The sequence below is a fragment of the Lysobacter tyrosinilyticus genome (genome assembly GCF_054779815.1).
Genome location: NZ_BAAGXN010000001.1, coordinates 511,889 through 569,559 on the forward strand (window position 1 = coordinate 511,889; position 57,671 = coordinate 569,559).

A 57,671-nucleotide genomic window follows, 5' to 3' on the forward strand; every position below is an offset into this window, starting at 1 on the left:
GTTGACCGCGCACACCTCATAGCGGCCGGGCCACTTGCGATTGCACAGGAAATAGAACGTCGCACCATCCGGCGAAAGCTCCACGGTGGAGGCTTCCCACTTGCCGGACGTCAGCGCGCGGGGCTTGGTGCCTTCGCCCAGATACAGATGCGAGTAGCCGTCCTGCTCCGACAGCAGCCAAAGCTGGTTGTCCGGCGTCCAGCCAAACTCGTTGAAGCTCCAGTTGATCCAGGCCGGATCGGTGAGGCGATGACGCGACTGCAGCTTCGCGTTGGCCAGGTCGACCGTGGTGATCCAGCGATCCTTGTTGTCGATCGCGCGGATCATCACCGCGGCGTTGCGGCCATCGTCGCTCCAGCGGATCGACGGCGGCCCGCTGTTGTCGCCGCTCGCCAGGACCTGCACGTCGCGGTTGCCCTTGAAAGCGTCCTTCTTCGCCGCCTTGCGCAGCGCGGCGAGCGGATCGTCCTTGATGCCCGGCAGCGTGTCGAACTTGAGTTCGCTGACCTTGGCGCTGGCGACGTCGACCAGCCAGAGGCGTTGCGGCAGCGGCGCATTGTGGCCGACGCGGGTGCGGACTTCCTCGAACTCTTCGTAGCCCGATTCCGTCACGTACTTGGGCATCTTGCCGGCCTTGCCGGCGTCGGCGTCCTTCGCGGTGGTCACGACCAGAAGCCAGCGCGCATCCGGCGACAGCAGGCTGTCGACGATGGTCAGGTCATCGCCAAGATAGGTCGGCAACGGCGCGCGCGACGCGTCCTCGCGGCGCCATTGTTCGTCCTGCGCACGTGCGCCATCGCGACGCGCCTTGTCGTCGGCGAGTGTGCGCAGCATGCGCAGCTGGCGATCGCGCAGCTCGTCGGCCTTGGGCGCGGCGTCCGGATCCTTTTCGGTCTTTAGCACCGTGGTCTGGGTGACGCCAGCGCCGGCTCGCCACTGGTACCAGTCGTTGCCGGTACGGAAGGTCAGGCTGCCGTCGTGGCCCCACTGCGGCAGGGCTTCCGCCGCGTCGGTGCGGGTGACCTGGATGAGCGCACCGCTGCGCAGGTCGCGCACGAAGACATCACCGCTGCGCACGAAGGCCATGCGCGTGCGCTGCGCATCGAATACCGGATTTGCCGCGTCCAGCTCCGCACGCGCGGCGCCGTCGACCTTCTGCGGCGCGCCGCCCTCGATCGACATGCGGTACGTGTCGCGGACCGTCGCGCCGTCGCGCTTGGCCAGGTACTGGACCTGCTTGCCGTCCCAGCCCCACCAGGCCTGCTCGACCGGTGGACCGATCCAGTCGGGGTCGGCCATGACCTGATCCAGGGTCAGCGGCGTTTGGGCATAAGCGGAAGTGGCGAGCAGCAGGGTGGAAAGCGGCAGCAGTCGGCGCATGGCGAGGACGTATGACGAGGACGGGCGGCAGGTTAGCAGTCGCACCCGCCACCGACCGGGCCAAAGGTCATGCACTGCCACGGTAACCCCGCCAATACGCAGGACCGGCAAGACGCGGGCTTATCGGGCTACGCGCGGGGGCTCGGGCGGGAGCTGGCCGCGCCGGTGCGAAGCAGTGGCCTCGACCGGGCTCAGCCCGCGATCGGCCGGCCCGTTCAGACGCGAGCCGTCGCGGGGATCGAAGCGCGAGCCGTGGCAGGGGCAATCCCAGCTGCACTCGACGTCATTCCAGTGCACCACGCAGCCCAGGTGCGGGCAGATCGCCGAATGCAGGTGCAACACGCCCTCGTCGTCGCGCCAGGCGGCGATCTTGTGTCGGCCGTCGCGCAGCACGGCCGCTTCGCCGGCGCCGATCTGGGCGCTGTCGTCGACATCGCCGCCACGCAGCAGATCGCCGTAGTACGGAACGAAGTTGAGGTTTTCGCGCAGGAATTCATCCGCGGCGCGCAGGGTGCGACGCTCCGGTGCATACAGGTCGCGCCATGGCGAATCGCGGCCTTCGATCAGGTCGGCGATCAGCAGGCCGGCGATCGTGCCGTGGGTGAGGCCGTTGCCGGAGTCGCCCGTGGCGATGAAGACGTTGTCCGCGCGCCCCGGGTTGTGGCCGATGAACGCCAGCGAATCGATCGGTTCGATGATCTGCCCGGACCAGTGGTAACCGAGCGACAGGGCTTCCGGGAAATAGCTGCGCGTCCAGCGCTCCAGTTCGATGAAATGCTCTTCCGGATGGGTGTCCTGGCCGACCTTGCGATCCTCGCCGCCGACGATCAGCCAGTTCGCACCGTCGATGTGTGCGGTGCGAAGGTAGTGATACGGATCCAGCGTGTCCCACAACAATGCATCGGGTACCGCACCGGCGTTCATGCGCAGGGCGATCACATAGCTTCGGTACGCCGCCTGCTTGGTGTGTAGCGCGAGGCGATCGTTGAACGGCACGTGCGTGGCGACGACCACCGCCTCGCAGTCGATGCGCATGCCATCGCTGGCGAGCACGTGCGCATCGCGTCCGCCCTCGACATGCGTCGCGGTCGCGCGATGCAGGCGTCCGCCGGCAGTTTCGACGGCGCGAGCGAGCCCGACCAGGTAGCGCAAACCATGGAAGCGGGCCTGGCGGCGGAAGCGCAAGGCATCACCGAATACGGCCAGGGCGCCCGGTGCGCCGGGGACGCGCTCGCAATCCACGCCAGCGCGGGTGGCCGCATGGTATTCGCGATCGAGGATGCCGCCGCGCCGATCGCTGACGCCCTGGACCAGATATCCGTCCACTCGCGCGAAGTTGCAGTCGATGCGTTCGACCGTGCAGATCGCCTCGATCATGTCGATCGCCGCCGCATGGCTCTGCGCGGCCAGTCGTGCGCCTTCGGGACCATGCAGACGCTCAAGCTCGAAGTAGCGATCGTCGAGCGCGTTGCACAGATGCCCGGTCGTGCGTGCAGTCTGTCCGCCGTAGAGACCGCGCTCATCGAGCACGAGCACGTCTTTGCCACTTGCGGCGAGTCGATAGGCGGTGGTGAGGCCGGCGATGCCAGCGCCGATCACACAGGTCTGGGTGCGTTGCGAGGCCTGCAGCGGCGCCAACTCGGGAACACGGGCGGTATCCATCCACAGCGAAATGCTGCCGCTGTTGGTGTATCCGTCGAGCACGCCGTCCATCGTGGCGCTCCTCAGCCAGCGGGCAAACCCCAGACCAACAGCGTGCGCGCGCGGCGGTGAATCCGGCGTCCATACGCCGTGAGGCCGAAGTGAGCAAGTCGCCTCGGCGAAGCGCCCGGCACTGCTACGGTTCGATCGCCATGCATCTGCTCCTGTTCGTCGCGGCGAAGGCGGCGCAGAATATGCAGCCGCGGCGCACCCCGCGCGCCGCGGAGACGTTGCGTGGATGCATTGCTGCTGTCGCGGATCCAGTTCGGATTCGTCATTTCCTGCCACATCCTGTTCCCGGCCTTCACCATCGGCCTCGCGAGCTGGCTGGCCTTCCTCGAATTCCGCTGGTTGCGTACACGCGAGACGGTGTGGCGCGATCTCTACTTTTTCTGGCTGAAGGTCTTTGCCGTGTCGTTCGGCATGGGCGTGGTCAGCGGCATCGTCATGAGCTTCCAGTTCGGCACCAACTGGGCGGTGCTGAGCGAGAAGGCCGGCAATATCCTCGGCCCGTTGCTGTCGTACGAGGTGCTAACCGCATTCTTCCTCGAAGCGACCTTCCTCGGTGTGATGCTGTTCGGCGCCAAGCGCGTATCCGAGAAGCTGCACTTCTTCGCTACCTGCATGGTTGCGCTGGGCACCCTGATCTCGACGTTCTGGATCATCTCCGCGAACAGCTGGATGCAGACGCCGCAGGGCTACACGCTCACCGCCGACGGTGTGTTCGAACCGGCGAGCTGGTGGGCGATCGTGTTCAATCCGTCGTTCCCGTATCGCTTGGCACACATGGTGCTGGCGGCCTTCATCACTACCTGCTTCGTGATCGGTGGCGTCAGCGCGGGCTATCTGCGCCGCGGCGTACATGTCGAAGCCGGCAAGAAGATGCTGAAGCTAGCGGTGGTGTTCGCGGCCATCGCGGTTCCGGTGCAGATCTTCGTCGGCGATCAGCATGGCCTGAACGTTGGCGAACACCAGCCGACCAAGTTGGCCGCGATGGAAGCGCACTGGGAGCAGGGCGCTAAGGGTGAAGGCGTACCGCTGATCCTGTTCGCAGTGCCCAACCAGAAGGCCGAGCGCAACGACTACGAGATCGCGGTGCCCAAGCTCGGCAGCCTGATCCTCACCCATTCGCTCGATGGTGAGATCCAGCCGCTGAAGGCCGTGCCGGCCGACGAGCGCCCGCCGGTTGCGCCGGTGTTCTTCGCCTTTCGCGTGATGGTGGGTCTGGGCGTGATGATGCTTCTGGTGGTGCTTGCCTCGGTATGGCAATGGCGGCGCAAGAAGTTGTTCGAATCGAAGTGGTTGTTGAACGGTTGGCGCGCGATGACGCTGGCCGGATTCGTTGCGCTCTTGTCGGGATGGTACGTGGTCGAGATCGGGCGTCAGCCGTACGTGGTGTACGGCCTGCTGCGCACGGCGAATGCGGTGACGCCCACGCTTGCCCCGGGCAGTGTGCTGGCCTCGCTGCTGGTGTTCGCTGCGGTTTACTTCACCGTGTTCGGTGCGGGCATCTGGTATCTGCTCAAACTGGTCCGCAAGGGGCCGCAGCCGCATGAGGCGATGCCGGAAACCGCGCACGGCGAGAAGACGCCGGCGCGCCCGCTGTCGGTCGGCGGCGGCGCCGAAGGGGAGGGTGCGTGATGGAAACCGTGCTGCCGGTGATCTGGTTCGGCGTGATTGGTTTTGGCGTACTGATGTACGTGCTGCTCGACGGCTTCGTGCTCGGCCTGGGCATCCTTGCGCCGTTCGCGGAAGACGAACATCAGCTCGATCACATGATGAACACGGCTGCGCCGATCTGGGACGGTAACGAGACCTGGCTGGTGCTTGGCGGCGCGGGCCTGCTCGCAGCGTTCCCGAAGGCGTATGCGGTGGTGCTGTCGGCGCTGTATCTGCCGGTGTTGCTGATGCTGATCGCGCTGGTGTTCCGCGGCGTCGCATTCGAGTTCCGCTTCAAGGCGACGCGGGCGAAGCCGGCGTGGGGTGCGGCGTTCGCGCTGGGCTCGATGTTTGCTGCGTTCGCGCAGGGCGTGATTCTTGGCGCGCTGGTCGAAGGCATGCCGCTACAGGGTGGCAAGTACCTCGGTGGTGCGTTCGGCTGGTTCAGTCCGTTCTCGATGCTGACGGGTGTCGCCGTGGTGTTCGGTTACGCGCTGCTGGGCTCGACCTGGCTGATCCTCAAGACCGACGGCCGCATGCAGCAGATCGCGCGCACGCTGACGCGACCGCTGGTGCTGGTGGTGGTCGCGTTCATGGGGCTGGTCAGCGCGTGGCTGCCGTTCCTCGACTCGCGGATCATGGCGCGCTGGTTTGAAGGCGGGAACTTCTGGTGGTTGGCGCCGGTGCCGCTGCTCGCGCTGCTCAATGCTTTCGCACTGTGGCAGGCCGTGATGAAGCAAGATCGTGACGCCGCGCCGTTCCTGCTCACGCTGTGCTTCTTCGTGCTCGGCTTCGCCGGCCTGGTGCTCGGCATCTGGCCGAACATCGTGCCGCCGAGCATGACGATCTGGGATGCGGCCTCGCCGCCGTCATCGCAGGGTTTCGTCGGCGTCGGTCTGATCGTGTTGCTGCCGGCGATCCTGGGCTACACGTGGTGGTCGTACAGCGTGTTCAAGGGCAAGGTGGCGGCGGACGCCGGGTATCACTGAGCCTCCTTGCCACTGACGCGGGCGTCTACCGCGAGCGCACCGGCAGATACTCGCCGCGTGGCCCCTGGCCACGCGCCTCGCGGTTGACATTGGCGCACAGGCGGCCGCCGTCGCACAGGCGCACGTCGGCGCGGTTGTAGGCCTGCAACAGGTCCGCGGCGAGTTGGTTGTCGCGGATAACGCTGTAGTAGTGCCCGGACAGCCACGCGCCGCCTGCGAACAGCAACAACAGGCAGGCGGCGGTGATGCCCGCAGTCTTCCAGACCAGGTGGCGGTGCAACTGTTGCAGGCGCACCAGCTGGCGCGTCAGTTCCTGCGCGCCCGTGGCGAGTTCCTCACCGGCATGCTGCAGGCGTCGCTCGTAATCCTGCACCGGTTGCTGCAATCGCCCGACCACTTCGCCTGGCAGCGTGCGCAACGACTGGTCGGCCGACTGCCGGACCACGGCGGGCACCTGCTGGGCGAGGTGCTGCAGGTCCTGGCTGAGCGCGGACTGGTGCCGTTCGATCTCATCGCAACGCCGCTCGAACTGCTCCATGAGCACGGCGGTCTTGGCGATAAGGGCGGAGAGGTGATCCTGGTCCATGGCGATCCTTCGCGTGGTGGCGTCAGTGCATCGGCGCGGCGGGGCGGCGTGCCGGTGGTTCGGGCGGTTGCACGTCCTGCTGTTGCGGAGGGACCTGCTGTGCAGCCGCTTGCTGCTGGTCGACGGTCGCAGTCGCGTGTTCGCGTAGCTCACGTGCGGCGGTGTGGTCGGCTGCAGTACGCGTGGCGTCGCGGAAGGCATCCCTGTCGCCGGAGGCGGCCGCAGCGAGGAAGCGGTCGACCAGGGCGGCCGGGTCGTCGGTGCCTTGTACGGTCCGAGTCGGCGCGGTCGCCGCAGTCGCGATCGGTGTTTCGCGGAATTCGAACCGGCCGGCAAGCGCCTCGTCGCGCGGCTCGGCGTTGTAGCCGTCGGCAACTTCCTTGAGGCGATCCTTCGGCACCAGGCGTTCGACATTGCCCTCCGGCAAGCGCCGGTCCACGCGCGGGGCGAGCACGAAGGGAAACGCTTCCTCGGAACGATGCACGACGTTGAGCCGCGGGTCGTCGGGCTCGGCGCGCTTGTTCAAGAACGGGCGGTCGCTCAAGGCGTTGAGGTAGTCGGCCATCAGGTTCTCACTACGGACGCCGAGCCCGTCGCGGTGATAGGAGCCGCCGATGTCCGAATGCGCACCGCCCACCATGACGTTGAGAAAACGTCCGTCCATGGTGAATCCCGGATCCATGATCCGGCTGGACTTGAAGAGGGAGCGACGCTCGTCCTCGGCGGTGATCTGGAAACCGGAAATCACCGACGGAGGGAGACGGCGGTCGTGCTTGTTGACCGGTTCGCCGGTGCCGACCGGATCAAACAGACCCACGGCCTGCGCGGTCTGGCCGGGCGGGACCAGCGGCGGCTTGGTGTATTGGACTTCCAGCTCACCCTGCGCGTTCTTCACACGCACGATGCCGGACGGATCCTGGATGCCGCGTTCATGCACGAGCCGCGCAAAGCCCGCGGCCTGTTCGGCGCCGCGGCTGAAGCCGATGTCGGCGACGCGGATTTCGACGTTGGGGTCTTCCCGGCGCCACTCCCAAGCCTGTTTGATGAACTGCTCGTACATTCGTTCGAGCCGTTCGTCGTAGGTGTGGCCGCGGGCGCCGTCCCAGGTCCTGACAAAAAAGTTCTTCTGTGTTCCAGGCCCTTCAACGTAGTTGCTGAAGAGCTTCGCGTCGCCCAATTCTTTGATCTGATGGTTGAAGCGCGCAACGCTGGTCTGATGTTCCGGGTCGTTAACCGCATCGTTGCCTGTGCCATCGAATGAGGCGACGAAGAGGCGCTCATGCGGATTGTTCGCATGCAGGAGCAGAGGCACGCGATGCTGTGCGAGTGCGCTCTGGGCATCCTTGTAGGTTTGCAGATCATGTGCATCGGCTGGGTAATGCGAGACGCCATCGTTCAAAACGCCGTCCTTGGCGAGCTTGTGCTGTTCAGTCATGTCCTTGACTCCGATTTAGAACGTGCGGCTCCACGCCAGGATTAGGTCGGTCCGTGCTGTGCTGTTTTCATTGCCCGCGATTTGCGGCGTCTTTGTCGGCACGAATGCCTTCATGAAAACATTGATGGTGCGATCGTTGACCTCGACGATGATGTCCGGCGGCATGACATACGCGTTTTCGGGAAGATCGGACGCCGGCACGCGGTGCAGGATCAGCTCGTCCTTGAAAATCGCGCCGATATCCACTCTGGTCTCATGCGCCACGCCATCCAGCGATTTCCAGCGCACTTCCACAGGCGCCGGGAAATTGCTCACCCCGATATACGTCGCGTGGAGGCGATCGCGATAGTCGGCCGATTTCGGCGCGCGCGAGACCAGGGTGTCGGGGTCTGCATCGCCGGCGTAGGGCGAGAAGTCGTGCTTGTTGTAGTGCACGCGGCAGCCCGTCACGTTGTAGCAGTAGGCGTCGAAGTTGTGGGAATCGAATTTCAACGGCACTGAAGTCGTTTCTGCGGGTCGTTCGATCTGTTGGTCGGTCGGTGCAGACATGGCAGTGGCACATCCTGTAGTCGTGAGGCTGATCAGCACGGCCGCCAACGCGTGGGGGCGGTGCGAGGTTATCCATTTCATGGGGCGCTGGGGTCCGGGTATTGGTCGATGGGCAGGGCGCGGGTGGCCGGATCCGCCGCGAAGGGCGAATAGTCGGCGGGAAGCGAGCGGCAGCGCTGGACCGACTTGGTGATCCGGTCGGCGAGCAGGTCCAGCCGGCGCTCGAGTTGCGCCGCGGCTTCGGGCGCATCCGGCTTGGGTGCTATCCCCAACACCGCAACCTCGAAGCGGTTGCCATCCCGAACGAAGATCCGATGCGCCGAGTGCGGGTAGGGCGGAGCGGTGTCGTTGGCCAGCAAGGGCCGCGCGATGGGAAAGCGGCCGGTGCCCCCGTCGTATTCGTCGATTCCGGCGATGCTTACGGCGATCAGCGGTTGCAGCGAACCGATGCGGGAATTGACCTGATAGCGATCACGCCCGGTCGACGCGTTCACACGTGCAGCGTTGTCCTTCTCATTGCGAAGCAAGCGATCGAACTCGTCAGCCGCGGTGCGATCCTTCGGCACCATGGACGAGACGACGAAGGCTTCGATCTGTTCCTCCTCGTACACCGCGCGGAAATAGCTGATCCCGTCATTGGCCAGCAGGCCTTCGGTAGTGGCGGACACGCCACCGGCATCAGGGAAGCGCAGGCAATACACGTCCTGAAACGCATACAAACCATTCCACGGCCGTCCCCGGAGGAACTCCTGGTTGAGTGGGCCTTGCGAGAATTCCTGCCCGTATGCGGCAGGCAGGCAAGCGAGAGTGACCAGCACTACTGCGCAGCGGAAGACGCCACCCAGCGTCTTCCCATGAACCAACAATCGCATTCGGCCTCCTTGCCAACGATCGGGCCTCCATCCTATCCACGGAAATGCCTTGTGGCCAACCCAGGGCGTCTGGCGAAAAAATCGCCCCAATTGACCGCCCGCCCGGCTGAACCCGCGTTCGCACGGGCCTTTCGGGCAGGTATGCTGTGCGCGATATCACACGGTGACGCCGTCCCCCGACCGTGCAAGCCTACGTCTACAAAAGCCTCCGCAAACCCGACACCTATGTGTACCTGGGCGCCCGCGACGATTTCGGGCGCCTGCCCGAACCGCTGCGTACGCAATTGGGCAACCTGCAGTTCGTGCTCGAGGTGACGCTGACTCCCGAACGCAAGCTCGCCCGCGAGAGCGTGGAAGTGGTGCGCGAGAACCTCGCGACCCGCGGCTTCCACCTGCAATTCCCGCCGACGGTCGAAGATCCGATGACGGAGGACTGGGGCACCGATGCCTGAGGCGATTTTGAGCGAGGTTTCTGCGGCGACGACCGAAACCCCGCCGGTTTCGCAACCGGAAACGCGTCGCGCTCCGGGACGCGGGCCGCTATGGGCCCTGCTTGCCGGCGGCGTATTGCTGAACACCGTGGCCGGTCTGGGCGGCGTGGCGGCAGTCGCGGCGGTGCTGGCGCAGCCGCTGTTTTCGCTGGCGATCGCGCAGCTGCGCGGGCGTCCGCTGCTGGCGCGAACTGCGCTGCAGCGCGAGGGCGGATGGTTGGCCCTGGTGTGGGGCGCGGCCTTCGCATTGACCGTGGCAGTGGTGGCGTGGCCGCTGTCGTCCCTGCTCGACGGTGGCTCATTGATGGCCGCACTCGGGGTCAGCCTGATGGCCGCCGTGATGCTGCTAGGCGTGTGGCGGCTATGGCCGCTGTGGCACGGCCTGGCAAGCGAAGGCGGCACGCTGCGACAGCATTGGCAGGAGCTGGGTGAGCTCGACGCCGGCGCATGGCGCGGTCTGCTGGTCGCGGGCAGCGTTACCGCCATCCTGGCGGCCATCGTGTTGCTGGCCTGGCCGGGTCTGCTCGGTGCGACCGCGCACTGGAGCCTGGCAATCGGACTGGCGTTGGGTGCGCCCGGACTGCACTGGCTGTTGCAGCGCGTGGCGCCGGCCGATGCCCTGCCCGAAGCCGAAGTTCCTGACAGTGAAACCGAAAGCGACAGCAACGGTGAGCTGGTTTTCGGCAGCAGTGGACTCCCGCTGGAGGCCGAGCTCTATGCCGCGGCTCGTGCCGGCCGCGTCGAACAAGCCCTGCAACTGATCGACGCCGGTGCAGACCTGCACGCGCCGCCGCCGCGCGACGACCGTGACCAGCGCAGCCTGGCCGTGCTCGCCGCGGTGTTGCCGGACCTGCGCCTGCTCCGTGCGCTGATCGCGCATGGCGTCGATCTCAATGTCACGCATGCAGGCATGACCCCGCTGCTCGCGGCGACGCGTGACAGCTGGCATGGTCGTCCCGATGCGGTGATGACCCTGCTCGCCAACGGCGCCGATCCGCGCGCGGTCGATCACGACGGCAATACCGCGCTGCATCACGCCGCGCGCAGCTCCGATCCGGGCGTCGCCGCGCTGTTGCGCGATGCCGCGGCCGAAGTTGATGTGCTCAACGTTGACGGCCTGTCGCCGCTCGGCATCGCCTGTGCCTCGGGCAATTGGCGATTGGCGAAGTTCTTGCTCGAGCGCGGCGCCAGACCCGAACCGGCGGGCGGCCAGCCCGCACTGCTCGCCGCCGCGGGCACCGAGGAAGACGACGCCGCCGGCGTGCAGTTGCTGTTGAAGCAGAAGGCCAAGGTCGATGCGCGCGATGCGCATGGTCGCAGCGCCCTGCACGAAGCGGCGTTCGCCGGCCATCTGGAAATCATCGAAGCCCTGCTCAATGCCGGCGCCGATCCGGCCGCGACCGACCGCCTCGCCCGCACGCCGGTGCTCGAAGCCGCACGCGGTGGCCGCCTGGTCGTGCTCGATCGCCTGTTGGCGCAGCTGCCCAAGGGCGGCATGACCGAAGCCGCCGCAGTGGACGCGCACGGACGCGGCGCGCTGATGCTCGCGGCGATGTCGGAAAACAGCACGCCGACGCTGATCGAACGCCTGCTCGCGCTGGGCCTGGACGTGGATGCGCGCGACTTCGACGACAAGCGCGCCATCGATCGCGCGGCCGAAGCCGGGCGCTGGGCGCTGGTCGCCGCGCTGGATCGCGCCTACCCGTTGCCGTCCGCGGTAAGCGATGCGGTCGAAGCCGGCGAAGCCGCGCTGCCCGATCGCGCACCGGCCGCGTTGCTGCGCGAAGGCCTGCACGAACGGCGCGGCGCCGAACTCGGCGGCCTTGCGCAGTTGCTCAGCGCAGCCGAACTGGGCGCATTGCTGCACGAGGAAGCACCGGGTCCCACTGCGGAACAGGTCGAGCGCCTGCTGGCCTGGGGTGCCGATCCGGACGTGCGCGATGCGCATGGCGATACGCCGCTGTTCGCGCTGCTCACCCGCGGCCCGTCGGCGTTGCCGGCGCTACAGGCCTTGCTGCGCCGCGGCGTCTCGCCGGCGGGCAGCGGTGGTCTCGCACGCTTCCTCGCGGCGTGTTCAGCGAGCGAGCAGGCCGCGCGCGGCCTCGAATACTTCGCCCTGGATCTGCTCGAACGCGGTGCCGATCCGTTCGTTCCTTCGCCAGCCGGTGATCCGCCGCTCGCACTCGCAGTGCGGTTGGGCTGGTCGCGCCTGGTCGATCGCCTGCTCGCCATTGGTGTGAGTCTGGACGGACGCGACAGCCATGGCATGAGCGCGCTGCACCTGGCCGCCGCGCTGGGCCGCGAAGCCATGCTCAAGAAGCTCGTCGCCAATGGCGCTGCGCCGGACCTGCTGGCTGCCGACGGACAGACGCCGCTCGGCGTCGCGCTGTCGTCGGGACGCCGCGATCTGGCTGACTGGCTCGACTGGCGCGGCTGGCCGCTGCCGCGCCGTCCGCTGCGTGCGACCGACGTGCCGGCGGCTGCGATCGTCGGTGATGCCGATGCAGTGCGTCGCCTGCTCGATCTCGGCCTGCCGGTCGATGCCGCCGACAGCCAGGGCTGCAGCGCGTTGCTGCGCGCGGCCGGTGGCGGGCATCGCGCCGTGGTCGATCTGTTGCTCGCGCGAGGCGCGGATCCGCAGCTGGCCGCGAATTCGGGCGCGACCCCGCTGTCGGCGGCGGTGAGCATGCGCCACGTAGAAGTGGTCGACCGCCTGATCGCCGCCGGCGTGTCGCTGGAACAGCGCCTCCCGGGCGATCTCACCGTGTTGATGGTGGCCTGTGCGCTCGGCTTGCCCGATATGGCGGCGCGCCTGCTGTCGGCGGGTGCCAACGTGCATGCCGCCGATGCACAAGGTCGCAACGCGCTGCATTGCGCGGCGATGTTCGGCTTCACCGCGCGCGAACGCGCGCGCCTGGTCGCGCTGCTCGACACGCTGCTGCTGGCCGGTGCGGAAGCCGACCACCCGGCCGCGGGTGCTACGCCGTTGCTGTTGCTGTTGGGTGCACGCGCCGAGCCGGGTTCGGCGGCGGACGAAGACGTGCTGATGGCCGGCCTCGACCAGCTACTGGATCACGATGCGCGCCTGGATGGGCAGGATCCGCGTGGTTTCAGCCCGCTGCATCTGGCCGCATTGCACGGCTTGATGCGCGTGGCGCAGAAGCTGTTGCGGGCCGGCGCCGACCCGTCGCAACGCGACACGCTCAACCGCACTCCGCGCGAGATCGCGGTGATGCGAGGTTTCGTCGACATCGCCGCGGAGCTCGCTCCGACGCCGGTAGCGCCGGGCCAGGACGTGTCGATGGCGCGCTTTCTGCGCGATCGTTGACCCACGTTCTGATGTTTTGTAGAGCGGAGCTTGCTCCGCTGCATTTTGTCCGAGCTGGTGAGAGTCAAAGCAGCGGAGCAAGCTCCGCTCTACAAAGCTGGTGGAGGATCGAGCCATTGGCACCACCAATGCGGATAGTCCTCGCAGCGTGCCGCCAGCCCGCGCCGCACCGGATTCTCGACGACGTAGCGTGCTTGTGCGAGAAGATCCCTCTCATCGCGAATGTAATGATCGTAGAACCCCGGCTGCCATACCCTCCCCATCGTCCCGCGCGCGGCGTTGATGGCTCTGGCCGTTCGTGACTTGAGAGCCTGAATCGCCTGGCTCAGCGTGCCGCGATCCAGACGCACCACGACATGCAGATGTTCGGGCATGAGCACCCAAGCCAGCGGTTCGATGGCGCCGTCTCGCCTTGTTTCATCTAGCTCGAGCATCGCCAGCTGTGCGAGCGTCGGATCGTCGAACAACGGCCGCCGCAGCTCGGTGATCGTGGTGATGGTGTAGTACGCGCCCACTTGAGAGAAGCGTCTGCGCTGGAGACTGGGACTGGCCATAGGGGCAGGATGACCGGCCAACCACCAGATCGAGCATCGGCAAGCGCCACGTCGTGGGGTAGGACTTTCCCCTTCGTTTTGTAGAGCGGAGCTTGCTCCGCTGCTCTTGATGTTGCCCGCCTCAAAAAAGCAAAAAAGCAAAAAAGCAGCGGAGCAAGCTCCGCTCTACAAAAATTCAAGTCGACAACGGCGCGTCGGGTTCGCTCTTGCCGCTGGCCGCGATGTCGCCTAGCACGCCTTCACCCACGTCCGCGGCGAACAGCTCCTCCAGCTCGCGACGCGCGTCCTGCACCGTCTGCAGCAGCGCGTCTTCGTCGTCGTGCACTTCGAACTGCACGCGCAGCAGGCGCACGTCGTGGTCATGAAACTGCTTGACGTGATCGCGGGCGGTGTCGGGATGGATGCCCAGGTCGACCAGCACCTTCTCGCCCATCTTCAGGCTGGAATAGAAGGTCTCGCGGATGACCTTCGCGCCCAAGGCCATCAGCTCCCAGGCATGACGGCGGTCGCGCGCACGCGCATAGACGGTCGCTTCGGGATACATCCGGCGAATCACTTCTACGGTATGCGTGTTGCGCTCCTGGTTGTCGATCGCGATCACGAACACCTTCACTCCGGCCGCGCCTGCCGAACGCAGCAGGTCTGGCTTGGCCGGGTCGCCGTAATAGATCACGTTGCCGAAACGCCGTGAGAAGTCCACCTGTTCGATGTCCGGTTCGATCGCGATGAATGGCGTGCGATGCGCGGCGAGCAGGCGGGCGACGACCTGGCCGAAGCGGCCGAAGCCGGCGATCAGTACCTGCGGGTGGCCATCGGGCATCGCGTCGTAGGCGCGTTTGGGCTTGGCCACCGGATGCGCCGCGAGGAAGCGCGATACCGCGATCACCAGTAACGGCGTCAGCGCCATCGATACGCCGACCGCGGCGACCAGACGATCGCGCAGCGCGGCGTCGAACACGCCGAACTTCATCGCTTCGCCGAACACTACGAACGCGAATTCGCCGCCCAGCGCCAGCACCGCCGCCAGCTGCAGCGACTCGCGTCGATTCATTCCGCCCGGCTTGAGTCCGATCATGAACAGCAGGAGGAACTTGATCGTCATGAAGCCGGCGACGATCGCGGCGATCAGCAATGGCTCGGCGAGCACGCGCTGCACGTCGATGCTCATGCCCACGGCCATGAAGAACAGGCCCAGCAGCAGGCCCTTGAACGGATCGATCTGCGATTCGAGCTCGTGCCGGTATTCGGAGTCAGCCAGCAGCACGCCGGCGAGGAACGCGCCCAGGCCCGCCGACAAGCCCGCCAACTGCATCACCCAGGCCGCGCCAAGCACGGTGAGCAGCGCGGCACCGGTAAACACCTCCGGCATCTGTGTGCGCGCGACGATGCGGAACAGGTGGCGCAGCAGGATGCGGCCACCGAGCACGACCACCGCGATCGCCACCACCGCCTTCAGCACGGCGACACCGATCGGTTGGCTGTTGGCTGCATGCGCAAGGCCCAGCAGCGGGATCGCTGCCAGCAGCGGGATGGCGGCGAGGTCCTGGAACAGCAGGATCGCGAAGGCGAGGCGGCCGTGTTCGCTGGTGAGTTGCTTGCGTTCGGACAGCAGTTGCAGGCCGACGGCGGTGGAAGACAGCGCCAGGCCAAGTCCCGCGACCAACGCGGCCTTCCAGTCCAGCCCGTCGGACAAGGTGGCATCGCCGAGCAGCGTCGCGCCGCATATGGCCGCAAACGCCAGAGCCAGGCCGCTCAGCACTACTTGAGCACCGCCCGCGCCGAAGATCGGCTTGCGCATCACGCGCAGGCGCGAGGGCGACAGTTCCAGCCCGATCACGAACAGCATCATCACCACGCCGATTTCCGACGCGGTCAGCACGCGGTCCGCATTGCGGATGACCCCGATGCCATGCGGCCCGAGCGCCACGCCCGCGGCGAGATAACCGAGCACCGCTCCCAGGCCGAAGCGCCGGAACACCGGGACCGCGATCACCGCGGCCAGCAGGAAGACAAGAGCGAGTTCGAGACCACCGCCGTGCATAAGCCACCTCCGTTATCCCGCTGATTATGCCGCTGTGCTGCGGTTATGCTTGCGCCCGCAAATCGGGGGGTCGGAAATGAATGTGCGTATCGGATGGAATGCCGCGCTTGGCATCGTGTTGCTGCTGCTGAGTCAGGCCACATTCGCGGGCGGAGCGGGTGCGGTCCGCAAGCAGATCGAATCCAGCATGCTGCTGACCGGCAAGATCCAGGTGGACACCGAGGGTCACGTCACCGGTCATTCGCTGGATGACGCGGAAAAGATTCCCTCGGGCGTCGTGGCCCTGATCGAGAAGGCCGTGCCTTTGTGGGTCTTCAAGCCCATGCTCCTCGACGGCAAACCGGTACACGTCGCCACGGACATGCGCATCCGCGTCGGAGCACACAAGCTTGACGCGGGCCAGTACGAAGTGGGGATCCTCAGCGCGACGTTCGGGAACCGTTCTGGCCACCCGCGGGAGCGCATCCAGGTAGTGGACCTGACGCCGCCGGCCTATCCGATGGGAGCGGCGGAAGCCGGGCTGACCGGCACCGTCTACCTGCTGTTGCGCGTAGGCCGCGATGGCAAGGTAACCGACGCGATTGCCGAACAGACCAATCTGACGATTGTCGACAGTGAAAAGGCCATGGCCCGCTGGCGGCGCGCGCTCGAGGGCGGATCGATAAGCCAGGCGCGCAAGTGGCTCTTCGTACCGCCCACCCACGGCGAGGCGGCGAAGCGCGATTTCTGGCTCGTGCGCGTACCTCTCGTATACCTCGGATATGACCAGAACAGCGCGCCTTACGGCACCTGGCAGAACTATGTTCCTGGTCCGCGTCGGCGCAGTCCTTGGGACGATGGCGACAAGGAAGGCGTCGGCTTCAGCCCGGACACCCTTGCGCCGGGCACCGCCTATCTCGCCGGTTCCGGGCTGCAACTGCTGACCCCGCTGTCCGGAAGCTGACGACGCGGCCGCTCCGGGGGCGCCTTTGCGTCCCCCTCAGCAGGACACCGTGTACGAGGCCCGCGATGCGCCGTCTGCCCGTCATCCTGCTGTACGTCACGTTCGCGTTATTTGCGGCCGATATCCGTGCCGCGGACGCGCAGGGCTACTTCCGCATCGGCACCGCGCGACTCGATGTCAGCCACGCCATCGCGGTGATCGAAGACGCTTCGACCAGCGGTGATGATGGCAACACGATGCTCTTCTTCAGTGCGGCGCCGCTCGATGCCGCCAAGGTCGCTGCCGCTTTCGATCCGGTGGACGCCGTGCGCGAGCAGGAACCTGCCGGCGGCTACATCAAGCTGTGCATCACGCCCGACGGCGACGATTGCGGCCTGTTCTTCTCGCCGGAAGGCTTCAACAGCGGCGGCTACGGCGAACTCAAACTCAATCGCCGCGACGCGCAGCGCATTGCCGGCCGCTTCGTCCTAGCGCAGCCCGAGGACTTCATGGGGCAGGACTATCAGTTCGACCTGCGCTTCGATGCCGCCGTCACCCCGCCATCCGGCACTGCGCTGCCCGCGGGCGGTGGCGAGCCGGGGCGCGCATACAACGCCTATCTCACCGCGCTGGCCAAGGGCGATATCGCCGCGTTGCGGAGCATGGCCGGTGAGGAAGGCGTCTGGCGCTATCCCGAAGACGACCCGACCGCGGCCAAGGAAGCCCTCAAGTCTGCCCGCGACGAGCAGCCGGTGCAGGCCGAGATCCAGCGCGGCCGCCTGCAGGGCGAGGACGCGATCCTGTGGGTGCGCGGCGTGGACCGCGACGACATCCATCGCGCCGGTCGCGTGCTGATGCACAAGTCGGAAGGCCGCTGGCAGTTCGAGGAAGCGGACCTGGATAGCGTGGAGGAGTAGTCGTTTGCTTTGTAGAGCGGAGCTTGCTCCGCTGCCCTCTCCGTTGCAGCGCCGAGCCTGCTCGGCGCGCTGTTCGCCGAAGCAAGAGCGATCCGGGCGGGCCCGGATCTACAGAAGCAACGGCAGCGGAGCAAGCTCCGCTCTACAAAGCGAGGTTTGCAATCGTTTGCAGCATCGCCATCACGACCGCAGTATTAGGCTGTCCGGATGGCCTCGACGAATCTCGCGATGCGCAGCCCCGCCTCCCTGCTGGTGATCTTCGGCGCCACTGGTGATCTGGCGCAGCGGATGCTGTTTCCATCGTTGTACGGTTTACAGGCGGACACGCTGTGCCCGCAGTCGCTACGCATCCTCGGTACCGGACGTCACGACCTCGACAGTGCGGGCTTCCGCGCACGCGTCGCCGATGCGATCCGCCGCCACCTGCCGGCGGGCGAATGCGACGAGGTCACATTACAGTCGCTGCTGGCACGCATCGAATATGTGGCCGCCGACATCAGCGATCCACCGTCGTTGCAGCCACTGGGTGAGCGAATCCGTGCGCTGCGCGGCGAAGGCGACGTCGTCTATCACCTCAGCACCGCGCCGCGCTTCTACGCCGGCATCTGCGATGCGCTCGGTCGCATGGACCTGGCAGGCCCCGGCACCCGCGTGTTGCTGGAGAAGCCGATCGGTCACGACCTGGCCAGCGCGATCGCGATCAACGATGGCGTGAGCCGTGTGTTCGACGAGGAACGCGTATTCCGCGTCGATCACTACCTGGGCAAGGAAGGCGTACAAAACCTGCTGGCGCTGCGCTTCGGCAATGCGTTGTTCGAACCGTTGTGGGATTCGCGCCACATCGAGCACGTGCAGATCACCGTGGCCGAGACCGTGGGCGTGGAAGGGCGCGGCGACTACTACGACCACTCCGGCGCGATGCGCGACATGGTCCAGAACCACATGTTGCAGCTGCTGTGCCTGACCGCGATGGAGCCGCCGGCGCGTTTCGAACCCACGGCGGTGCGCAATGAGAAGCTCAAGGTGCTGCGTTCCCTGCGTGCCATCGGCCGCAGCGACGTGACTGGCGAAACCGTCGCTGGGCAGTACACCACCGGCGCCGTGGACGGGCAGGTCGTGCCCGGTTATCTCGACGAGCTGGGGCGTCCGAGTCGCACCGAAACCTTCGTCGCGCTGCGCGCGCATGTCGACAACTGGCGCTGGTCGGGCGTGCCGTTCTACCTGCGCACCGGCAAGCGCATGCCCCGGCGCAGTACCGAAATCCACCTGCAGTTCCGCGCGGTCCCGCACCTGATCTTTCCCGGCGCGCGGGTCGAACCCAACGCGCTCACCATCCGCCTGCAGCCCGATGAACGCATCGAGCTGAAACTGATGAGCAAGACGCCGGGCCTGGACCGCGGCGGAGTGAAGCTGTCCCAGGTTGCGCTCGATCTGGACATGCACGAGGAATTCGCCGCGATTCGTCGCCGGCCTGCGTACGAGCGCCTGTATCTGGACGCGATCGAAGGCAACGGCACGCTATTCGTGCGCCGCGACGAAACCGAGGCGGCGTGGGAATGGATCGACGCCATCTACGACGGCTGGCAACACGCCGATCTCGTGCCGCGCCCCTATCCCGCCGGCACCTGGGGCCCGGCCGCCGCGGTTGCGATGGCGGAACGGCACGGACACAGCTGGCGCGAATAGCGACTACGGGACGCCGCGGATGGCCTGGATCGAACACTACTATTCCGATGCCGAGGCGCTGGCAGCCGCGTTGGCGGTGCAGCTCGAAATCGCGCTGCGCGAGGCGATCGCATTGCGCGACCACGCCATACTCGCGCTAGCGGGCGGGCGCACTCCGCTGCCGGCATATCGCGCATTGGCCACGCGCGCGCTCGACTGGGATCGGGTCGTGTTGATTCCCACCGACGAGCGCTGCGTACCGCACGATCACCCGGCCTGCAATCTGCGCGCGCTCGGCGACGCCTTCGCGACCGCCGATGGCGCGCGCCTGGTCGCGTTGACCGTCGAAGACGGCGAGCCCGAGCGTTCGCAGGCGCAGGCACGCGCAACGTTGTCGCAACATGCCGGAGCATTCGATGCCGTGGTGCTGGGCATGGGCGAGGACGCGCATACCGCTTCGCTGTTTCCCGGTGCTGCCCAGCTGCCCGCCGCGCTCGATCCGGTCGCGCCATTCGATGCCTGGCGCATCGATCCGCAGCCGCTGCCGCCTGACGCGCCGTATTCGCGCATCACCCTCACCGTCGCGCGACTGTTGCGCGCCCACACTGTGCACCTCGCGCTGACGGGCGAGGCCAAGCACGCCGTGTTGCGCGCGGCACAGCGAACGCGGGATCCATTGCTGCATCCCATCGCTGCGATCCTGCATGCGGCGGATACCACCGTGCACATCCACTGGAGCGAATGATGCCGCTGCACCCGGTCGTTGAACGCGTCACCCTGCGCATCGTCGAGCGCAGTCGCGCCACGCGCTGCGATTACCTCGCGCGCATGACGGCGGCGCATGAGAGCGGACCGACCCGCTATCGCCTGAGCTGCGGCAACCTGGCCCACGGTTTCGCCGCGGCGGGCGAAGACAAGTCGACGTTGCGGCAGAGCCATGCGGCCAACATCGGCATCGTCACCGCCTACAACGACATGCTCTCGGCGCATCAGCCGTACGAGCCGTATCCCGCGTTGATCCGCATGGCCGCGCGCAACGCCGGCGGCACTGCGCAGGTGGCCGGCGGCGTGCCGGCGATGTGCGACGGCGTGACCCAGGGCCGCACCGGCATGGAGCTGTCGCTGTTTTCGCGCGACACGATCGCGTTGTCGACCGCGGTGGCGCTCTCGCATGACATGTTCGACGCAGTGTTGTGCCTGGGCATCTGCGACAAGATCGTGCCGGGTCTGCTGCTCGGCGCACTCAGCTTCGGCCACCTGCCGATGATCATGGTGCCGGGCGGACCCATGCCCTCGGGCCTGCCCAACAAGGACAAGGCCGCGGTGCGGCAGAAATACGCCGAGGGCAAGGCGACGCGCGACGAACTGCTCGAAGCCGAAGCCGCGTCCTATCACGCCCCCGGCACCTGCACGTTCTACGGCACCGCCAATTCCAACCAGATGCTGATGGAAGCGATGGGCCTGCACATGCCGGGCGCGGCGTTCGTGCATCCGCATACCCCGTTGCGCGACGCGCTGACGGTTGCCGCCACCGAGCAGGCGTTGCGCATCACCGCGCTTAGCGAAGACTTCCGCCCGCTCGCGCACACCGTCGACGAGAAGGCCATCGTCAACGCGATGGTCGCGCTGGCGGCGACCGGAGGATCGACCAACCACGCCATCCACTGGGTCGCGATCGCGCGCGCCGCGGGCGTGCTCATCGATTGGGACGACCTGGATGAACTCTCGCGGGTGACGCCACTGTTGGCGCGCATCTATCCCAATGGCAGCGCCGACGTGAATGCATTCCATGTGGCGGGTGGCACCGGCTTCGTGATCCGTGAATTGCTCGACGCCGGGTTGATGCACGCCGACATCCGTTGCGTTCATGGCGGCGATCTGTATCAGCAGACGCGCGAACCGTATCTGGATGGCACCCAGCTGCGCTGGCGCGATGCGCCCGCGCAGTCGGGCGACGTCAGCGTGCTGCGTCCGGTGGCCGAGCCGTTCGATAGCGAGGGCGGGCTGCGCCGGTTGCGAGGCAATCTCGGTCGCGCCGTCGCCAAGATCTCCGCGGTGGCGCCGCAGTACCGCGCGATCACCGCACCGGCCAAGGTGTTCGATACGCAGGACGGATTGCTTGCGGCGTTCAGGGATGGACTGCTGGAGGGCGATTTCGTCGCGGTAATCCGCGGCCAGGGACCGCGCGCCAACGGCATGCCCGAGCTGCACAAACTGACGCCGACGCTCGCGGTGCTGCAGGATCGCGGACAACGTATCGCGCTGCTTACCGACGGGCGCATGTCGGGAGCATCCGGCAAGGTGCTCGCGGCCATCCACGTGTCGCCGGAAGCCGCCGACGCAGGCGCGATCGCGCGGATCCGCGAAGGCGACACGATCCGCATCGATGCCGATGCCGGAATCATGGAGGTGCTGGTCGATCCTTCAGAGTGGGAAGCGCGCACGCCGGAACTGGCCTCGCTGCAGCACAACCGGACTGGCCTGGGGCGCGAACTGTTCGCGCTGATGCGTGCCCAGGTCGGCACGGCCGAGCAGGGCGGTTGCAGCCTGTTCGTGACGGAGACGCCATGAGCACGGTCGCGTCTTCGCAGCTGGCGCTGATCGCCGACATCGGTGGTACCAACGCGCGCTTCGCCCTCACCGATCCGGCCGCGTCGCGCACGCAGGTGCTGGAGCCGCGTTCGCTGGTCAATGCCGACTTTGCGAGCCTGCAGCACGCGGCCGAGCACTACCTCGCCGCCGTCGGCGCGCGCCCGCGCAGCGCGGCGATTGCGGTGGCGTCGCCGGTGCATGGCGAGGAAATACGCCTCACCAATCGCGCCTGGTCGTTCACCCGCAGCGAGCTGAAGCAGGCGCTGGGCCTGGAGCAGCTGTCGGTGATCAACGACTTCGGCGCGGTGTCGTGGGCCGTGCCCGCGCTGCAACCGAACGAATACGTGACCCTACACGGCAGCGACGACGCACCGCTGCGTGGGCCGGTGACGGTGATCGGACCCGGTACCGGACTCGGCGTCGCATTGTTGGTGGGTGACGGCCAGCACGACTGGAGCGTGGTGGAAACCGAAGGTGGTCACGTCAGCTTCGCGCCGCTGGGCGACGAGGAGCAGATGATCGCGCGCTGGCTGACGGCACGCTTCGGCCGCGTCTCGACCGAGCGCGTGCTGTGCGGCGCCGGGCTATCGCACATCGATGCGGTGCTGCGCGGTGGCGATGCGACGCGTAACGACGTGGAACTGCGTGACCCTGCGGACATCGTCAAGGCGGCGCTCGAAGGTCACGATGTCGCCTCGCGTCGCGCCCTGGCGCGGTTCTGCGCCGTGCTGGGCAGCGTCGCCGGCGATGCCGCGCTGATTCACGGCGCCCGCACGGTGATGATCGCCGGCGGCATGGTTCCGCGCTTCATTCCGTTCCTGCGCAGCAGCGCGTTCCGCGAACGCTTCCTGGCCAAGGGCCGCTTCGCGTCATATCTGGAATCGGTGACGATCCGCGTGATCATCCATCCCAATCCCGGTTTGCTCGGCGCGGCCGTGGCGGCGCGCGCGGCCCAGTGTGCGGAGGTCACACCATGAGTACCCCAATGGACTTGCACGCGCAGCGCATCGATCAGTTGTTCGCGCGCGCGCCGGTCGTGCCCGTGTTGAGCATCGCCCGTGTCGAGGACGCGGTGCCACTCGCACGCGCGCTGGTCGCCGGCGGCCTGCCGGTGCTGGAAGTGACGCTACGCACCGACGCTGCGATCGGCGCGATCCGTGCGATCCGCGAGCAGGTGCCGGAAGCGAGTGTCGGCGCTGGGACTGTGCTGAGCGTTCGCGATCTGTCGGCGGTGGAAGCCGCGGGTGGTGGCTTCGCGATTTCACCCGGTGCCACCGATGCGTTGTATGCCGCGGCCGCGAATGCGCATGTGCCGCTGTTGCCCGGAATCGCGACGGCGAGTGAGCTGATGCGGGGATTGGAGCTGGGCTATCGGCGCTTCAAGTTCTTCCCGGCCGAGGCCAGCGGCGGCATCGCGGCATTGAAGGCGTTTGCCGGGCCGTTTGCGCAGGCGAAGTTCTGTCCCACCGGCGGCATCGATGCGGAGAAGGCGCCGGCGTATCTCGCGTTGCCGAACGTGATGACGGTGGGTGGGTCGTGGATGGTGCCGGGGGAGGCGCTGGCTTTGGGCGACTGGGGTCAGATTGAGAAGCTGGCGCGCAAAGCGGCGGAATTGCGCGGGCGCTGACGGCCCCTCACCCTGCGTCGCTTTGCGACGCGGTCCTTCGCTCTGCCCCCGGCCCTTGCGTATAGCGCAAGGGCGTTCAGTCGGGCGTGCGCCAATGGCGCACAAGCGCCCGCCTTCACCCCGCAAGCGGGCGAGGGATAAGCCAAGCGGGACGAGTGATAGATCCTGAGGCGGCAGTATCTTTGTCCTTCTCCCCGTTTGCGGGGAGAAGGTGCCCAACGGGCGGATGAGGGGTCGGCGAAGTGGCGGACTCACCGTTGCCGCACCACCAATCAGTTCAGGACGCTTCCACCGCAGTCACTACCTGTCGACCCATCATCCGACTCCCGATAACCGCAAACGCAATCGTCGCCACCAGCGTGATGCACATAAGATGCAGGTAATGCAGCGGCGTCCACACGAAGGTGAAGACCGCATATAGCGTCACCCCGAACAGCATCGCCCAGCGCAGCGCCCGCGCCTTCGCGCCGCGAACGAAGATGGCCACGATGAATGCCGCCAGCACCGGCATCGAATACAGCCCGTTGAGTTGCTGCAGCGTGCCGATGATGCTGCGTGCGTGCTCGTACATCGGCACCAGCGCCAGCGACACCAGCATGAAGAGCAGCTGCACCCGCTGACCGATCCGGCGTCCGTTGGCCTTCGGGTTCACCAGCGGCAGATGGATGTCAACCGTGTACAGCGCCGCCGTGGAATTCAGTGCCGCGCTATAGCTCGACACCACTGCGCCGGTAATCGCCGCCGCGAACGCGCCTGACAGCCATGGCGGCAGTACGTCACCGACCAGGCGGCCGTAGGCGTTGTCGTCGATATCACCGTACAGCTTGAACGCGATGATGCCAGGCAACACCACGATGAACGGCGTCAGGAACTTGAAGAACGCCGCGGCGTAGATGCCCTTCTGGGCTTCGCGGATGTTCTTGGCCGCAAGCGCGCGCTGCGCGATCACCATGTTGGTGCCCCAGTAGAAGATGTGCGCGAACACCATGCCGGTCAGCAGCGTTGGCCAGGGAATATCGGAATCCGGACCACCGAACAGCGTGAGCCGTTCGGCCGGAATGCCCTCCAGGCTCCAGCCGATCCGGTCCAGCGCGAAGAACGTCACCAGTCCACCCATCACCAGCAGCACCACGCCCATGTAGGTGTCCGAGATGGCGATGGCGCGCAGGCCGCCCAGCGCCGCGTATGCGAGGCTGGCGAGTGCGAACAGCGCCGCGATCATCACGATCGGCATGTCCGGCTGGAACATCGACTTCATGAAGCGCGAGCCGGTGTACAGCACCATCGGTAGCAGGATGAACATGTAGCCAAGCAGGAACAGCACCGATACCGTGCGCCGCAGGCTGGCATCACCGAGGCGATGCTCGAGGAGTTCGGTGGTCGTGGTGCACTTGTACTTGTAGTACATCGGCACCAGCACGTGCGCGAGCACCAGCAGGCCCGCCGCGGCGCCGAACTCCCACCACACCTGCAGCAGGTTCTGCGCGCCGTTCATGCCGACGATCTGTTCGGCGCTGATGTTGGTCAGCAACAGGCTGCCGGCAATGAACGGCCACGACAGCGTGCCGCCGGCGAGGAAGAAATCGTGCGAGGCATCATGCGTATCCCGCTTCTCCCGACGCACGCGCCACCAGGTGGCGAGTGCGACCAGCGCGCTGAGGAACAGGAACACGCCAAGTTGGATGGCATTGGAATTCATCGCGATCTCCAAGACGCGCCATGAAAGGCGCGCGGCATCTGCAAATAAAAAGGCCCTTGCCGCCGGGGGCAGGCAAGGGCCGAAGCGACACGGAGGCCCGTTCTTAGAACTTGTAGCTCACACCGAACAGCACGGTGCGGCCCCACTTGATGTTCTCGAGCGGGCGATCCTTGGTGCCGGCGTACGTGCGGTAGGAGGAGTTGTTGAGATTGCTCACCTGGAGCAGCAGGCTCAGGCCCTCAAGCCCTTCGTCGCTGAACTTGTAGCTGACCTGCGCATCGGTGATGTCCTCACCCACCACGTAGCGCAGCGTGCGTTCGCCGGCAAAGTTGCCGATCTCGCCGATGAAGTCGGAACGCTTGCGCTGGCTGACGCGGGCTTCGAAGCCACCGCGTTCGTAGTAGGCGGTGAAGTTGTAGACCCGGTCCGACAGGCCCGGCAGCGTGATCGGATCGTTGCCGACACTGGAGCTGTTTTCAGGCGCCGCGACCTTGATGCTGCTGTCGTTGAAGCTGGCGCTGGCGATGACGCCGAAGCCATGCAGCGGCTCCCACAGCATGTCCAGCGGCAGCGATGCGGTGAGTTCGACGCCCTGGAGCTTGCCGCCCTTGCCGTTGAACGGGCCGCTCAGCGTGCCGGTGGTCAGTGCCGCCGGGCACGGCTGGTTGGGACCGGCCGGCGTGGTGCAGGTGTTGGGCGGCGTGTAGCTCGCGACTAGTTCGGAGAAGTCGTAATCCTGGCTCTGATTGAAGATGTAAGTGCGCAGGTCCTTGTAGAAGTAGGCGGCGGCCACATACGCCTTGGTGCCGAAATACTTCTCGTAGGAAACGTCGAACGCGTTGGCGCGCCACGGATCGAGCAGCGGATTGCCGCCACTCGCACCGGGCCTGCCGGTTGCGCTATCGACGCCGAAGTCGAGCGAGGAACGCAGCTGGTCCACGCGCGGGCGGGCGACCTGGCGGGCCAGCGCTACACGAACCGTCTGGTCGGCGGGCAGCATGAAGGCGAGATTCATGCTCGGCAGCACGTCGGTGTAAGTCTTGCCGTTCTCGAAGCGACGGATCTCGCTGCCGGCCGGCTGGGTGTGATCCCATACGTTCGACGCGGAGGACTGGTCGGCATGCTGCAATTGCACGCCGACATTGCCGCGCACCGGCACCGAGCCCAATTCGGTATCGATGTTGGCGCGCACATAACCGGTGCTCAGCTTCTCCGAGACGCTCCAGGCCTTGGAAATCAGCCACGGCGCGTTCTCGTTCGGGTCGAAGGTCATATAGCGCTTGACCGCGCCGGGCACGTTCCAGGACGGAATGAAACCGACGCCGGCGAAGCGCAGGTCGACCAGGCCGTACTGCAGATCATCCGCGATGGTCGTGTCGCCCTGCGCGCCGACGTTGATGTTGCCCTCGGGCTGGTGCTTTTCCTTCTCGCGATCGGCGTAGTTCAGGCCGACATCGACACCCGAGAACCAGCGGCTGAGCGCTTCGGGCGCGTTGAAGGTAGCGCCGAGCCGGAAGCTCTTGAGCTCATCCTCGACCTTCGGCGTCTTGCCGTAGCCGGAGCCGTAGATCGTGCCGCGCAGGAACAGCTTGCTGGGGTCGGAGTAATCCAGCCCAGGCGTCAGTTGCGAGAAGCCGCCGCCCGAATAGTGCAGCGTCAGCGAGTCCAGCTGCGGTGCCGGTGCCAGCTGGGTGTTGTTCTCCAGGTTGAGTTCGTCGCGCTTGGCCTTGGAGTAGCTGACGTCGGCGACGATCTTGACCGACTCGAGATTGAACTCGTTGTTCCAGCCGAACGCGTCGATCTTGTCTTCGCGCTTGTTGTACATGCCGCGTACCAGCGGATAGACGTTGTGGGCCACGCCGCCGACGAAGGTGCCGTTGTCGTTGATCTGGACGTCGGTGACATTCAGGCGGCCGTATCCGCCGTTGTAGTCACCCAGATTCACCTCGAACTGGTTCGCGGTGTCTTCCTGGGTGGCTTCGGAGTGGAACAGGTCGAGCGTGCTGGTCCAGGTGCTCGACGGGCGGTATTCCAGCGTTCCCATCACGCCATCGCGCTTCACGTAGCCGGTGCGACGCAGCGCCTTGATGCCGTCGGAATAGAACGTGCCGGCAGGTACGCCCGGACGCCAATCGGTCCCGAGTTCCTTCCACGGTTCGTACAGGCCGACCTGCTCTTCCTGGATCGGCGTATTGGAATGCGAGTAGCCGAGCGCGACACCGATGGTGCGATCGGCGAACTGTCCGATGTAGCTGGCGTTGATGCGCTCGCCGTAAGCGGATTCGCCGCCCGCGGCGCCGAGCGAGTTGTGCTGACCACGGACGCTGAGCGCGGTGACGCTCTTGTCGAAACGCAGCGGTCGCACCGTCTGCATGTCGATCGTGCCCGACAGGCCCTGACCCACCAGGCCGGCATCCGGCGTCTTGTAAACGGTCACGCCGCTCATCAGCTCGGACGGGTACTGGTCGAATTCCACGCTGCGGTTGTCGCCGGTGCTAACCAGCTCGCGACCGTTGAGCAGGGTAGTGGCGAAGTCGGGCGAGAGGCCACGCACGCTGATCACCTGCGCACGGCCGGCTACACGCTGCGCCGAGAGGCCCGGCAGGCGTGCAATCGATTCGGCGATGCTCACGTCCGGCAGCTTGCCGATGTCCTCGGCCGATACCGACTCCACGATCGAGGTGGAGTCCTTCTTGGTCGAGATCGCGTCTTCGATGCCGACGCGGATACCGGTCACCGTCACCGATTCAAGCGTCTTGGCTTCTTCCTTCTTCTTTGCATCAGCTTGCTGCTTCTGCGGTGTCGCCTGCTGCGTCTGCTCCTCGGCGGTCTGCGCCTGAGCACCCGCAGCGAGCATCATCGTCGCCGAGGCCAAGGCAACGCTCAGCAGGTTTCTCTTGAACTGCACCATCACTCCCCCTCCGGAATGAACATTCTTGTAGTCGTCTGCGGCCGCAATGCGCGGCTCGTGAACCTTTACGTGCGGGAGCAATGGCTTCCCGCGAACGCCAGTCGATGGTAGTGCCGGGCGCAACCGCACAATTTCCCTTGCATACGTATTCATGGGAAAGGCCGCGGCAAACTGGCGTCGGCATCACCACCGCGTGGAATAGTCCGGCCGGCGGCGGTGTCCGCTCCAACCTGTCGAAGCGGAGGTGTCGTGGGTAGATGGTCCGGCAGCTGTGTCCTGGCGCTGGCGCTCGCAGCTGCACCGCTGGTGCGCGCGGCAGAGGCAACGCCCGCCGGATTGCACGTGCCGTCTCCCGATTGGCGCGATCAGGTGATCTATTTCCTGATGGTCGACCGTTTTGCCGACGGCGATGCGAGCAACAACGACCAGCACGCGGGCGAATACGATCCGGCGGACGGCGCCAGGTTCAGCGGCGGCGACCTCGCCGGTGTGAGAGAGCGACTCGACTACATTCGCGGGCTTGGCGCCACCGCGATCTGGATCACTCCGCCCGTGGCGAATCAGTGGTGGAGCGAGGCATCGCAGTACGGCGGCTATCACGGCTACTGGGCGCGCGACTTCCAGGCGGTCGACGCGCATTTCGGCAGGCTGGGTGATTACCAGGCCCTCTCCCGCGCGATCCACGGCGAAGGCATGTACCTGGTCCAGGACGTGGTGGTGAACCATGTTGGCAACTATTTCGCCTACTCGGACGGCTGGAAGCTGGACGATCCGCGGGCGCACTTCCAGCTGCAGTCGACGCGAGCTGGCGAAGCCGCGCCGGCGCGATCACCGTTCTTCCTGAACGATCCGCGGCGCCGTCGTGATCGCGATGCGGCGATCTACCACTGGACTCCGGACATCGCCGATTACAACGACCGCAACCAGGAATTGAACTGGCAACTGGCCGGCCTGGACGATCTCAATACCGAAAATCCTGCAGTGCGCGACGCGCTACGCGCGGCCTATGGTTACTGGATCCGCGAAGTGGGCGTGGATGGGTTCCGTGTCGACACCGCGTTCTATGTGCCGCCGGAGTATTTCGCCGATTTCCTACAGTCGCCTGATCCGCGTCATCCGGGCATGTCGCACGTTGCGGCCGCCACGGGGCGCGCCAATTTCCATGTGTTCGGCGAAGGCTTCGGGCTCGATCGTGCCTTCGACGACCGCAACGCGCGCAAGATCGACAGCTACATGCGTGGCAACGGCGAAGGCGCGAATACGCTGTTGCCCGGCATGATCAACTTCCCGCTGTACGGCACGCTCGGCGATGTATTCGCCCGCGGTCGTCCGACGCGCGAGCTGGCCTGGCGCATCGACGACATGATGCGGGTGCACGCGCAGCCCTGGCTGATGCCGACCTTCGTCGACAATCACGACGTCGACCGCTTCCTCGCGACCGGCGATGAGGCCGGCCTGAAGCAGGCGCTGCTGGCGATCATGACCCTGCCCGGCATTCCGACGATCTACTACGGCACCGAGCAGGGCTTCACCGGGCAGCGCGACGCGATGTTCGCTGGCGGCTTCAGGGCGCAAGACCGTGATCACTTCGACACGCAAGCGCCGTTGTACCGCTATCTGCGGCGCGCCATTGCATTGCGCCGCGAGCATCGCGTGCTCTCGCGCGGCACGCCGGTCGTGCTTGCCGCGAATTCCGCCACCCCCGGCGTCTTGGCCTGGCGCATGGACGCGAACGGCGACTCGGCGCTGATCGTATTCAATTCCTCCGATCGCCCGGCCCTGCTAGACAACCTGGCGACAGGACTGGCGTCCGATCGAAGCTGGCGCGCGCGGTTCGCGATCGATGGCGCGGCACCGGCTTTGGCTGCCGATACGCGCGGTCGCGTCAGTGTGGTGTTGCCGCCGCGCTCGGGCTTTGTCTGGGAGGCGGTCGCCGCGGCGGCTCCGCACGAGCGCGACGACGGTGCACCGGTACTGGATGCGGGTGCCTTATCCCAGGTAAGCGACGACTTCACGCTGCGCGGGCATGCCGCGCCAAGGGATGCCGTGCAGCTGGTCGTCGATGGTGACCTCGCCGCTGCGGTGCGCACGCACGCGGATGCGCATGGGCGCTGGCAGGCGAGGCTGGATACCAGCGACATGATCGATCCCGACGTGCCCCATTCCGTGGTTGCATGGAACCCCACAGCGGCACGGGCTTCCACGCGGCACGAGTTCCGTGTGGATCGCGCGTGGCGGTTGGACATCGAGGCCACGGATCCAGAGGGCGACGATGACGGACCGCAGGGCCACTACCGCTATCCACTGGACTCAGGTTGGAGCGAGCGTCGTCCCGCCGATCTGCTCGGGGTAAAGGCGTGGAGTTCGGGCGGTGCGTTGAAGCTGCAGTTGCGATTGCGCGATGTCGTCGCTGCGTGGAATCCCGCCAACGGCTTCGATCATGTCGCCTTCACCGTCTACCTGCAGCTGCCGGGACGTACCGATGGCGCCACGATCATGCCGCTGCAGAACGCGACGTTGCCCGACGGCATGCGTTGGCACTATCGGCTGCGAGCGCACGGTTGGTCCAACGTTCTGACAAGTGCGGCCGGGGCTTCGGCAAGCAACGAAGGAGCGAAGGTCGTGCCGGGCGCGCGGATTGAAGCCGACGTGCAGGCGAACACGGTCACGTTCACCCTGCCGGCGCGGTCGCTGGATGGGGTTCGTTCCTTGTACGGTGCGCGGCTCTATGTCACGACCTGGGACTACGACGGCGGTTATCGCGGATTGGCCCCGACGGCAGGAGCGGCCGTTTTCGGCGGTGGCGAGGGTGCAAGCGATCCACTGGTGATGGATGCCAGCGCGGTGCTGATGGTTCCTTGAGTTTTGTAGAGCGGAGCTTGCTCCGCCGCTCTTTCACATAGCTACCCGGCAAAGGCAGCGGAGCAAGCTCCGCTCTACAAAGAGAATCCGGTTAGTCGCTTTTGCCGTATGCCCAACGCAGGAAGCCGGGCAGCATCCGCGCCCACGATGCCTGATTGTGCTGGCCGCCTTCGAGCACATTCAGGACAACGTCACTGCGCGCGGGATGCACTGCATATTCGAGATTCACGCGGAAGCCCAGTTGGCGCAGCCCCCGTGTCTTCAGCGCGCCACCGGCATGCCAGCCATCGATCAGGTCGCGTGTATCGTCCAGCGCATCGTTGACTCCGTCGCCATCGCGATCGGCGGCCTCCTCGCGGGTGCCGACCGCGAAGTATTGCCGCAGCGTTCGCCGATGCGGACTCCCGGCTGCCACCATCTGCTGGGCCAGGCGCGTGCGCTGTACCGCATCGACATCGCCGCTTTCGGCCGACAGCCAGAATGAAGGCGAGAACGCGCCGACCCGGCCGAACACTTCCGGATACTGCCAACCCAGGTTGAAGGCGTTGAGCGCGCCCAGCGACCAGCCGAGCACCGCGCGTTGCTTCGGCGTGGCGCGCGTGCGATAGCGCGCATCGATCATCGGGACCAGTGTCTTCGTCACCCACTCGCTGTAGGCGTGTGCGGTAGTGCCGACTGGGCCGTATCTGGTCTGCGCAATCACGCTGTGACCGTGCGCGCGATCCGACAGGCCATAGGCGCCCATGCGATCGGGCGGCATGTCGATGGCGATGACGATCGCCGGCTGGATTGCATCTTTCGCATACAACGCGGCCAGCGTGTCCTGCAGGCCCACCGCTTCCATGTCCTGTCCATCGTTGATGTAGAGCGTCGGATAGCGCTCGCGGGACGCCACTGCGTAGTTCGGCGGCAGATACACACGAACGCGCAGCGGTGCCGGCGCGACATCCGGCGCGGCGAGCAGCAGCGCATCGATCTGGGACTGAGCTACTGCCTCCGCGACACTGCGTTGCGGCTCCCCATGGCGGTGGGCGCAACCGTTGAGCAGCAGCGCGCCGCACAGCGAGGCCGCGATGCGAACGATTGCGCACGGACGAACCGACCCCGGACTCACGTCGCTCACCGCTTCGGATGAAACCGGATCGCCGCGCCGCCGCCGCTGCCTAGCCGGAGCGTCAGCGTCTCGCCGCGCTTCACCGTCCGCTCTTCGCGCACGAAGGCGAACGGGTTGGTCTTCCAGTCGGCGCCGTCGCCATCGCGGTAGATCTGCGCGACATAGCTGCGTCCTGGATCAAGGAAGATCAGCGGGATTTCCAGGGTGCGCGCGCTTTCGTCGGTCACGCTGCCCAGATACCAGTCCTCGCTGTTGCGGTCCTTGCGTACGATGGTGGCAAAGTCGCCGACTTCGCCGTTGAGCACGCGCGTGTCCTGCCAGTCGGTAGGCACGTCGACGATGAACTGGAACGCGTCCATGTGCTGCGCATAGTGCTCGGGCAGATCCGCCGCCATATGGATCGGGCTGTAAAGCACCACGTAATCGGCGAGCTGGCGCGCCAGCGTGTTCTGGATCACCTGGCCGTTGCGGCCCCTCAGGCTCACCACGCCGGGCGTGAAATCCATCGGGCCGGCCAGCATGCGGGTGAAGATCAGGTTCGGCTCGTGTTCGGGCGGGTTGGGCGGATTGCCCCAGGCGTTGAATTCCTGGCCGCGTGCGCCTTCGCGCGATACCCAGTTCGGATAGGTGCGACGCAGGCCGGTATCCTTGATCGGCTCGTGCGCATCGATCGCGATGTGATGCCGTGCGGCCGCTTCCAGCACGTGCAGGTGGTGATTGCTCATCCACTGGCCTTCGTGCCATTCGCGCACCACCGGACCGTCGATTTCGTCCTGGCGTTCGATCTGGCCGGCGTCGCACACGTAGCCGGTCTTCACCGCATCGATGCCCAGGCGTTCGAACAAGACGAAGGCGTCGTCCATCTGCCGCTCGTAATGGCTCACCGCGCAGGCCGTTTCGTGGTGGCCGATCAGGTGCACGTCTTTCGCTTTCGCATAGGCCGCGAGCGCGGCGAGATCGTAGTCCGGCGTGGCTTTGGCAAAGTTGAAACCCCAGCCGTTGGCGAACCAGTCGCCGTCCCAGCCCACATTCCAGCCTTCGACCAGCACGCCGCGGAAGCCATGCTTGGCCGCGAAGTCGATATAGCGCTTCGTATTCTCTGTGGTCGCGCCGTGCTTTGGGCCGGTGGCCCAACTCTGTTGATCCAGGTGCAATGACCACCACACCCCCACGTACTTGGAGGGCTTGAACCAGCTGACGTCGCCGAGCTTGTTGGGCTCGTTGAGGTTGAGGATCAGATTGGATTCGACCAGTCCGCCGGCGCGATCGGCGATCTGGATCGTGCGCCACGGCGTGCTGAACGGCGTGTGTCGCACAACCTTCGCCGGACTGCCTGGGGTCAGCATCGCGCGCAGCCGGCCGTCGTCGCCCTTCGCCAGGTTCATGCCGGCGTAGTCGACGAGCGCGGCTTCGTGCAGGGCGATATGGGTGCCGTCGCTGGTGCGCAGGGTAAGCGGCGTCTGCGCGATGCCGACTTCGGCCAGTGGTGTGCGGTGGTACAGGTATTCCTCGCGGTTCCATTCGAACGCTGGGATCCACCACGCGGTTGCCGGCTGCGCGATCGCGAATTCGGTCAGTTCCTCCTGGATCTGGACTTCGTCCAGCGCCGGTTGCTTCGGCAGTTCGTAGCGGAAGCCGACGCCGTCGTCGAACACGCGGAACACCATGTCGAAGCGGCGGTGATCGTGGTCGCGTTCGACGAACGTGGCACGCAGCTCGTTATGGTGGTCGCGCACGAAGCGGCGCTCGCCCCAGGGCTGCTCCCAGGTTTCGTCGAAGCCGCGTGTGGATTGCTGTTCCAGCGCGAGGCCTCGCAGCAACTGGCGACCATTGCGCAGGATGAAGCCAAGGCGCGAATCGGCGAGCAGCGGCTGGCCCTTGCGCAGGACCCGGTACGCCAGCCGACCTTCGCCGTTGAGGTCGAGCTCGACCCGCAGTGTCTTGTCTGGAGATTCGACGCTGGCGACGGTTTCGGCATGGGTCGCGAAGCTTGCGGTGCAGAGCAGGATCAGGAGGACGATCGGGCGCATCTGGAATCCCTCAACAACACGCTGGGATGTGAGTGTTCTTTATAGGTGCCGGGCCTGCTGCTCGGCGCGCTCCTTCCTGCCGTCACGCAAAGCGTGCCGAGCAAGCTCGGCACTACAAAGCAACCGCGTAAAGCGCGCCGTGCGCGGGCAGCTGCACGGTTCTTTGCTCAATCCGGCCGTTGTGCACCCCCGGTGCGGCAACGGCCTGCACCTGCAGATCGGATGGCAGCGGCCATTCGATCGCGGTCGCCGAGAGGTTGAACACCACCAGCAGCCTCTGCATCTCGCACTCGCGGACGAAGGCCAGCACCGGTTCGGGCGTGTCGAAGAATCGGATCGACCCCTGGCGCAGCGCGGGTTGCGTCCTGCGCCAGCGCAGGAAGGCGCGTGCGGCATTCAGCACCGACTGCGGATCCGCGTCCTGGGCCGCGACATTGCGCTCGATGTGATCGAGCGGAATCGGCAGCCACGGCGCATACTCGCTGAAGCCGGCCTGCGCCGAACTGTCCCACGGCATCGGTGTGCGGCACCCATCGCGACCCTTGAAATTGGGCCAGAACGTCTTGCCGTACGGGTCCTGCAGCGCGTCGTAGGGAACGTCGGCTTCCGGCAGGCCCAGTTCCTCGCCCTGGTACAGGCACACCGAGCCACGCAACGAGCACACCAGTGCGACCAGCAGCGGCGCGAAGCCGTCGCTCGCACCGTTGCCATTCCAGCGCGTCACCGCACGCTGCACGTCGTGATTGGAAATCGCCCAGCACGGCCAGCCTTCGCGCATCGTCGCTTCGAGCCGTTCGACCGTGCCGCGGATATAGCCGGCACTGAAGTCGTCGGTCAGCAACTCGAAGCTGTAACCCATGTGCAGGCGCTGGTCGTTGCAGTACTCCGCCATCGTAGCCAGCGAGTCTTCCGAAGAGATCTCGCCCAGCGTGGCCGCGTCGGGATAGTGGTCGAGCAGAGCACGCAGCTCCTCGAGGAACTGCAGGTTCTCCGGCTGCGTGTTGTTGTAGTGGTGGTACTGGAAGGCGTAGGGATTGTCCGGGCTGAAGCCGCGGCCGATACGCAGTTCCATCGGCTTGGGCGGGTTATCGCGCAGCTTCGCGTCATGGAAGCAGAAGTTGATCGCGTCCAGGCGCAGCCCGTCCACACCCTTGTCCAGCCAGAAGCGCACGTTATCGAGCGTCGCCGCACGCACGTAGGGATTGTGGAAGTTCAAGTCCGGCTGCGACGAGAGGAAATTGTGCAGGTAGTACTGGCCGCGTCGTGGCTCCCAGGTCCACGCCACGCCACCGAAGAGCGACAGCCAGTTGTTGGGCGGGGTGCCGTCCGGCTTCGCATCAGCCCAGACGTACCAGTCGCCGCGCGCATTGTCGCGACTCTCGCGGCTCTGCCGGAACCATTCGTGCTCCGCCGAGGTATGGCTGAGCACCTGGTCGATCATCACGCGCAGGCCGAGCGCGTGCGCCTTCGCGAGCAGGCGCTCGAAGTCGGCGAGCGTGCCGAACAGCGGATCGACATCGCGGTAGTCGGCGATGTCGTAGCCGAAGTCGGCCATCGGCGACTTGAAGAAGGGCGAGATCCAGATCGCATCGACGCCGAGGCTGGCGACGTAATCCAGCTTGTCGACGATGCCAGGCAGGTCGCCGACGCCATCGCCGTTGGTGTCCAGGAAGCTGCGCGGGTAGATCTGGTAGATCACCGCGCCACGCCACCAGCGGTTCGTCGCCATTACGTCCTCGAGCCTTTCCGTCGTAGCCGCGACTATTCCACGTTGCTGCTTCCGCCGAGCGGCCCCCCGGTCACGGCAACGCCTGAATACGATTACATTTCATTGTGCAGTGCGAGCGCTGACTACCATGCGTGCCGTCATCGATCGAGACAACCGGATGAAGCAAGCCGTCGCGCCGCAAGGCACACAGAACAAGCCGCAATTGTCGTTCTGGCAGATCTGGAACATGTGCTTCGGCTTCCTCGGCATCCAGTTCGGCTTCGCCCTGCAGAACGCGAACGTCAGTCGCATCTTCCAGACCCTCGGCGCCAGCATGGAGGAGATCCCGATGCTCTGGATCGCGGCGCCGCTGACCGGCCTGCTGGTGCAGCCCATCGTCGGCCACTTCTCCGATCGCACCTGGACGGGCCTGGGCCGGCGGCGCCCGTACTTCCTCGCCGGAGCGGTGCTGACTTCACTGGCGCTGTTCTTCATGCCGAATTCGCCGGTGCTCTGGATCGCGGCCGGGCTGCTCTGGATCATGGATGCTTCGATCAACGTATCGATGGAACCGTTCCGCGCCTTCGTCGGCGACCAGCTGCCGGTGAAGCAGCGCGCGACGGGCTTCGCGATGCAGAGCTTCTTCATCGGTGTCGGCGCGGTGGTGGCGAGCCTGCTGCCGTGGCTGCTGGCGAAATGGGGTGTGTCCAACACCGCGGCGGCGGGACAGGTCCCCGATACCGTGCGCTACGCCTTCTACGCCGGCGGTGCGGTGTTGCTGCTGGCGATCGGCTGGACGGTACTGCGCACGCGCGAATACCCGCCCGAGACCCTGAAGGCATGGGACGAGGCGCCGGTATTGCGACCGCGCGCCCGGAACGTGCCCGCGATCCGTGCGGCCTCGTTGGCCTGTCTGGCCGTGGGTGTGGCAGGCATCGCCGGCGTCGTGGCGTTCGGTCTGGACAAGGCGTTGATCATCTTCGCCAGCCTGTTCGTGGGATTTGGTCTGGCCTTCTTCGCGCGCACATTCGTGCAGGGACAGACTGCTTTCACCCACATCATCGACGACCTCCACGACATGCCGCCGACGATGGTGAAGCTGGCGGTGGTCCAATTCTTCTCGTGGTTCGCGCTGTTCGCGATGTGGATCTACACCACTGGCGCGGTGACTGGCGTGCATTACGGTAGCAGCGACACGACGTCGGCCGCGTACAACGAGGGCGCGAACTGGGTCGGTGTGTTGTTTGCAGCCTACAACGGCTTCGCTGCGCTCGCGGCGGTCGCGATTCCATGGATGGTGAAGCGCTGGGGGCTGCGGATTTCGCATCTGGTGAATGCATCGCTCGGCGGGTTGGGCCTGCTCTCTTTCGTGGTGATCCGCGATCCGCAGTGGCTGCTGCTGTCGATGGTCGGGGTCGGCTTTGCCTGGGCCTCGATCCTGTCGCTGCCCTACGCACTACTGTCCGACTGCGTGCCCGCGCAGAAGATGGGCGTGTACATGGGCATCTTCAATTTCTTCATCGTGATCCCGCAGCTGGTGGCGGCGAGCCTGCTTGGCGTGCTGCTCAAGCTGTTCTTCGGCGGACAACCGATCTATGCGCTGGTGATTGGCGGGATCAGCCTGCTGGTTGCCGGGTTGTGCGTGCTGCGCGTGCGCGAGCCCGCGCAGCAGGTGGCTTTGACGCCGGCCAATTGATCGAATCAGCGCACGCTTTGTAGCGCGGAGCTTGCTCCGCTGCTTTTCGCCCGCCCAGGCAAAGGGCAAAGGCAACAGCAGCGGAGCAAGCTCCGCTCTACAAGGCAGAGGTACTCCACGAACCCCGGGCAGATCGGAACATGACGAACCGACGTACTACACTGATGATTGCCGCGTTCCTGCTCGCTGCCTGTGCGCGCGAATCCGCAGCTCCCGTTCCGGCCGTGCGCGGTGCGCCGCCGACCGCTGCGGCGAGCAATGGCAGCTACGTGGGAACCAGCGAGCCCTTCGCCGCGAACGCGGTGTATTTCGTCCTGACCGACCGCTTCGTCAATGGCGATCCCGGCAACGACCAGCGGGACCAGGCGGCCGGACCGAACCACACCTTTGATCGCCCGGTCCCGGGCGCGCCGGCCGGGCGCAGCGACAACATCGGTTACCTCGGCGGTGACTTCAAAGGCCTGCTCAACAACGCCGACTACATCCGCGATCTCGGCTTCGGCGCGGTGTGGGTGACGCCGATCGTGGACAACCCCGACGAAGCCTTCACCGGCGGCGATCCGGTGAAGTGGGGCGGCCTGTTCACCGATCGCGGCAAGACCGGCTTCCACGGCTACTGGGGCGTCAACTTCTACAAGCTCGACGAGCATTTGCCGAGCAAGGATCTCGATTTCCGCGGGCTCACCAGCGGCCTGAAGCAGCACGGCCTGAAGACGGTGCTCGACATCGTCTGCAATCACGGCTCGCCGGCCTACACGATGGCAAAGCCGCAGCCGAAATTCGGCCAGCTGTTCGATGCCGTCGGCAAGCTGATCGCCGACCATCAGAACTTGCCGCCGGAAAAGCTCGACCCGCGGGGCAATCCGTTGCACGCGTTCTACAACACGCACGGCGGCTTGGCGCAGTTGTCCGACATCAATGAGAACAATCCGGCGGTTCTCGACTATTTCGTCGGCGCCTATTCGCAATGGATCGACCAGGGCGCGGACGCGTTCCGCATCGACACCATCCCGTGGATGCCGAACGAATACTGGCATGCGTTCACGACGCGGATTCGCACGAAGCACCCGGGCTTCTTCATGTTCGGAGAGGCGTTCAACTACGACGCCGCGACGATTGCCGCGCATACGCTGCCGCGCAACGCGAACGTGAGCGTGCTGGACTTCCCGCTGAAGGAGCGCGTCGCCGAGGTGTTCGGTCGCCAGGGTGCGGGGTTCGAGCGCATCGCCGAGCGCCTGTACCTGGAAGACGGTCCGTATCAGCGTCCGTACGAGCTGATGACCTTCTACGATAACCACGACATGGCGCGTCTGGACGCCAGCGATGAAGGCTTCATCGACGCGAACAATTTCCTGTTCACCGCGCGCGGCATTCCGGTGATCTATTACGGCTCGGAGACCGGCTTCGAACGCGGCACCGTCGAGCATGCCGGGAATCGCAACTATTTCGGTCAGGAACGTGTCGACGCCGCGCCGAAGAGCCCGATCTTCCAGTCGTTGAGGCGTATCGCCAATCTGCGGAGGAATACGCCGGCGCTGCAGCGCGGCCTGCAGGTCAATGCGTTGATGCAGGGCGAGCGCGCAGCGTTCTATCGCGTGCTGCAGCAAGACGCCGAGCACCAGATCGCGCTGGTGTTGCTCAACAAGGGTGCGTCACCGGCGGGTTTCGAAATCAAGGACATGCTGCAACGCGGGCATTGGCATGCCGCGATCGGTGGCGGCGACGTCGAGGTTGTGGAAGGTGGCGTGTTGAACGCGACCGTGCCCGCGCATGGCGTCGAGGTCTACCTGCTCGATGCGCCGGTCACGCAACTGCAATTGCGTTCTGCCTTGGACCGCGCGCAGATCGGCGCGCATCCGCGCGAGTAGCGTAGTGCTCCCTCCCTTTCGCGGAGCGAAGGGGAGGGTGGGGGAGGGGTTGAGCGCCGAAGGCGCGAATGCTTTTGCTCTTGGTCGCCTGCCAGAACAAAGCAACAACAAAGCAACAACAAAGGCACGCCACCCCAACCCTCCCCTTCGCTCCGCGAAAGGGAGGGGGAACAGCGTGCCCCCTGGTCTTACCCCACCGTGCTCGATCGCCGCACCACCAGCTCCGGCGGCAGCATCACGCTCTCGACCGGCTCCGCGCGCACGAGCTTGAGTAGTGTTTCCACCAGAAGCTCGCCCGCACGCGCTGTGTCCTGGATCACCGAGGTCAGTGGCGGGCTGGCGAAGCGTGCCATCGGGATGTCATCGAAACCGACCACTGCGACATCCCAAGGCACATGGCGCCCGTGTTCGCCCAGCGCCCGCATCGCGCCGATTGCGATCAGATCGCTGGCCGCGAACAGCGCATCGAATGGCCGCCCGCGCTCCATCAGTGTCACCGCGGCGGCGTAACCGGCCTCTTCCGAGCTTTCCGCATCGACCTGCAGATCCGCATGCATCGACGCGCCCGCCTTCTGCAGCGCCGCGTCGCAACCGCGATAGCGGTCGAAGAACTCGGGATAGTGGTTGGAGGCGTGACCAAGGAAGGCGACGCGCTTGCGGCCCAGACCGAGCAGGTGTTCGCCGACGAGTTGCCCGCCCTGGAAGTTTTCGCAGCCGATCGAAATACCAGGCTGGTCCGGCAACACCGGACCCCAGCGCACGAAGTGCGTGCCCTGTCCGACCAGCTGGTCGAGCTTGCTGCGATAGACCATGTAGTCGCCGTAGCCGAGCAGGATCAGGCCATCGGCCTTCATGCTGTCTTCGTAGTCGGCGTGCCAGTCATCGGAAAGCTGCTGGAACGACACCAGCAGGTCGTGGCGATTACGCGAGCACGCACGTGTGATCGAGCCGAGCATCGACAGGAAGAACGGATTGATGTGCGACTCGTCCGGTGTCGGATCTTCGAACAGCAGCAAGGCCAGCGTGCCCGAGCGCTGCGTGCGCAGGCTGGAGGCGCGATGGTCGACCTTGTAGTTGAGTTCGCGCACCGCATCCATTACGCGTTGGCGCGTTTCCGGATTCACCAGTGAACTGCCGCGTAGGACACGCGAAACGGTGGCCTGCGAGACGCCGGCGCGGTGGGCAATATCGACGGACGTGGCGCGGGATTTCTTGCTGCGCATGCGGGCGGGCACTGAAGGACCGCTGGAGTGTAGTCCGAATGGTGCGTGGGGCGGCAAGCACTCTTGTCCTTCTCCCCGCCTAGCGGGGAGAAGGTCGTAGCGGGCGATAGCCCGCGGAGGGAAGGGCGGATGAGGGGCGCTTTTACTTGACGCGTCACGTCCCCTCACTCTGCCCGCTTCGCGACCGCGCGAGGCTGTCCCTCGCTCTGCCCCCGGCCCTTACGCATAGCGCAAGGGCGTTCAGTCGGGCATGCGCCAGTGGCGCATAAACGCCCGCCTTCACCCCGCAAGCGGGGCGAGGGGTAAGCAAAAACAACGACGCCGGCAGAAGCCGGCGTCGTGGTGATGCGATCGTGATGAAGAGCTTTACCGCTTCATCGAACTGAAGAACTCGTCGTTCGACTTGGTGGTCTTCATCTTGTCGAGCAGGAATTCCATCGCGCCGATTTCGTCCATGCCGTGCAGCAGCTTGCGCAGGATCCAGATCTTCTGCAGCAGCTCCGGCTCGATCAGCAGGTCTTCGCGGCGGGTGCCCGAGCGGTTGATGTCGATCGCCGGGTAGACGCGCTTCTCGGCGATGCGGCGGTTCAAGTGGACTTCCGAGTTGCCGGTGCCCTTGAACTCTTCGTAGATCACCTCGTCCATCTTCGAGCCGGTGTCGATCAGCGCGGTGGCGATGATGGTCAGCGAGCCGCCTTCCTCGACGTTACGCGCGGCGCCGAAGAAACGCTTCGGACGGTGCAGGGCGTTGGCGTCGACGCCGCCGGACAGCACCTTGCCCGAGGAGGGCACGACGTTGTTGTAGGCGCGGGCGAGACGGGTGATCGAGTCGAGCAGGATCACCACGTCCTTCTTGTGCTCCACCAGGCGCTTGGCGCGCTCGATCACCATTTCGGCGACCTGCACGTGGCGCGCGGCGGGCTCGTCGAAGGTCGAGGAGACCACTTCGCCGCGCACGGTGCGCTGCATTTCGGTCACTTCTTCCGGACGCTCGTCCACCAGCAGCACGATCAGGTGCACGTCCGGGTGGTTGTGCGTAATGGCCGTGGCGACCTGCTGCATCATCATCGTCTTACCGGCCTTGGGCGGCGAGACGATCAGTGCGCGCTGGCCCTTACCCTGCGGCGCCATCAGGTCGAGGATGCGGCCGGTGATGTCTTCGGTCGAACCGTCGGCGCGCTCGAGCTTGAACTTGCGGCGCGGGAACAGCGGGGTCAGGTTTTCGAACAGGACCTTGTTCTTGGACGCTTCCAGCGGCTCGCCGTTGATCGTGTCGACCACGGCCAGGGCGAAGTAGCGTTCGCCGTCCTTGGGCCAGCGGATGCGGCCGGACAGGTGGTCGCCGGTGCGCAGGTTGAAGCGGCGGATCTGGCTGGGCGAGATATAGGTGTCGTCCGGACCGGCCAGGTAGCTGGCCTCGTGCGAGCGCAGGAAGCCGAAGCCATCGGGCAGGATTTCCAGCACGCCGTCGGCTGCGACGCCTTCGCCGTGGCGAGTCAGGACCTTAAGGACGGCAAAGATGACGTCTTGCTTGCGGGCGCGGGCGACACCTTCCTGGATCTGCAGCTGCTCGGCGATGTCGAGCAGGCGGTTCGCGGGCATGCGCTTGAGGTCGCCCAGCGAATAGACCGGGAAGCCCTCCGGCACCTGCGGGTGCGGGCGCGGGACGAACTGCTCGGTGTTGCCGCCGTCGTCCTGCATGCCGCCGTCGCGATAACGGTCGCGCTGGCGATCACGACGGTTGCGGAAGCGGTCGCGGCGGTTGCCGCGGCCTTCGCCGCTGCCGTCGCGCTGCTGGCCGTGGCCGCCGTCGCTGCCGTTCTGGGACGGGGCGTTGTCGGCTGAGGCGTGGGCCGGCGCGGCCACTTCGGCGGCCGGCGGCGGAGTCGGAGGCGGAGGCGGAGGCGGAGCAGCTTCGCGCGGTGGGGCGGGCGCGGCGGCCGGGGAGCTTTCGGCGGCGGCCGCCGGAGCGTCGGCCTTCACGACGCGTGCCTTGCGCACGCGCTTCTCGGCGGTTTCGCCGGAATCGGGGGTGTTATCGGACAAGCAGGGAATCCTCGCTAAGCGGCGAGCGCTCGCGTCAGGCGAGCGGGACGTCAGGGACGTGGGTATCGGGAAAGAGGGGCGCGGCGCCGGGAATTCACGATCCGGAATCGCCGGAACGCCTGCAAGGGCGAAACTAGCACCGCGGCTGCGCGGCGGCAAGCGCGCCGCGAAAGAGGTTCAGTCCCAAGAATGATGAACGAGCCGCGGCGAGCGGGAAAAAGCAGGCCAAGAGCTGTTTGGCGGGCTCGCCTGGGCGGAGCCTCCGGCATGAGGCAGCGCCCCGTCCTCCCGGGAGGGGGCGCTTCCAGCGCTTACAGCGCCTTGTCGATCATCTGGCTGAGCTGGGCCTTGCCCACGGCACCGATCTGCTGGGAGTGGATCTGGCCGTTCTTGAACAGCAGCAGCATCGGGATCGAGCGCACGTGGTACTTCATGGCGCTGGCGCGGTTGTGGTCGACGTTGATCTTCACGATCTTGGCCTTGCCGTCGTAGGTCTGGGCCAATTCGTCCAGGGCCGGGGCGATCATCTTGCAGGGGCCGCACCATTCGGCCCAGAAGTCGACCAGGACCGGCTCGGACGAGCCCAGCACGACGGCATCGAAATCGGCATCGCCGACATGCATCACTTTGTCGCTCACGCAAATCTCCTGGAAAGCCCCCTCTGAAGGGGGTGGCGCCCCGGCAGCATGGGCGGGGCAAGGAATATGGAAGGGAACCGTGGGTTAAACTGGGGCGTTACGCGCCGGCTTCAAGTCCTGGCGCGACGCCCGACCGGGCCGGCAAGAGCACCATCCGATGCCGCCGCGACCGGCCCCGGCAGTCTGCGACGGCAGGCCGCCACCCTGCAAGCGCGCACCGCGCGCACCGATGAAACACTGATGAGCGATAAGCCCCTAACCGACATTACGTTCGACTCGTTCGAGCTCCACCCGAGCCTGCTGGCCGGGCTCGAAGCCGCCGGCTTCACCCGCTGCACGCCGATCCAGGCGCTGACCCTGCCGCTGGCATTGGCCGGCCGCGACGTCGCCGGCCAGGCGCAGACCGGCACCGGCAAGACCCTGGCGTTCCTGGTCGCGGTGATGAACCGCCTGCTCACTCGTCCCGCGCTGGCCGAACGCAAGCCGGAAGACCCGCGCGCGCTGATCCTGGCGCCGACGCGCGAGCTGGCGATCCAGATCCACAAGGACGCGGTGAAGTTCGGCAGCGAGCTGGGCCTCAAGTTCGCCCTGGTCTATGGCGGCGTCGACTACGACAAGCAGCGCGAGATCCTGCAGAAGGGCGCGGACGTCATCATCGCCACGCCCGGCCGCCTGATCGATTACGTCAAGCAGCACAAGGTCGTATCGCTGCACGCCTGCGAGATGTGCGTGCTCGACGAAGCCGACCGTATGTTCGATCTCGGCTTCATCAAGGACATCCGCTTCCTGCTGCGGCGCATGCCCGAGCGCACCACGCGCCAGACCCTGCTGTTCTCGGCGACGCTGAGCCACCGCGTGCTCGAGCTCGCCTACGAGCACATGAACGAGCCGGAGAAGCTCGTCGTCGAGACCGAGTTCGTCACCGCGGCCAAGGTGCGCCAGAAGATCTACTTCCCCGCTGACGAGGAAAAGCTGCCGCTGCTGATCGGCCTGCTCTCGCGCTCGGAAGGCGCGCGCACGATGGTGTTCGTCAACACCAAGGCGTTTGTCGAACGCGTGGCGCGTTCGCTGGAGAAGGCCGGCTACCGCGTCGGCGTGCTCTCCGGCGACGTCCCGCAGAAGAAGCGCGAATCGCTGCTCAACCGCTTCCAGAAGGGCCAACTCGAGATTCTGGTCGCCACCGACGTGGCCGCGCGCGGCCTGCATATCGATGGCGTCTCTCACGTCTACAACTACGACCTGCCGTTCGACGCGGAAGACTATGTGCACCGCATCGGCCGCACCGCGCGCCTGGGTGCGGAAGGCGACGCGATCAGCTTCGCCTGCGAGCGTTATGCGATGTCGCTGCCGGACATCGAGGCCTACATCGAGCAGAAGCTGCCGGTCGCGGCGGTCGAAGCCGAGCTGTTGGTCGCGCTGCCGCGCGCGCCGCGCGAAGTGCCGGCCGGTGCCGAAGCAGAAGCCGAGGAAGAAACCATCGGCGCGATCTTCAAGGAAGCCCGCGAGCAGCGTGCCGCCGACGAGGAGCGTCGTGGCGGTGGTCGCAGCCGCGGCGGCAAGGCTAGTAGCGCTGGTGGTCGTCGCGAGGGTTCGCGCGACGGTGCCAAGCGCGAAGGCGGTCCGCGTCGCGAACGCACTCCGGGCGAGGCCCGTCCGCCGCGCACCGAACGTCCGGCCCAGCCGCCGGTGGCCGCCAACGCGGCGGTTCCGGCCGTGGAAGGCGACCGCGCACCGCGCAAGCGCCGCCGCCGTCGTGGTGGTCGCCGCCTCGAGAACGGCGAGGCCGTACAGACGGGCAATGCACCGATGAACGTGCCGGCCAAGCCCGTCGCTGCAGCGGCACCGGCCAAGCCCGGCCTGCTCGCACGCATCGGTCACGGCCTGAAGAAGCTGATCACCCGCGCGCCCAGCTCGCAGCACTGAGCGACGCGGGCCCGCGAGGCACTTTGCAGAGCGGAGCTTGCTCCGCTGACTTTGCCGTAGCGCCGAGCCTGCTCGGCGCCAGACGCACAAGAGCGATCCGGGCAGGCCCGGATCTACGAAGGCCAGGCTAGCCTCGCGCTACAAAACCGGGGCAAAGCCGTCGATACTTGCCACTGCACTGGCAGACCATCCGACTGAATGAGCGTCCTGCGCTTCGACAACGTCAGCAAACGCTACGACAGCGGTCATCACGCCCTGACCGATGTCAGCTTCGAAGTGGCTCCGGGCGAGATGCTCTTCGTCACCGGCCACTCCGGCGCCGGCAAGAGCACGCTGCTAAAGCTCATCCATCTCAGTGAGCGCGCTTCGCGCGGCGCGGTGCTGTTCGGCGAGAAGAATCTCGCCAAGGTGCGTGGCGGCCGCATCGCCCTGCATCGCCGCGACGTCGGCGTCGTCTACCAGGATCACCGTCTGCTCACCGACCGCAGCGTCGCCGACAACGTCGGTCTGCCGTTGGTGCTGCGCGGGATGCGCCGCGGCGACATCGCCAAGCGCGTTCGCAGCGTGCTGGACAAGGTCGGCCTCGGCGCGCGCGCCCAGGCACTGCCGGGACAGCTGTCCGCCGGCGAGCAGCAGCGTGTCGGCATCGCGCGCGCCATCGTCGGCGAACCCAGACTGCTGGTCGCCGACGAACCCACCGGCAACCTCGATCCCACGTTATCGGCGGAAATCCTCGCGCTATTCGCCTCGTTGCCCGAGCGCGGCACCAGCGTGCTCGTGGCCAGTCACGACCTCAACCTGCTCAAGCGCATGAAGAAGCGCGTGCTGGTGCTCAACCAGGGCCGTCTGGTCGACGACATCTCGCCGCAGGAACTGGCCGAATGAATACCGAAGTCGACGCGATCAAGTCGCAATCTCGGATCGGCATGTGGTTCGATCATCACGTCTACAGCCTGGTCGCCAGCTTCGGACGCATGTTGCGCAAGCCTTGGTCGACCGCGCTCACCGTCGGCGTGATGGCGATGGCGCTCGCGCTGCCGCTCGGCCTGTGGGCCACCTTGCAGAACATCGAGCGATTTGCCGGCAACGTGCAGCAGTCGCGGCAGATCAGCGTATTCCTTAAGACCGAAGTGGCATCCGCACGAGCCGATGCATTGGCGGCCGAGTTGCGGGCGCGTCCTGAAGTTGCCCGCGTCGAAATGCGCACACCTGCGCAGGGCCTCGAGGAGCTGCGTGAGCGTGGACTCGGTGACTCGTTGTCGGCGCTCGACGACAATCCGCTGCCGAGCCTGCTGATCGTCACGCCACGCGGCGATGAAGCCACGCTGGCGGATTCGCTACAGGCGCTGCCTGAGGTGGACGTTGTCCAGCATGACGCTGGTTGGCGCGATCGACTCGATCAATGGCTGCGCTTCGGCACGCGGTTGGCATGGGTGCTGGCTGCACTGCTGGGTCTGGGTGCATTGCTGGTCGTCGGCAACACGGTCCGACTCGATATCCAGTCGCGTCGTGACGAAATCAGCGTGCTGCAGTTGCTCGGCGCGAGCGACGGCTTCATCCGCCGGCCGTTCCTTTATCTGGGCGCCTGCTATGGCGTATTAGCGGGCACATTTGCGATGGTGTTGCTCACCGCCACCGACAGTGCGCTAAGCGCGCCGTTGGCTGGACTCGCGCGCAGCTACGGCAGCAGTTTCGCACTGCACGGTTTCGACCCGCTGCAGGCCGCCGCGATCGTGCTCGGCGCGGGAGTGCTGGGTTGGCTCGGCGCCGGTTTCGTGACCGGTCATTACCTGCGCCAGACCCGTCCGACGGAAACCTAGGTAAAAAGCCGACGGGCGTCGCATCATCGCCACGTAAACGACCGGCGCAGCGCGTACACTCGCGACTCGCCCCGCTGCTTCGAAGTCCTCATGTCATCGCAGGATCTGCGCCACCTCGACAATGCTGCTCCGCGCGTGATGGTCGTGGACGGCAGCAAGCTGGTGCGCAAGATGATCGGCGACGTGCTGGTGCGTGAAGTCGCCAACGCCGAGCTGGTGGCCTGCGGCAGCATCGAAGAGGCGCGCAATGCGCTCGCACAGGGCGCGGTCAATCTCGTCACCACCTCGCTGGTGCTGCCCGATGGCGACGGCATCGCGCTTGCACGCACGGTGCGCGAGTCCTCGGGACAGGCCTACGTGCCGATCATCGTCGTCTCCGGCAACGCACAGGATGCGCTGGAAGCGCGCCGCTTCACCGAAGACGTCACCGATTACTTCGACAAGGGGCTGGGGTACAGCGCGCTGGCCGCCTTCATTCGCGGCTACGTGCAGCCCGAGCCGATTCCCGGCGCGCGCGTGCTGTACGTGGAAGACAGCAAGGTCGTCGCGATCGCGACCAAGCGCATGCTCGAGCGCAACGGACTCGTTGTCGTGCATTTCGTCGGCGTGGAAGAGGCGATCGAATACCTCGAGCAGCATCGCGGCGGTGACGATCCTGGTGCGGATCTCGTGCTCACCGACGTTTATCTCAAGGGCAAGCTGGAAGGTAGCGATCTGCTCAAGCACATCCGCAACGATTTCGGCTACGGCAAGCGCCGCATGCCGGTGCTGGTGATGACCGGCGATGCCAATCCCGACAACCAGAGCGAATTGCTGCGCATGGGCGCCAACGATCTGGTACTCAAGCCGATCGAAGAGCGCCTGCTGGTGACCAAGACCCTGTTCCAACTGCGCGTGGCGCGGATGCCGGAGCAGCGGGCGCTCGACGCCTGATAGTGAGTCTTGTAGAGCGGAGCTTGCTCCGCTGCCTTTGATTTTCGATCCCATGGCGAAGCAGCGGAGCAAGCTCCGCTCTACAAAGCGCGGGTTTTTCGCAATTGACCGCCTCGTAGCGCCGCGCCTGGCGGTGAGCAGCACCACCCGGTCGGACAAGGTTCGCGTTGGCACCCTCTAGAATGACGCCATGAACGAAGCCGCCGATCGCACCAAACTCGATCCGTCCTGGAAGTCGCGCATCGGCGACTACCTGCAGCGCGAGGACATGCAGTCGCTGTCCACGTTCCTGCGCGAACGCAAGGCCAATGGCGCGCGCATCTTCCCCCCGGGGCCGCAGATCTTCGCCGCACTCGATGCGACGTCCTTCGATGCGGTGAAGGTGGTGATCCTCGGACAGGATCCTTACCACGGCTTCGGCCAGGCGCATGGCCTGTGTTTTTCCGTGCAGCCGGGCGTCGCGGTGCCGCCGTCGTTGGACAATATCTACAAAGAGATCCAGCGTGACCTTGGCATTTCGCGTCCCGACCATGGCTGTCTCACGCATTGGGCCGAACAGGGCGTGCTGTTGCTCAACGCCGTGTTGACCGTCGAAGAAGGTCGCGCCGGTGCACACCAGGGCAAGGGTTGGGAGGGTTTCACGGACCGCATCGTCGAAGTGCTCAATCGCGAGCGCGAGCATCTGGTGTTCATGCTCTGGGGCAGCTACGCGCAGGCCAAGGGCAAGGTCATCGATCCGCGCCGGCATCTGGTGTTGAAGGCGCCGCATCCCTCGCCGTTGTCGGCGCATCGCGGTTTCATCGGCTGCGGGCATTTTTCTGCCGCCAATCGTTATCTGGCCCAGCACGGGCAAGCGCCGGTCGACTGGTCGTTGCCGCGGCGCGCGGAACTCGTCGCGTAAGTCGCGTCGAGTAACATCGCCGCCAATTCACACGACAAGGATTAGTTATGCGTCTGCTGCTGTTGGCGTTGGGGCTCCTCGGTTTCGCATCCGCGGCACAGGCCGCGATCTACGATCGGTTGTATGTCTTCGGCGACAGCTATTCCGACACCGGTGCGGGCTATTCCTGGGGCAATGGCCCGACCGCCGTTGCGCGTCTCGCCGAACGCATGCAGCTCTCCTTCACCCATGCGAAGGATCCGGACGCCAACGGCCAGAGCATCAATTTTTCCGTCGCCGGCGCCGGCACCGGCGAGAACGCGGGGCGCGAGCTCGGTGGCTTCCGGTTGGAGCTCGGCATGCAGAACCAGGTCGACGACTTCGTGGCCCGGGTGCAACGTGGCGAGATCCGGTTCGATCCGGATGCGACGCTGTTCTTCATCGAAGGCGGTCTCAATGACGTGGACATGCCGACGACGGCGACTCGCGACAATCTCACCCGTCAGATCGAATTGCTGAAGAGCGTGGGAGCGCGCCACGTATCGCTGGCGTTGCTGCCGACCAGGATCCCGGCTTTCAGCAGCGAAGGCGCGAGGCTCAATCCCGCCTATCGCGCACTTGTCCCCTCGTTGCGCAAGCGGTTGCACATCGACGTGCGGCTCAACCGGTTCGGCGAGTATCTCGACGAGATCCTTGTGCACCCGGCGCGCTATGGCATCACGGACACGCAGACCCGCTGTGCCGGCAATCCGCTATTGCACGAAGACGCCACGCCCTGCGCAGCACCGGATGCGTACTTCTACTACCTAGAGGACCATCCCTCCGCTGCCGTGCATCGCATCGTCGGCGACAAGCTGTACGCCGAAATCGTGGGTGGCGCGCGCTGAGCCGTAGCAGGTCGACCGAATCAAGTCGTCGATTCGGGAAATAAAAAGGCCGAGCCGTTCGTGGCTCGGCCTTTGCGATCGCGCGGAATCGCTCAGTCGAACTGCAGGCGCGTATCGCCCGAGAACGACTCCAGCTTGATCTCGCCGTCGCCATTGCCGTAGCGATGCTCGAAACTGGAGCCCGGACCGTGCTTGGGCCGGTTGACCTGCACATCCGGTGCGTCCAGATCTCCGCTGAAGCTCTCGCCATGCACCTGCGCGGACAGGTTCGCGGGCGTGCGCAGGGTGAGGTTGCCGCTCACGCTTTCCAGGCCGATGCGGCCGCCGGACGTCAGGCCCGTGCCGATGCTCATGTCGCCCGATACGGTGTTGCCACTGAGCTTGCGCACGCTGCTCTGGTGGCCGTTGACTTCGATGTCGCCAGACACGCTTTCCACGTGAACGTCGCCGTTGAGGCGGCCGCGCAGGTCGACGTCGCCACTGACACTGACGGTACTCACCTTGGGGCTATTGAGAATCAGCTTGAGGTCGCCGCTGACGGTATTGATCGTGGCCTCGCCCGGTGCACCGATGATGCTGACGTCGCCACTCACGCTGTCGACCGACAGTTCGGCAGGCGCGACACCGGCGACGTCGACATCGGCCGAGACTGCATCGATGCTCAGGTCCGCCCGCAGCGGCACCATCAGTCGCAGCTGCGAGGGTTCGCTCTTGTCGCTGCCGCCGGAGAAGAAGCCCAGGCCGCCGCTCTTCGGGTACTTCACCTTGACCGTCAGGTGGCCCTTGTCGCCGATGATCTCCAGCTTCTCCACGCCTTGGCCGAGGCTGCCTTCGATCCGCACTTCATTGCGGTCCCAGGCGCGCACTTCGATGCTGCCCTTGACGTTGTCGATGCTGAGATGGCCGCGCGCGTCGAGCGGGCGGGTTTCGTTGATCGGCGTCGCGGCCAGGGCGCTGTTGCACAGCAGAGGAGCGGCGAGCGCGCCGGCGATCATGAAGGCAGAGAGTCGGGACATGGTGGTTCTCCGGAACATAAATCGTGGAATCGGCAAATCGTGGAGTGGGTAATCGGGGGGGCGAATCAGGTGTAAGCCACGCGCTGGACCAGCGCGAGGCGATGGGCATAGGTGCGGCGCAGTTGCTCGAGCAGAAGCACGGAATCGGGATCGCGCTCGAGCGCGGCATGGATCAGGGCGACATCGCGATCCAGCGCATCAACTGTGGGCTGCAGGCTCGCCGGCATCGGGGCCTGCATTTCCTGCAACGCGGCCTGGTACTGGCGGGTCAGGCCGTCGGCTTCGCGCTGCACCAGCGTGGGCCCGGAGGCCGGAGCCTCCGAAGTGGCGGTCGGCATGGAGGTGCGGGCGAACCAGCCCACCGAGCCCACCACCAGCACCAGGCTGGCGGCCAGCGCGACCGATCGCAGCCACTGACGGGCGAACGGGCGAACGGGCACGGCCTGCGGCGTCAGGCGCGCGGCGATGCCGGGCCAGAGATCGTGCGCGGGCGCAGTGTCCTGGCGCAGGGCGCGCAGCTGCCAGCGTAGGGCGTCGGGGAAGTCGTGGTTGTCGTTGGTATTCATGCGTGTGCCTCCAACCGGGTCCGCAACAGATGGCGGGCGCGGTGCAATTGCGCTTTCGAGCTGCCGACGGCCATGCCGAGTTCGGCGGCGATTTCCTCGTGCTGCCAGCCTTCCACGTCGTACAGCACCAGCACGGCGCGGGCGCGCGGCGGCAGGCTGGCGACGGCGCGCTCCAGGTCCATGCTCAGAGCGGTGGAATGGCCGGCGGAATCCAGGACCCCCAGGCTGTCGAAGGCATCCTCGTCGCCTTCGTCCTGCGGCCGGCTCTTGCGGCTGCGCAGGTCCATCAGGGCGGTATTGACCGCCAGCCGGTGCAACCAGGTGGCGAAGGCGGATTCGAAGCGGAACGCCGGCAGGGCCTGCCAGGCGCGGACGAAGGCGTCCTGGGTCAGGTCCTCGGCCCGGGATCCCTGGCCGCCGACCAGCCGGCTGATCACCCCGTGGATCCGCCCGACATGGCGCCGGTACAGGGCTTCGAAGGCCGCCACCTCGCCGCGGGCGGCGGCGCCGACCAGGGCGCGTTCGTCCTCGGCCGCGGTGTCGGGGCTGCTGTCGGTGTGGAGGGGCATGACGGCGGTGAGCATAGCCATACAGATGCGGGGGCGGCGGGGGGCGTTTAAATGTGTCTTTGGGCCGGTGGGCAGTACTAATGGCAGGGCTTGGGTGGCGTCTGGGCGGCCCCATCACAGGGGTTCTGCCACGTTCCATAAATGCAACGCATCGGAACTCCCACCCCCTTTAGCAGTCCCATACCCCGACTGCTAAGATCCTGCCCATGACCCAGAACCCGTCTACCGCCCTCGTCGCCAACAACCTGCCGATTCCGAGCGCGCTCGGCTCGCTTGAGTCGTACATCGGCGCCGTGCACCAGATCCCGGTACTCACCGCCGAAGACGAACAGGCCCTGGCCCGCCGCTTCCGCGACAGCGAGGACCTGGATGCCGCCCGCGACCTGGTGCACTCGCACCTGCGCTTCGTCGTCCACGTCGCCCGTGGCTACAACGGCTACGGCCTGCAGATGGGCGACCTGATCCAGGAAGGCAACATCGGCCTGATGAAGGCGGTGAAGCGCTTCGACCCGGAACAGGGCGTGCGCCTGGTGTCCTTCGCGGTGCACTGGATCCGCGCCGAGATGCATGAGTTCATCCTCAAGAACTGGCGCATTGTGAAGGTCGCCACGACCAAGGCGCAGCGCAAGCTGTTCTTCAACCTGCGCAAGTCCAAGACCCGCCTGGGCTGGATGAACGCCGAGGAAGTGCGCGCCGTCGCCGCCGACCTCAACGTCTCCGAGCGCGAAGTGCTGGAGATGGAATCGCGCCTGTCCGGTCGCGATATCGGCTTCGATGCGCCCGCCGACGAGGACGACGAACACGCGCCGCCGTCGCCGGCCGCCTACCTGCGCGCCGACGCCGAAGATCCGGCCCAGGCCTACGAACGCGCCGATGGCGAGGACAACCAGCTCGAGCTGCTGCGCGAAGGCATGGCCAACCTCGACGCCCGTTCGCGCGACATCATCAAGCGTCGCTGGCTGGATGCAGACAGCAAGATCACGCTGCAGGAACTGGCCGACGAATACGGCGTCAGCGCCGAGCGCATCCGGCAGATCGAGGCGAACGCGCTGAAGAAGATGAAGGCCTTGTTCGTTGCCTGATCGGCTCAGCTAACAAGATCAAACAAACGGCCCGGGAAACCGGGCCGTTTGCGTTTGCGCGCACTACTGCCGCTACGGTTTGGCGGCTTCAGGATGCCCGCCAGCCACGCTCAGTCGTCCTTGCCGACGTTGAAGATGATCCGCGCATGGCGCTGATAGCTCCAGTACGCCCATGCCCAGTTGATCAACACGATCAGGCGATTGCGGAAGCCGATCAGGAAGAAGATGTGGATGAACAACCAGAACCACCACGCCAGCAGGCCCGACAACTTCAACCGGCCCAGGTGCATGACCGCGGCCATGCGGCCGATGGTGGCGAGGTTGCCGAAGTCGCGATAGCGGAACGGCAGCGACGCGGCGGTGGTCGGCGTGGCGTGTGCCTGGGCGCTGTCGCGCTCGCGCAGGCGCGCACGAATCACTCGCGCGACGTGCGCGCCCATCTGCTTGGCCGCGGGCGCAACGCCGGGAATGGGCTTGCCGTCCTGCTGCAAGCTGGCGAGGTCGCCCGCGACGAAGATCTCCGGATGGCCTGGAACACTCAAATCGGAGAGCACCTGCACCCGACCGGCGCGATCGCGCGGCGCATCGAGCAGCGCGCCTAGCGGTGATGCGGCGACGCCCGCGGCCCAGATCACGGTGCGCGCGGCCACGAACTCATTGCCCAGCGTGTAGCCCGTGTCGCCGATGTCCTGCACCGGGGCACCGGTGACGACTTCGACGCCGAGATGCTCCAGCTGAGCACGTGCCCTGGCCGACAGCGACTCGGGAAAGCTCGCCAGCACTCGCGGCCCGGCTTCGATCAGCCGCACTTTTGCCGCGGATGGGTCGATGTGGCGGAACTCGTTCTTCAACGTATGCCGCGCGATCTCGGCCAGCGTCCCGGCGAGTTCGACCCCGGTGGGTCCGCCGCCGACCACGGCGAAGTTCAACCAGGCTGCGCGCTCATCAGGATCGTCCGTAGCCTCGGCGCGTTCGAACGCGAGCAGCAGGCGCCGGCGGATGGCGAGCGCATCGTCGAGCGTCTTCAGTCCCGGCGCATGCGGCGCCCACGCATCGTTGCCGAAGTAGGCGTGCGTCGCGCCGCTGGCGAGCAGCAGGAAGTCGTAATCGAGTGCGTCGGTTTCGTCGGCGAGCGCAACGCGCCGGGCTTGCGCATCGATACCGATGACCTCGCCCATCCGCACGTCGACATTGCGTTGTCCGCGTAGGATGTGGCGCAGCGGCGCGGCGATGTCCGGCGCCGATAGTCCCGCCGTTGCGACCTGATAGAGCAGCGGCTGGAACAGATGGTGGTTGCGGCGATCGATCAGGGTGATGCGCACATCGTCGCGCGCCAGCGTCCGCGTTGCCCACAGACCGGCGAAACCACCACCGACGATCACCACATGCAGAACCGGCTTGGTTGTAGCGTCCATGCCGATATTGTTTCAAAACCGGTGGCGCAATGCGCGTGTCTGTTGCGCTCGGCAAGGTAATCAGGCGGGGTCGCGATCGATCCGCGAGGTCCGGCGGGTGTCGGGCATCCACAGATACACCAGCAGCGAGCAGGCAATGCACGCGGTGACGTACCAGTAGAAGCCGTGTTCGAAGCCACGCTGTTTGCACCACAGCGCAACCAGGTCGGTCGTGCCGCCGAATACCGCAACGGTGAGCGCGTAGGGCAGTCCCACGCCGAGCGCGCGGACTTCGACCGGGAACAGCTCCGCCTTCACCACGGCGTTGATCGCGGTGTAGCAGCTGACAATGGTCAGGGCGGCCAGGATCAGCCAGAACGCCTGCGCGGCAGTCTCCACTTGCTGCAACGTGCTCAGGATAGGCACGGTCAGCAATACGCCGAGCACCCCGAAAGTGATCAAAAGGGGGCGACGGCCGACCCGGTCGGACAATGCGCCGACCACAGGTTGCATCAGCATGAAGACGAACAAGGTGCTCGCGTTCAACACCGAGGCGACGCGCGCATCAAACCCGGCAGTGTTGACCAGGAATTTCTGCATGTAAGTCGTGTAGGTGTAGAACGCCAGCGTGCCGCCCATGGTCAGGCCGATCACGGTGAGTACCGCGCGCGGGTGCTGCATCAATGTACGCAGGCTGCCCTGCCGCCGTTGTCGTGCAGCATCGCCCAGCTCGCTGCGGACGAACGCCGTGGTTTCCTGCATGTTACGACGAAGCCACAAGGCGGTAATCGCGGTCAGCGCGCCGATGGCGAACGGAATGCGCCACCCCCAGGCCCGCAACTGTTCCTCGCTCAGGAACACCTGCTGCAGCACGATCAGTACGGCCAGCGCCAATAGCTGGCCCATCACCAGGGTCACGTATTGGAAGCTGGACCAGAAACCGCGGTTCTCGCGGGTTGCCATCTCGCTCAGGTACGTCGCGGAGGTGCCGTACTCACCACCGACACTTAAACCCTGGAGCAAGCGTGCGATTACCAGCAGCACGGGCGCCGCGATGCCGATTGTGTCGTAGCCGGGAGTAAAGGCGATGATCAGCGAGCCGGAGCACATCAGCAGCACCGACAACATCAAGGCCGGTCGACGGCCATGGCGATCGGCGAAGCGTCCGAACAGCCAGCTGCCCAGCGGCCGCATCAGAAAGCCAACAGCGAACACCGCCGCGGTATTGAGCAGCTGCGAGGTCTGATCGCCCTTGGGAAAGAACGCCTGCGCGAAGTACAACGAGAACGCGGCGTAGACGTACCAGTCGTACCACTCGACCAGATTGCCGACCGAGCCGGAGAAGATGCTGCGCAGGCGGCGTGCGGGCGATAGGGGCGACGGTGAGTTCATGCGGAATCCTTTGTGGTCTCGTCATCCCGGCGAACGCCGGGATCCAGCCTTGCCGCGCAAATGCGTGACCGCGCGAAAGAACAAGACGAAAAGCTGGATCCCGGCCTGCGCCGGGATGACGAACAAATGCACCGACGCTTTCGCGACGGCGCATGCCTTCTACATTCGCCGCGCCAGCAATTGCTCCAGCTTCACCTGATCCGTGGCGAAGCGACGGATGCCATCGGCGAGCTTCTCGGTCGCCATCGCATCCTCATTGTGCTGCCAGCGGAATGTCGCTTCGTCCATCCGCGCGGATGGCGTACGGGAAGCACCCGCGCCGTTGAGTGCCTTCGGTACTTCCGAATCGTTCGCCTCCAGTGCGGCGAGGAGTTCGGGCGAAATCGTCAGCCGGTCGCAACCGGCCAATGCGAGCACCTGGCCGGTATTGCGGAAGCTCGCGCCCATCACCACCGTGCCGTAGCCGTGCTGCTTGTAGTGGTTCCAGATGCGCGTGACCGAAGCGACGCCCGGATCGTCCTGCGGCGTGGCCGGCGCCGACGTGCCCTGGGCCAGATGCCAGTCGAGGATGCGGCCGACGAAGGGCGAGATCAGGAACACGCCCGCTTCGGCGCAGGCGACCGCCTGGGCGAAGGAGAACAGCAGCGTGAGGTTGCAATGGATGCCTTCGCGCTCGAGCTGTTCCGCTGCGCGAATGCCTTCCCAAGTGGCGGCGATCTTGATCAGCAGGCGCTCGCGGCCGAGGCCCGCGGCTTCGTACAGGCCGACCAGCTTGCGCGCCTGCGCCAGCGTGGCTGCGGTGTCGAAGCTGTAGCGCGCATCGCATTCGGTGGAGACGCGACCGGGGATCAGCTTGAGGATCTCCGCGCCGATCGCGACGGCGACGCGATCGCCGGCGTCGGCGATGCGTGCTGCCGCGTCATCGCCGGTGGCCTGTGCGACGGCGGCGTCGATCAGCGACGCGTACGCCGGCAGCGCGGCGGCCTTCAGCAACAACGAAGGGTTTGTGGTGGCATCGAGCGGACGGAAACGCGCGATGGCATCGATGTCGCCGGTGTCGGCGACCACGGCGGACAGGCCGCGGAGTTGTTCGAGTTGGGAGGGCATGGGCGACGTGACAGATCGAATCGCCCGATTCTGCCGGATTCCTCATGCAGTTTTAGACATGGTTGCGAACGAGACGAACCGGCCCGGCGATGGAACTTGCCGCAGCGCTAACGCGGGCCCACCTAGACTGCGCGCATGCGGAGCGCGGCCAGCATCGTCGCGAAGGGCGTCACCGGGATCGGACCGGCTGTCGTTGCATTCGTCCTGCTGATGCTTCCGGTCGCGGCGCCAGCCACCGACGACTACATGCAGGCGCGCCAGGCGCTGGTGGCCGAACTGCGCGCGGAGCACGATCCACGACTCGCCGCCGACGCACTGGCGGTGCTGGAACGCGTGCCCCGGCACGCGTTCATCCCGGCCGCGCAACGCGACGCAGCCTATGAAAACCGTCCTTTGGGGATCGGCTATGGGCAGACGATCTCGCAGCCCTACATCGTCGCGTTGATGACCTCGCTGGCACAGCCGCGCCGCGGGCAGCGCATCCTCGAGATCGGCACCGGTTCGGGGTACCAGGCCGCGGTGCTCGCCGAGTCCGGTGCGCAGGTGTACACGATCGAAATCATCGAGCCGCTCGGCCGCGGTGCGGCGCAACGCCTGCAGGCACTGGGCTATCGCAACATCGAGACGCGCATCGCCGACGGCTACTACGGCTGGCCGGAGCGCGGACCGTTCGATGCGATCGTGGTGACTGCGGCGGCCTCGTCGGTGCCGCCGCCTTTGATCGCGCAGCTCAAGCCGCAGGGGCGCATGCTGATTCCGGTCGGCAGTAGCTTCTTCACCCAGACCCTGATGCTGGTGGAAAAGGGCGGCGACGGGCGGGTGCACACGCAGCAGATCCTGCCGGTGCGGTTTGTACCTTTGACACGTGGGAAGTGAGGCGATCGCTGGTCGTTTTTGTCGTCATCCCGGCGTAAGCCGGGATCCAGCCGTTGCTGTTGCTTCGGTGAGTGCAACCTAAAGCTGGATCCGACCTTCGCCGGGATGACGAACGAAGAGCAC

The 57,671-nt window shown here is 66.0% G+C and carries 44 protein-coding genes (1 of these 44 cut by a window edge); 22 read left to right on the forward strand and 22 right to left on the reverse strand.

All coding sequences use genetic code 11. The features are described from left to right. Both ACYVGK_RS02170 and ACYVGK_RS02175 read right to left on the reverse strand, forming a co-directional pair. Nucleotides 1–1,380: the 5' portion of a S9 family peptidase gene (locus ACYVGK_RS02170; protein WP_460731580.1), read on the reverse strand. The gene continues 981 nt to the left of window position 1, outside the view; only the first 1,380 of its 2,361 coding nucleotides appear in the window; its start codon is at nucleotides 1,378–1,380; its stop codon lies beyond the left edge, outside the window. Between the two features lie 120 nt (nucleotides 1,381–1,500). Next, entirely contained in the window at nucleotides 1,501–3,093 is a 1,593-nt protein-coding gene (locus ACYVGK_RS02175) for an FAD-dependent oxidoreductase (RefSeq protein ID WP_460731581.1), read from the reverse strand. Between the two features lie 222 nt (nucleotides 3,094–3,315). Between ACYVGK_RS02175 and ACYVGK_RS02180 the strand changes: the two genes are divergently transcribed. Then, nucleotides 3,316–4,722 carry a cytochrome ubiquinol oxidase subunit I gene (locus ACYVGK_RS02180; RefSeq protein WP_460731582.1) on the forward strand — a complete coding sequence of 469 codons (1,407 nt, stop codon included), beginning with the start codon at nucleotides 3,316–3,318 and terminating at the stop codon, nucleotides 4,720–4,722. Beyond that, nucleotides 4,722–5,729 (forward strand): cytochrome d ubiquinol oxidase subunit II, encoded by a 1,008-nt coding sequence (gene cydB / locus ACYVGK_RS02185; protein ID WP_460731583.1) that lies wholly within the window; start codon nucleotides 4,722–4,724, stop codon nucleotides 5,727–5,729. The genes ACYVGK_RS02180 and cydB overlap by 1 nt, the downstream gene beginning before the upstream one ends. A gap of 25 nt (nucleotides 5,730–5,754) precedes the next feature. On the opposite strand, the gene ACYVGK_RS02190 is transcribed toward cydB, so the two are convergent. The 4 genes from ACYVGK_RS02190 to ACYVGK_RS02205 are packed head-to-tail and all read right to left on the reverse strand — an operon-like array spanning nucleotide 5,755 to nucleotide 9,171. Beyond that, nucleotides 5,755–6,315, reverse strand: coding sequence for a relaxation protein (locus ACYVGK_RS02190; RefSeq protein ID WP_460731584.1), 561 nt, complete (start codon nucleotides 6,313–6,315; stop codon nucleotides 5,755–5,757). A 22-nt stretch (nucleotides 6,316–6,337) separates the two neighbouring features. Next, a complete protein-coding gene (locus ACYVGK_RS02195; RefSeq protein WP_460731585.1) occupies nucleotides 6,338–7,750 on the reverse strand; it encodes a phospholipase effector Tle1 domain-containing protein in 1,413 nt (470 codons plus the stop codon). 15 nt (nucleotides 7,751–7,765) lie between these two features. Further along, entirely contained in the window at nucleotides 7,766–8,338 is a 573-nt protein-coding gene (locus tag ACYVGK_RS02200) for a hypothetical protein (protein ID WP_460731586.1), read from the reverse strand. A gap of 38 nt (nucleotides 8,339–8,376) precedes the next feature. Continuing rightward, on the reverse strand, nucleotides 8,377–9,171 hold the full coding sequence (locus tag ACYVGK_RS02205; RefSeq protein WP_460731587.1) for a hypothetical protein: 795 nt from the start codon (nucleotides 9,169–9,171) through the stop codon (nucleotides 8,377–8,379). A 182-nt stretch (nucleotides 9,172–9,353) separates the two neighbouring features. Between ACYVGK_RS02205 and ACYVGK_RS02210 the strand changes: the two genes are divergently transcribed. Then, nucleotides 9,354–9,623, forward strand: coding sequence for a YcgL domain-containing protein (locus tag ACYVGK_RS02210; protein WP_460731588.1), 270 nt, complete (start codon nucleotides 9,354–9,356; stop codon nucleotides 9,621–9,623). Further along, nucleotides 9,616–12,990: an ankyrin repeat domain-containing protein gene (locus ACYVGK_RS02215; RefSeq protein WP_460731589.1), complete on the forward strand. Its 3,375-nt coding sequence runs from the start codon at nucleotides 9,616–9,618 to the stop codon at nucleotides 12,988–12,990. The genes ACYVGK_RS02210 and ACYVGK_RS02215 overlap by 8 nt, the downstream gene beginning before the upstream one ends. An 89-nt stretch (nucleotides 12,991–13,079) precedes the next feature. Here ACYVGK_RS02215 and ACYVGK_RS02220 read toward each other — a convergent pair whose 3' ends face one another. Continuing rightward, nucleotides 13,080–13,544, reverse strand: a complete 465-nt coding sequence (locus ACYVGK_RS02220) for an REP-associated tyrosine transposase (protein WP_460731590.1) — start codon at nucleotides 13,542–13,544, stop codon at nucleotides 13,080–13,082. 175 nt (nucleotides 13,545–13,719) lie between these two features. Then, complete coding sequence (locus ACYVGK_RS02225; RefSeq protein WP_460731591.1) at nucleotides 13,720–15,585, reverse strand: monovalent cation:proton antiporter-2 (CPA2) family protein; 1,866 nt, start codon at nucleotides 15,583–15,585, stop codon at nucleotides 13,720–13,722. A 76-nt stretch (nucleotides 15,586–15,661) separates the two neighbouring features. Between ACYVGK_RS02225 and ACYVGK_RS02230 the strand changes: the two genes are divergently transcribed. From ACYVGK_RS02230 to ACYVGK_RS02260, 7 genes are all read left to right on the forward strand, one after another. Continuing rightward, nucleotides 15,662–16,528: an energy transducer TonB gene (locus ACYVGK_RS02230; protein ID WP_460731592.1), complete on the forward strand. Its 867-nt coding sequence runs from the start codon at nucleotides 15,662–15,664 to the stop codon at nucleotides 16,526–16,528. A gap of 65 nt (nucleotides 16,529–16,593) precedes the next feature. Further along, entirely contained in the window at nucleotides 16,594–17,424 is an 831-nt protein-coding gene (locus ACYVGK_RS02235; protein WP_460731593.1) for a nuclear transport factor 2 family protein, read from the forward strand. Nucleotides 17,425–17,652: 228 nt separating this feature from the next. Beyond that, entirely contained in the window at nucleotides 17,653–19,110 is a 1,458-nt protein-coding gene (zwf, locus tag ACYVGK_RS02240) for a glucose-6-phosphate dehydrogenase (RefSeq protein WP_460731594.1), read from the forward strand. Between the two features lie 19 nt (nucleotides 19,111–19,129). After that, entirely contained in the window at nucleotides 19,130–19,834 is a 705-nt protein-coding gene (pgl, locus tag ACYVGK_RS02245; protein WP_460731595.1) for a 6-phosphogluconolactonase, read from the forward strand. After that, nucleotides 19,831–21,660 carry a phosphogluconate dehydratase gene (gene edd, locus ACYVGK_RS02250; RefSeq protein ID WP_460731596.1) on the forward strand — a complete coding sequence of 610 codons (1,830 nt, stop codon included), beginning with the start codon at nucleotides 19,831–19,833 and terminating at the stop codon, nucleotides 21,658–21,660. Before pgl ends, edd begins: the two co-directional genes overlap by 4 nt. Further along, nucleotides 21,657–22,658, forward strand: coding sequence for a glucokinase (glk, locus tag ACYVGK_RS02255; RefSeq protein ID WP_460731597.1), 1,002 nt, complete (start codon nucleotides 21,657–21,659; stop codon nucleotides 22,656–22,658). Before edd ends, glk begins: the two co-directional genes overlap by 4 nt. Beyond that, a complete protein-coding gene (locus ACYVGK_RS02260) occupies nucleotides 22,655–23,308 on the forward strand; it encodes a bifunctional 4-hydroxy-2-oxoglutarate aldolase/2-dehydro-3-deoxy-phosphogluconate aldolase (protein WP_460731598.1) in 654 nt (217 codons plus the stop codon). The genes glk and ACYVGK_RS02260 overlap by 4 nt, the downstream gene beginning before the upstream one ends. A gap of 277 nt (nucleotides 23,309–23,585) precedes the next feature. Here ACYVGK_RS02260 and ACYVGK_RS02265 read toward each other — a convergent pair whose 3' ends face one another. Further along, the gene (locus ACYVGK_RS02265; protein WP_460731599.1) at nucleotides 23,586–25,007 is read right to left on the reverse strand and encodes an SLC5 family protein; all 1,422 of its coding nucleotides are present in this window, start codon (nucleotides 25,005–25,007) and stop codon (nucleotides 23,586–23,588) included. Nucleotides 25,008–25,110: 103 nt separating this feature from the next. Then, on the reverse strand, nucleotides 25,111–27,918 hold the full coding sequence (locus ACYVGK_RS02270; RefSeq protein ID WP_460731600.1) for a TonB-dependent receptor: 2,808 nt from the start codon (nucleotides 27,916–27,918) through the stop codon (nucleotides 25,111–25,113). Between the two features lie 249 nt (nucleotides 27,919–28,167). Here ACYVGK_RS02270 and ACYVGK_RS02275 point away from each other — a divergent pair, with 249 nt between their 5' ends. After that, entirely contained in the window at nucleotides 28,168–30,780 is a 2,613-nt protein-coding gene (locus ACYVGK_RS02275) for an alpha-amylase family glycosyl hydrolase (RefSeq protein ID WP_460731601.1), read from the forward strand. Nucleotides 30,781–30,871: 91 nt separating this feature from the next. On the opposite strand, the gene ACYVGK_RS02280 is transcribed toward ACYVGK_RS02275, so the two are convergent. From ACYVGK_RS02280 to ACYVGK_RS02290, 3 genes are all read right to left on the reverse strand, one after another. Further along, the gene (locus ACYVGK_RS02280; protein WP_460731602.1) at nucleotides 30,872–31,894 is read right to left on the reverse strand and encodes an alpha/beta hydrolase; all 1,023 of its coding nucleotides are present in this window, start codon (nucleotides 31,892–31,894) and stop codon (nucleotides 30,872–30,874) included. Nucleotides 31,895–31,899: 5 nt separating this feature from the next. Beyond that, nucleotides 31,900–33,924, reverse strand: coding sequence for a glycoside hydrolase family 97 protein (locus tag ACYVGK_RS02285; protein WP_460731603.1), 2,025 nt, complete (start codon nucleotides 33,922–33,924; stop codon nucleotides 31,900–31,902). A gap of 112 nt (nucleotides 33,925–34,036) precedes the next feature. Beyond that, nucleotides 34,037–35,653 (reverse strand): alpha-glucosidase family protein, encoded by a 1,617-nt coding sequence (locus ACYVGK_RS02290; protein ID WP_460731604.1) that lies wholly within the window; start codon nucleotides 35,651–35,653, stop codon nucleotides 34,037–34,039. Nucleotides 35,654–35,810: 157 nt separating this feature from the next. Here ACYVGK_RS02290 and ACYVGK_RS02295 point away from each other — a divergent pair, with 157 nt between their 5' ends. Further along, complete coding sequence (locus ACYVGK_RS02295) at nucleotides 35,811–37,328, forward strand: MFS transporter (RefSeq protein ID WP_460731605.1); 1,518 nt, start codon at nucleotides 35,811–35,813, stop codon at nucleotides 37,326–37,328. 140 nt (nucleotides 37,329–37,468) lie between these two features. After that, on the forward strand, nucleotides 37,469–39,196 hold the full coding sequence (locus ACYVGK_RS02300) for an alpha-amylase family glycosyl hydrolase (protein ID WP_460731606.1): 1,728 nt from the start codon (nucleotides 37,469–37,471) through the stop codon (nucleotides 39,194–39,196). 188 nt (nucleotides 39,197–39,384) lie between these two features. Here ACYVGK_RS02300 and ACYVGK_RS02305 read toward each other — a convergent pair whose 3' ends face one another. From ACYVGK_RS02305 to trxA, 3 genes are all read right to left on the reverse strand, one after another. Continuing rightward, nucleotides 39,385–40,419: a LacI family DNA-binding transcriptional regulator gene (locus tag ACYVGK_RS02305; protein ID WP_460731607.1), complete on the reverse strand. Its 1,035-nt coding sequence runs from the start codon at nucleotides 40,417–40,419 to the stop codon at nucleotides 39,385–39,387. A 366-nt stretch (nucleotides 40,420–40,785) separates the two neighbouring features. After that, the gene (gene rho / locus ACYVGK_RS02310) at nucleotides 40,786–42,465 is read right to left on the reverse strand and encodes a transcription termination factor Rho (protein WP_460731608.1); all 1,680 of its coding nucleotides are present in this window, start codon (nucleotides 42,463–42,465) and stop codon (nucleotides 40,786–40,788) included. A gap of 311 nt (nucleotides 42,466–42,776) precedes the next feature. Continuing rightward, nucleotides 42,777–43,103 (reverse strand): thioredoxin, encoded by a 327-nt coding sequence (trxA, locus tag ACYVGK_RS02315; RefSeq protein ID WP_460731609.1) that lies wholly within the window; start codon nucleotides 43,101–43,103, stop codon nucleotides 42,777–42,779. 240 nt (nucleotides 43,104–43,343) lie between these two features. Between trxA and rhlB the strand changes: the two genes are divergently transcribed. The 6 genes from rhlB (at nucleotide 43,344) to ACYVGK_RS02345 (ending at nucleotide 49,546) form a co-directional block, all read left to right on the forward strand. Then, complete coding sequence (gene rhlB, locus ACYVGK_RS02320) at nucleotides 43,344–45,026, forward strand: ATP-dependent RNA helicase RhlB (RefSeq protein WP_460731610.1); 1,683 nt, start codon at nucleotides 43,344–43,346, stop codon at nucleotides 45,024–45,026. A 198-nt stretch (nucleotides 45,027–45,224) separates the two neighbouring features. Beyond that, on the forward strand, nucleotides 45,225–45,911 hold the full coding sequence (gene ftsE, locus ACYVGK_RS02325) for a cell division ATP-binding protein FtsE (RefSeq protein WP_460731611.1): 687 nt from the start codon (nucleotides 45,225–45,227) through the stop codon (nucleotides 45,909–45,911). Continuing rightward, the gene (gene ftsX, locus ACYVGK_RS02330; protein WP_460731612.1) at nucleotides 45,908–46,846 is read left to right on the forward strand and encodes a permease-like cell division protein FtsX; all 939 of its coding nucleotides are present in this window, start codon (nucleotides 45,908–45,910) and stop codon (nucleotides 46,844–46,846) included. Before ftsE ends, ftsX begins: the two co-directional genes overlap by 4 nt. A gap of 90 nt (nucleotides 46,847–46,936) precedes the next feature. Next, nucleotides 46,937–47,779 (forward strand): response regulator, encoded by an 843-nt coding sequence (locus ACYVGK_RS02335; protein ID WP_460731613.1) that lies wholly within the window; start codon nucleotides 46,937–46,939, stop codon nucleotides 47,777–47,779. Between the two features lie 190 nt (nucleotides 47,780–47,969). Then, nucleotides 47,970–48,680, forward strand: a complete 711-nt coding sequence (ung, locus tag ACYVGK_RS02340) for a uracil-DNA glycosylase (RefSeq protein ID WP_460731614.1) — start codon at nucleotides 47,970–47,972, stop codon at nucleotides 48,678–48,680. A 47-nt stretch (nucleotides 48,681–48,727) separates the two neighbouring features. After that, nucleotides 48,728–49,546 carry an SGNH/GDSL hydrolase family protein gene (locus ACYVGK_RS02345; protein ID WP_460731615.1) on the forward strand — a complete coding sequence of 273 codons (819 nt, stop codon included), beginning with the start codon at nucleotides 48,728–48,730 and terminating at the stop codon, nucleotides 49,544–49,546. Nucleotides 49,547–49,638: 92 nt separating this feature from the next. On the opposite strand, the gene ACYVGK_RS02350 is transcribed toward ACYVGK_RS02345, so the two are convergent. The 3 genes from ACYVGK_RS02350 to ACYVGK_RS02360 all read right to left on the reverse strand — a co-directional run bounded on the left by ACYVGK_RS02350 (nucleotide 49,639) and on the right by ACYVGK_RS02360 (nucleotide 51,712). After that, nucleotides 49,639–50,562, reverse strand: coding sequence for a DUF4097 family beta strand repeat-containing protein (locus ACYVGK_RS02350; protein WP_460731616.1), 924 nt, complete (start codon nucleotides 50,560–50,562; stop codon nucleotides 49,639–49,641). 65 nt (nucleotides 50,563–50,627) lie between these two features. Then, on the reverse strand, nucleotides 50,628–51,128 hold the full coding sequence (locus ACYVGK_RS02355; protein WP_460731617.1) for a hypothetical protein: 501 nt from the start codon (nucleotides 51,126–51,128) through the stop codon (nucleotides 50,628–50,630). After that, nucleotides 51,125–51,712: an RNA polymerase sigma factor gene (locus tag ACYVGK_RS02360; RefSeq protein ID WP_460732427.1), complete on the reverse strand. Its 588-nt coding sequence runs from the start codon at nucleotides 51,710–51,712 to the stop codon at nucleotides 51,125–51,127. Before ACYVGK_RS02360 ends, ACYVGK_RS02355 begins: the two co-directional genes overlap by 4 nt. A 191-nt stretch (nucleotides 51,713–51,903) precedes the next feature. On the opposite strand from ACYVGK_RS02360, the gene rpoH reads away from it, so the two are divergent. Then, complete coding sequence (gene rpoH / locus ACYVGK_RS02365) at nucleotides 51,904–52,779, forward strand: RNA polymerase sigma factor RpoH (RefSeq protein ID WP_460731618.1); 876 nt, start codon at nucleotides 51,904–51,906, stop codon at nucleotides 52,777–52,779. A gap of 110 nt (nucleotides 52,780–52,889) precedes the next feature. On the opposite strand, the gene ACYVGK_RS02370 is transcribed toward rpoH, so the two are convergent. The 3 genes from ACYVGK_RS02370 to tal all read right to left on the reverse strand — a co-directional run bounded on the left by ACYVGK_RS02370 (nucleotide 52,890) and on the right by tal (nucleotide 56,672). Beyond that, nucleotides 52,890–54,194, reverse strand: a complete 1,305-nt coding sequence (locus ACYVGK_RS02370; protein WP_460731619.1) for an NAD(P)/FAD-dependent oxidoreductase — start codon at nucleotides 54,192–54,194, stop codon at nucleotides 52,890–52,892. A gap of 60 nt (nucleotides 54,195–54,254) precedes the next feature. After that, nucleotides 54,255–55,565, reverse strand: a complete 1,311-nt coding sequence (locus ACYVGK_RS02375; RefSeq protein WP_460731620.1) for an MFS transporter — start codon at nucleotides 55,563–55,565, stop codon at nucleotides 54,255–54,257. Between the two features lie 159 nt (nucleotides 55,566–55,724). Beyond that, the gene (tal, locus tag ACYVGK_RS02380; protein WP_460731621.1) at nucleotides 55,725–56,672 is read right to left on the reverse strand and encodes a transaldolase; all 948 of its coding nucleotides are present in this window, start codon (nucleotides 56,670–56,672) and stop codon (nucleotides 55,725–55,727) included. Between the two features lie 135 nt (nucleotides 56,673–56,807). Here tal and ACYVGK_RS02385 point away from each other — a divergent pair, with 135 nt between their 5' ends. Continuing rightward, entirely contained in the window at nucleotides 56,808–57,548 is a 741-nt protein-coding gene (locus ACYVGK_RS02385) for a protein-L-isoaspartate(D-aspartate) O-methyltransferase (RefSeq protein WP_460731622.1), read from the forward strand. The last annotated feature ends 123 nt before the right edge of the window (nucleotides 57,549–57,671 follow it).

Bases quoted from the DNA above. Each gene is read 5' to 3' on its own strand.
- ACYVGK_RS02175 (WP_460731581.1), bottom strand. From the start codon at position 3,093: ATGGACGGCGTGCTCGACGGATACACCAACAGCGGCAGCATTTCGCTG.
- cydB (WP_460731583.1), top strand. From the start codon at position 4,722: ATGGAAACCGTGCTGCCGGTGATCTGGTTCGGCGTGATTGGTTTTGGC.
- ACYVGK_RS02190 (WP_460731584.1), bottom strand. From the start codon at position 6,315: ATGGACCAGGATCACCTCTCCGCCCTTATCGCCAAGACCGCCGTGCTC.
- ACYVGK_RS02195 (WP_460731585.1), bottom strand. From the start codon at position 7,750: ATGACTGAACAGCACAAGCTCGCCAAGGACGGCGTTTTGAACGATGGC.
- ACYVGK_RS02205 (WP_460731587.1), bottom strand. From the start codon at position 9,171: ATGCGATTGTTGGTTCATGGGAAGACGCTGGGTGGCGTCTTCCGCTGC.
- ACYVGK_RS02215 (WP_460731589.1), top strand. From the start codon at position 9,616: ATGCCTGAGGCGATTTTGAGCGAGGTTTCTGCGGCGACGACCGAAACC.
- ACYVGK_RS02220 (WP_460731590.1), bottom strand. From the start codon at position 13,544: ATGGCCAGTCCCAGTCTCCAGCGCAGACGCTTCTCTCAAGTGGGCGCG.
- ACYVGK_RS02225 (WP_460731591.1), bottom strand. From the start codon at position 15,585: ATGCACGGCGGTGGTCTCGAACTCGCTCTTGTCTTCCTGCTGGCCGCG.
- ACYVGK_RS02230 (WP_460731592.1), top strand. From the start codon at position 15,662: ATGAATGTGCGTATCGGATGGAATGCCGCGCTTGGCATCGTGTTGCTG.
- ACYVGK_RS02235 (WP_460731593.1), top strand. From the start codon at position 16,594: ATGCGCCGTCTGCCCGTCATCCTGCTGTACGTCACGTTCGCGTTATTT.
- zwf (WP_460731594.1), top strand. From the start codon at position 17,653: ATGCGCAGCCCCGCCTCCCTGCTGGTGATCTTCGGCGCCACTGGTGAT.
- pgl (WP_460731595.1), top strand. From the start codon at position 19,130: ATGGCCTGGATCGAACACTACTATTCCGATGCCGAGGCGCTGGCAGCC.
- edd (WP_460731596.1), top strand. From the start codon at position 19,831: ATGATGCCGCTGCACCCGGTCGTTGAACGCGTCACCCTGCGCATCGTC.
- glk (WP_460731597.1), top strand. From the start codon at position 21,657: ATGAGCACGGTCGCGTCTTCGCAGCTGGCGCTGATCGCCGACATCGGT.
- ACYVGK_RS02260 (WP_460731598.1), top strand. From the start codon at position 22,655: ATGAGTACCCCAATGGACTTGCACGCGCAGCGCATCGATCAGTTGTTC.
- ACYVGK_RS02265 (WP_460731599.1), bottom strand. From the start codon at position 25,007: ATGAATTCCAATGCCATCCAACTTGGCGTGTTCCTGTTCCTCAGCGCG.
- ACYVGK_RS02270 (WP_460731600.1), bottom strand. From the start codon at position 27,918: ATGGTGCAGTTCAAGAGAAACCTGCTGAGCGTTGCCTTGGCCTCGGCG.
- ACYVGK_RS02285 (WP_460731603.1), bottom strand. From the start codon at position 33,924: ATGCGCCCGATCGTCCTCCTGATCCTGCTCTGCACCGCAAGCTTCGCG.
- ACYVGK_RS02290 (WP_460731604.1), bottom strand. From the start codon at position 35,653: ATGGCGACGAACCGCTGGTGGCGTGGCGCGGTGATCTACCAGATCTAC.
- ACYVGK_RS02295 (WP_460731605.1), top strand. From the start codon at position 35,811: ATGAAGCAAGCCGTCGCGCCGCAAGGCACACAGAACAAGCCGCAATTG.
- ACYVGK_RS02300 (WP_460731606.1), top strand. From the start codon at position 37,469: ATGACGAACCGACGTACTACACTGATGATTGCCGCGTTCCTGCTCGCT.
- ACYVGK_RS02305 (WP_460731607.1), bottom strand. From the start codon at position 40,419: ATGCGCAGCAAGAAATCCCGCGCCACGTCCGTCGATATTGCCCACCGC.
- rhlB (WP_460731610.1), top strand. From the start codon at position 43,344: ATGAGCGATAAGCCCCTAACCGACATTACGTTCGACTCGTTCGAGCTC.
- ftsE (WP_460731611.1), top strand. From the start codon at position 45,225: ATGAGCGTCCTGCGCTTCGACAACGTCAGCAAACGCTACGACAGCGGT.
- ftsX (WP_460731612.1), top strand. From the start codon at position 45,908: ATGAATACCGAAGTCGACGCGATCAAGTCGCAATCTCGGATCGGCATG.
- ACYVGK_RS02335 (WP_460731613.1), top strand. From the start codon at position 46,937: ATGTCATCGCAGGATCTGCGCCACCTCGACAATGCTGCTCCGCGCGTG.
- ung (WP_460731614.1), top strand. From the start codon at position 47,970: ATGAACGAAGCCGCCGATCGCACCAAACTCGATCCGTCCTGGAAGTCG.
- ACYVGK_RS02345 (WP_460731615.1), top strand. From the start codon at position 48,728: ATGCGTCTGCTGCTGTTGGCGTTGGGGCTCCTCGGTTTCGCATCCGCG.
- ACYVGK_RS02350 (WP_460731616.1), bottom strand. From the start codon at position 50,562: ATGTCCCGACTCTCTGCCTTCATGATCGCCGGCGCGCTCGCCGCTCCT.
- ACYVGK_RS02355 (WP_460731617.1), bottom strand. From the start codon at position 51,128: ATGAATACCAACGACAACCACGACTTCCCCGACGCCCTACGCTGGCAG.
- ACYVGK_RS02360 (WP_460732427.1), bottom strand. From the start codon at position 51,712: ATGCTCACCGCCGTCATGCCCCTCCACACCGACAGCAGCCCCGACACC.
- rpoH (WP_460731618.1), top strand. From the start codon at position 51,904: ATGACCCAGAACCCGTCTACCGCCCTCGTCGCCAACAACCTGCCGATT.
- ACYVGK_RS02370 (WP_460731619.1), bottom strand. From the start codon at position 54,194: ATGGACGCTACAACCAAGCCGGTTCTGCATGTGGTGATCGTCGGTGGT.
- ACYVGK_RS02375 (WP_460731620.1), bottom strand. From the start codon at position 55,565: ATGAACTCACCGTCGCCCCTATCGCCCGCACGCCGCCTGCGCAGCATC.
- tal (WP_460731621.1), bottom strand. From the start codon at position 56,672: ATGCCCTCCCAACTCGAACAACTCCGCGGCCTGTCCGCCGTGGTCGCC.
- ACYVGK_RS02385 (WP_460731622.1), top strand. From the start codon at position 56,808: ATGCGGAGCGCGGCCAGCATCGTCGCGAAGGGCGTCACCGGGATCGGA.